Genomic DNA, 57,055 nt, shown 5'->3' with positions numbered 1-57,055 from the left:
CCAACTCGGCCTCGGCCAGTACCATCAACTGCCTGGCCATGCCGCGCTTGCGATGCAATGGATCGACATAGACGTTCAGCACATAGCCGCGTTTGTCCAGGTCCGGATGGGCCGGGTGCGGCGGCCAGTCGATCAGCATCAGCCCGACGCCTGCCACGGGCCGCGTGCCGTTGAGCGCGAAGAATCCAAAATAGCTGCCATCGGCAAGCCGCGGACGCAGCCAGTCGCGGAAGTGGGCCGTCATCGTGCGCAGCGTATCGGCGGCAAAGCCGGCTTCCTGGAACATCGCCTCGCGGTGACGGCAGATCAGTTCCAGATCGTCCGGTTCAATCGTACGAACATCCATATGTGAAATCGAAGTAACGATGGCGCGCGGCAATCGCACCGCGCCGGAACAACCCCTTGCCGCAACAGGCGCGCCATGACTCGCGCCTGTGCAGCAGTGGGCCATTCTAAAGGGCTGCCGGAACGGGCGCAGCCGTCATCGGGTGGCAGTCATCAAGTTTCGGACATCTGCCACCCGCGCCGCTGCATATCGCAACGGTGAATGCATTCTTGCCTGCGCGGCGACGTATTGAAATAAGACGGTTCTGAAAGCGATTCGAACGCTTCCGAACGCTTCCGAACGCTTCCGATTGCTCCCGATTGCCGCCAATCCGGTCAGCCAGGGTTTCCGTCTGCCGCCCCGCCCTGCCGCACCGTGACCAGCCGATCCAGCAGCGCGCGATCGGCCAGCAGGCTGGCGCTATCCGAGCGATGCACAACCCGGCCGCGATCCAGCACCAGCGCCTGGCGGGTCATGGCCAGCGCCATGCGCGCGTGCTGTTCCACCACGATCACTGCCATGCCGCTATCGGCAATCAGTCCCGCGATCACGCGCTGCAGCTCCTGCACGATGATCGGCGCCAGGCCCTCCAGCGGTTCGTCGAGCAGCAGCAGCGCCGGGTTGACCATCAGCGCCCGCGCAATCGCCAGCATCTGCTGCTCGCCACCGGACAACTGGTTGCCAAGATTGCTCCGCCTTTCCTCCAGCCTGGGAAATATCCGATAGATTTTCGGCACGTCCCAAGGACCCGGCCGCGCCACGGCACTCAGATGCTCCTCGACCGTCAGCGACGGAAACACCCAACGCTCCTGCGGCACCCAGCCGATGCCTGCCTGCGCACGGCGGTGCGGCGGCGTCCGGCCGACGTCCCTGCCCTGCCAGAACACGGTTCCGCCACGCACGCGCGTAAAGCCCATCAGCGTAGCCAGCAACGTGCTCTTGCCCACGCCATTGCGGCCCAGCAGCGCCAGGCTGTCACCGGCGTCCAGCGTCAGATCGACGTGCTCAAGCACCACCGCATCGCCATAGCCAGCGCTGATGCCCTCCACGCGCAGCAGCTCAGTCATGCGCGGCCTCCCCGAGATAAACCTCTTTGACGCGCGGATCGGCGGCAATCTCGGCCGGCGTCCCCTCGGTCAACACACGGCCCGCCACCAGTACCGTGATGCGCTCGGCAAAGCGGAACACCAGGTCCATGTCGTGCTCGATGAAGAGGATCGTGATATCGCGTGGCAAGGCCGCGATCACCGCAAAGAGCTCGGCGCTATCTCCAGCAGGGATGCCCGCCGCCGGTTCGTCCAGCAGCAGGATCGATGGCTGCGTGGCCAGCGCCAGGGCAATCTCCAGCAGGCGCTGCTTGCCGTACGGTAGGTGCCGTGTTTCGGTATCGGCGTCGCGCTCCAGCCGTAGCAGCGCCAGAACCGACATAGCCTCGTCCACCAGCGCTGTCTGCGAGGTCACGGTGCGCGCCCAGATACGCGACGCACCGGTGCGCTCCGCCACCGCCAGCACCACCGATTCCAGCACCGTCAGCCCTGGAAACAGCGTATTGATCTGAAACGTGCGCGTCATGCCCAGCTTCACGCGCGCGTGCTGCGGCAGCGACGTGATCTCGCGCTCGCCCAGCCAGATGCGACCCGCCGAGGGCGGCAGCGCGCCCGTCAACAGATTGATGAACGTAGTCTTGCCCGCGCCATTCGGGCCGATCAACGCGTGGCGCGCGCCCGGTGCAAACGTCAGCGATATGTCGGTATTGGCGGCAAATGCACCCCACGACTTGCACAGTCCTTCCGTACGCAGCGTGGCGGTCATGCGTCGGCTCCCCGTTCCATCGCCGCACCCGCGCGCCTGCGCGCCACCAATGCACTGACCGCGCCCATCACCCCGCCTCTGGCAAACAGCACGATCAGCACCAGCAGCAGCCCGATCCAGAACTGCCAGTACACGGGGTTGATGCCGGCCAGCACATCCTGCGCGATCATGAACAGCGCCGCACCGACCAGTGCGCCATAGAGCCGGCCGGTGCCGCCCAGCACCAGCATCACCAGCAACTCCGCCGAGCGCGGAAAGCCGAGCACATCCATGCCGACGAACTGCGTGGTTTGTGCGAGCAGTCCCCCCGCCACGCCGGCAATCGCCGCCGATACCGTGAAGACCGTCCTCAGGCGCTGTGGCACGTTGGCGCCCAGTGCGGGCATACGCCTCGCACCTTCGCGCACACCGCGCAGCGACAGGCCGAACGGTGACGCCACGATCCGCCGCACCAGCACGAATAGCAGGAACAGCACCACAAGGCTGTAGACGTAGGCCGTCTTGCCGAACAGATCGAATTCGAACACACCGAGCAGACGGTTCATCGTCACACCGGACAGCCCATCGACGCCGCCCGTCAGAAACGCCGCCTTGTTGGCCGCCTCGAACAACATCAGGCCGATACCGAGGGTGACCATCAGGCGCGTCAGGTCGCCACCACGCACCACCAGGTAGCTGCAGAGCCATCCGGCCATCGCCGCGACTGCCGCTGCGGCAAACAGGCCCGAGACCGGCTCGCCCCAGCCATGCGCGCCGAGCAGCCCCGCCGTATAGGCCCCCAGGCCGAAGAACGCGGCGTGCCCCAGCGATACGATGCCCGCATAGCCGAGAATCAGGTCGAGCGACAACGCGAACAATCCGGCGATCAGGATCTGACTGCCGAGGATCAGGTAATCGGGCAGTGCGAAGAACGCGGCCACGGGCACCAGCCAGAACACGATCTCGGCCGGATGCCAGCGGCCATCGGGCAGCCGATGCGGCGGGCGGGTGGGTTTCATGCGGCGCGCCTCCCGTAGAGTCCGGCGGGAAACGCCACCAGCAGCAGCACCATCATCGCGTAGATCACGAAGGCGCCAACCGCTGGCACATAGTATTTGCCGGCAACATCGGCCACGCCCAGCACGATTGCCGCCACCAGCGACCCTCGGATGCTGCCCGCACCGCCAACCGCCACCACCAGCAGGAAGTAGACCATGTACTTCAACGGAAACGTGGGATCGAGCCCCAGCACATCGATACCCAGGCCGCCGCCAAGCCCGGCCAGCCCGGACCCTAGCGCGAAGGTCAGGCTGAACACCCGGCCTACATCGATACCCAGCCCGCTGGCGGCCTGCTGGTTGTCCACCGCCGCGCGCACCTGCGCGCCAAAGCGCGTGCGGGCCACCAGCCAACCCAGCACCACCGTGATGACGATAACCACGGCCAGCAGGAACAGCCGGTAGGCGCCCAGTTCCAGCCCGGCCACCTTGATCTGGCCAATCAGGAAATCGGGCAATTCCACCGGTTGCTGTCCGGGGCCGAAGAACCACGTGGCACCCGCCATCGCCATGAAGGTCAGGCCGATGGAGAACAGCACCTGGTCGAGATGGCTGGCGCGATAGAGCCGGCGATAGAGCGTGCGTTCAAGCAGCCAGCCCACCAGCGCGGCGCCCAGAAACGCCACCGGCAGCGCGGCCAGGAACGGCACGCCGAGCCGGCTCATCAGCACCACCGAAACATAGCCGCCCAGCATCGCAAAGGCGCCGTGCGCGAGGTTGACGAAGTTCATCAGGCCCATCGTCACCGACAGGCCGATGCTGATCAGGAACAGCAGGCTGCCGTATGTCACGCCGTCGAACAGCACGCCGGGCAAGCTCGATATCACGATCGGGTCCTCTTCAAGGGTCGATGATCGCTGCTGGATAGGGAAAGTACGCGCCGATTGTTCAGTGGGCGCCGCTTTTTTGCAATCGGGCGCGACCCGCGCCGCAACGAATGTCAGGTTTACATCGCCCCGCGCAAGCGCTAAGGTCGTCTGGACCAGACCGTTCGAGGAACGCAAGCCATGCCGATCGACCGCCGCACATTTCTGGGACTCACCGCCACGCTGGCCGCACTGCCGTCCAGCCCCGCCCTGGCAGCCACCGCGCAGGCCGCCACCGTGGAAGCGCCAATGCGCCGCAGGATTCCAGGCACCGGCGAGCAGTTGCCCGTCATCGGCATGGGTACGGCTGATACGTTCAACGTCGGCAAGAGCAGGGAAGAGCGTGCACCGCAGGCCGAAGTCCTGGCCATGCTGCTACAGCGCATTCCCAAGGCCGTGGTGGATACCGCGCCAAGCTACGGCAACGCCGAAACCGTGACCGGAGACCTGCTTCAGGCAGCCAGTGCGCGCGCCAACGTATTTCTGGCGACGAAGATTTCGTCGAACGCATCCGGCACCGTGGCGCAATTCACCGAATCGCGGATGGACTTGCACTCCGACAGCGTCGATTTGCTGCAGGTGCACAACCTGATCGACTGGCGCAACAACCTCCGAATCCTTCGGCTGGTCAAGGAACAGGGCAAGACTCGCTATATCGGCATCACGCACTACCGCGACGACGCGCATGAAGAGCTTGCTCAGATTCTGCGCAACGAGAAAGTGGACTTTCTGCAGGTCAACTATTCACTGGCCGAACGCAACGCGGAAAAGTCGCTGCTGCCGTTGTGCGAGGAACGCGGCGTGGCCGTGCTGGTGAACCGGCCATTCCAGGACGGGCGACTGTTCGCCGCCGTTCGCGGCAAGCCGTTGCCCGACTGGGCCGGCGAGATCGACTGCAATTCCTGGGGGCAGCTGTTCCTGAAGTTCATCGTCAGCCATCCCGCCGTGACGGCCGCGATTCCCGCCACCTCGAAGCCAAAGAATATGGCGGACAACCTCGGCGCCGCCTTCGGCCGCATGCCGGATACGCGCGAGCGCGCTCGCATTGCGGCGGCATTAGCCTGACGCGCGCGCTGACATGGACACACCCGACCCGCATCCCGACGCGCCGCGTACCGGACGGCTGCTTGGCGTGCGCGCTGGCGAGATGCCGGCCGTGGTGGCTGGCTTTCTCTTTTTCTTCTGCCTGTTCGCCAGCTACTTCATGCTGCGGCCCGTGCGTGAAACGATGGGCATCGCCGGAGGCGTCAAGAATCTGCAGTGGCTGTTCACGGCGACATTCGTCGTGATGCTCGTGGCGATCCCGTTCTACGGCGCGTGCTGCAAATGGCTGCCGCGCCGGCGCTTCGTGCCGTGGGTCTATGCGTTTTTCATCGCCAATCTGCTGGTCTTCGCCTTCGCCACGCGGGCGATGCCAGACAACGTATGGCTGGCGCGCGTGTTTTACGTCTGGCTGTCGGTATTCAACCTGTTCGTCGTGTCGGTGGCCTGGAGCCTGATGGCCGACGTGTTCCGTCCCGAACAGGCGCGGCGGCTGTTCGCGCTGATTGCCGCGGGCGCCAGCGCGGGCGGACTGACTGGCCCCGTGCTCGGCGGATGGCTCGTAGGCGGCATCGGCCTGACCGGGCTGATGCTGTTGTCGGCGGCATTGCTCGCGGCAACGTTGCCCGGCGTCGGCTTTCTGTTCGCGTGGCGGCGCAAGCTTGGCGCGGGAGCACCGGGCGCCTCCACGCCCTCGCCGGACCCCGCGCAACCGGTGGGCGGCGGCTTGTGGGCCGGGCTGGGACTGATCATGCGGTCACACTATCTGCTGGGCATCAGCCTGTTCGTGATCCTGTTGGCGACGTCGAGCACGTTTCTGTATTTCGAGCAGGCGCGGCTGGTATCGGAGGCGTTCCCCTCGCGCGCGCAGCAGACACAGGTGTTCAGCGCGCTCGATGCCACGGTCCAGGGGCTGACCATTCTGGTGCAGGTCTTCTTCTCCGGGCGCGTGGCCAGACGCTATGGCGTCACCGCGTTGCTGACATCGGTACCGCTGGCCGTCACCGCCGGCTTTGTGGTGCTGGCCATGTGGCCCACGTTCGCGGTGCTCGCGGCGGCGATGATCGTGCGGCGCGTGGGAGAGTACGCGATGCTGCGGCCCGGGCGCGAGATGCTCTTCACGGTTGTGGATCCCGAGACCAAGTACAAGGCCAAGAACGTCATCGACACCGCGATCTATCGCGCTGGCGACGCGGTGAGTGCCTGGGTCAAAACGGGGATCGACGCATTGTCGGGCCATCCCGCCACCGTTGCATTGGCGGGCGCCGTGCTCGCCATCGTGTGGGCAGGGCTGGGCTGGTGGCTCGGCCGCCGCCATGAAGGACAGCTGTCCGTGTCGGCATCGGGAGGATCTGTACTGCCTGGCGCCGCGCGCGGCAGCCGATAATCGCGCACCCGTCTGGCCGCATCGTGCCGATGCCCGTATAGTCTTGGCCTGTCAGCGGCGCTTGTCTCGCCGCCCTACCTCATTTCGCTCAGGAGTCGCCTCATGAAAACCAAAGCCGCCATCGCCTGGAAAGCCGGTGCCCCGCTCACCGTTGAAGAGGTGGACCTCGACGGCCCGCGCGCCGGCGAAGTGCTCGTCGAAGTCAAGGCAACCGGCATCTGCCACACCGACTACTACACGCTGTCCGGCGCCGATCCCGAAGGCATTTTCCCGGCCATCCTGGGCCATGAAGGCGCGGGCATCGTGACGGACGTCGGCCCCGGCGTAACCTCGCTGAAGCCGGGCGATCACGTGATTCCGCTCTACACGCCGGAATGCCGTCAGTGCAAGTTCTGCCTGTCGCGCAAGACCAACCTGTGCCAGGCCATCCGCTCCACGCAGGGCAAGGGCCTGATGCCCGATGGCACGTCGCGCTTCTCGATCGATGGCAAGCCGATCTTCCACTACATGGGTACGTCGACCTTCGCCAACCACATCGTGGTGCCCGAAATCGCACTGGCAAAGATCCGGCCCGATGCGCCGTTCGACAAGGTCTGCTATATCGGCTGCGGCGTCACCACTGGCGTGGGCGCGGTGCTGTTCACGGCCAAGGTGGAAGCCGGCGCCAACGTCGTGGTGTTTGGCCTGGGCGGTATCGGCCTGAACGTGATCCAGGCCGCGAAGATGGTGGGCGCCGACAAGATCATCGGCGTGGATATCAATCCGGGCCGCGAGGCGATGGCGCGCAAGTTCGGCATGACCCATTTCGTCAATCCGAAGACCGTCGAAAACGTGGTGGACCACATCGTGCAACTGACCGATGGCGGGGCCGACTACTCGTTCGAATGCATCGGCAATACGCAGGTCATGCGCCAGGCGCTGGAGTGCTGCCACAAGGGCTGGGGCAAGTCGATCATCATCGGCGTGGCCGAAGCCGGTGCCGAAATTTCGACGCGGCCGTTCCAGCTGGTGACGGGGCGCGAGTGGAAGGGTTCGGCGTTTGGTGGCGCCCGTGGCCGTACCGATGTGCCGAAGATCGTCGACTGGTACATGGAAGGCAAGCTCAACATCGACGACCTCATCACGCATACGCTGCCGCTTGACCGCATCAATGAAGGCTTCGACCTGATGAAGCGAGGCGAATCGATCCGATCCGTCGTCCTGTACTGAGGCACCGCACATGGAACTGCTGTCAGAACACGGCTGCCACGGCGGCGTCCAGCGCTTCTACCAGCACCAGTCGGCGGCCATCGGGCTGCCGATGCGGTTCTCGGTCTTCCTGCCGCCACAGGCGCTGATGCCGAACGCGGGGCGCCTGCCCACGCTGTTCTATCTGGCCGGCCTGACCTGCACCGAGGAAACGTTCATGATCAAGGCCGGCGCCCAGCAATACGCTGCGCAACACGGCCTGATCCTTGTTGCGCCCGACACCAGCCCGCGCGGCGCGCACGTGCCGGGAGAAGCGGATGCATGGGACTTTGGCGTCGGCGCGGGTTTCTATGTCGATGCCATCGAAGCACCGTGGCGCATGCACTGGCGCATGGAAAGCTACGTGGCCGATGAACTGTTCCATCTGGTCACCAGCGAGCTGCCTGCCGACGCGGCGCGCGTCGGCATCTTCGGCCACTCGATGGGCGGGCACGGTGCGCTGGTACTCGCGCAGCGCCATCCGCAACGGTTTCGCTCGGTGTCCGCGTTCGCACCGATCGCGGCGCCATCGCAATGCCCGTGGGGCATGAAGGCGTTCACGGGCTACCTGGGCGAGGACCGCGGCCGCTGGGCCCAGCACGACGCCAGCGCGCTGATGGCTGCACAGGCATCGGCGCCGTTCCCGTCCGGCATCCTGGTCGACCAGGGCCTGGCCGATAAATTTCTGGCCGAACAGCTCCATCCGGAAGCCTTCGAGGCCGCGTGCAAAAAGGCCGGCCAGCCGTTGACGCTACGCCGGCATGAGGGCTACGACCACGGGTACTACTTCATCGCCACGTTCATTGCCGACCATCTGCGGCATCATGCGGAGAGACTTTGAGCGTTGACGTACCGGCGCCGGCTCAGCCGGCGCTGCAGTGCTCCCGCTCGCACGGGATGCCGTCGTTATCCCCGTCGATCTTCACGCCCGGACAGTTGCGCAGGTAGAACTTCGCTTCCTCGCACGATGTCATCTGATGGCAGCGGGTCTTGCCTTCGCAGCGGAAGGCTGGCGAGCTGACGGGCTGGGAGCGCGGCATCACGACTGACGCCGAAGGCTGTTCGGCCGCCGGTGCCACGGACATGGCCTCCAGCCGGGCTTGTTTCTGGTGTTGGTAGTAGAAATACCCGGCGATACACAGCACGGCGACCAGCATCAGCTTACGCATGGATTCTCCCTGAATATTGTTTTGCTTTTGGGCGAAATGATACTGGAGGCGCCGCGCTCGGCGTTTTTGAGACACCTCGCCTGGCAAGCGTATGATTTGACTTCCGCCCCCCGCATCGCAACGCCATGACTTCCGCCCCCTATCGCCCTCACCCCATCGTCATGCTGTCCGCCCGGCAGCTTTCCGAAGCGATTCACGCAAAAACGGTGTCGAGTCGTGAAGTCATCTCGGCCTATCTGGCGCATATCGCGGCGGTGAATCCGGGATGCAATGCGATCGTCGCGCAGCAGGATGAGGCCGCGCTGATGCGCGAGGCGCAGGCTGCCGACGATGCGCTCGCGCGAGGCGAATCGTCGGGCTGGATGCACGGCATGCCGCAAGCGCCGAAAGACCTGGCGATGACGCGCGGTATCCGCACGACCTACGGGTCACCGATCTTCAAGGACAATGTGCCGGCCAGCGATTCGGTCATCGTGGAGCGCATGCGCCGTGCTGGCGCAATCCTGATCGGCAAGACCAACACCCCGGAATTCGGACTCGGCTCGCACACATTCAATCCGGTCTACGGTGCCACGCGCAACCCGTATGACCCGACGCGCTCGGCTGGCGGCAGTAGCGGTGGTGCGGCAGCCGCGCTGGCGCTACGCATGCTGCCCGTTGCCGACGGTAGCGACTTTGGCGGATCACTGCGTAACCCGGCGGCATTCTGCAATGTGTTTGGATTCCGGCCGTCGGCGGGGCGCGTGCCGTATGGCCCGACACCCGAGCTGTTTCTGCCGCAACTGGGCTGTGAAGGCCCGATGGCCCGCAATGTGGAAGACCTGGCGCTGCTGCTTGCCACCCAGTCCGGACCCGACGCCCGTACCCCGCAGGCGCTGCCCGAAGAACCCACGCTGGCCGCGCTGACGCCCCAGAACGTCGGCAATATGCTCAAGGCCGACCTCTCAGGCAAGCGCGTGGCATGGCTTGGCAATTGGGGCGGCTACCTGCCGATGGAAGACGGGATTCTCTCGCTATGCGAACAGGCGTTGCGGTTCTTTCCCGACTTCGGCGTTCAGGTCGATGCGATCCAGCCGCCCTACCCGCCTGAGAAAATCTGGCAGACCTGGCTCGTGCATCGCCACTTCCTGACCGGCAACGCACGGATATCGCTCTATACCAACCCCGCGACGCGCGCACAGTTGAAGCCCGAGGCCATCTGGGAAATTGAAGGCTCGCTAGCCCTCAAGGCCGCCGACCTGTACACGGCAAGCGTGCAGCGCAGCGCGTGGTATCAGGCCTTGCTGCGCACGTTCGAACAATTCGACTACATCGCCGTACCCACCGCGCAAGTCTTTCCGTTCGACGTCGAGCAGCATTGGCCGAAGTCCATCGCCGGCCAGCCGATGGACACCTATCACCGCTGGATGGAAGTAGTGGTGGCGTGGACGCTATCGGGTTGCCCCGTCATCAGCGTGCCAGTGGGATTCAATACGGAAGGCTTGCCGATGGGCATGCAGCTGATCGGGCGTCCGCGTGACGACTTGAGCGTGCTGCGCTTGGCGGCCGCGTATGAAGCCACGCGCGACTGGGTCAACGACCGGCTGCCGCCCGCGATCGAAAGCTGAGCGTTACTGTTACTGGCTCCCCTCATCCGCTTGTGGGAGCCTGCATCGCACGATCAGGCCACGCGCCGCAGTTGCCGCGCGGAAGCACCAAACAGCGGCGCGGCGCGATCCGCGGCAAGCTTGATGCGCTCGGCCAGCGCACCGTTGCCCACCTGATAGCCGTCGAAATCGGCCGTCGACGCGTACACGCCAATCGGCAGCGTCAGCGCCTGCAGGAAGCTGAACAACGGACGCAACTGATGCTCCAGGACCAGTGCATGGCGATCGCTGCCGCCGGTGGCCGCCAGTAGCACGGGCTTGTCGGCCAGCGCGTCCATGCCCACCAGGTCAAACAGATGCTTGAAGTGCCCAGGGAACGAACCGCGATACACGGGGGCGGCGGCAATCAGCAGATCGGCCGATTCGATGGCCGCGACCTGGGCCTCGATCTCGGCCGGCAGTTCCTGGCGCGTCAGCGCCGCGCCCAGCGGGCGGGCGATCTCGCTCAGGTCCACGATCCGGGTATCGAGCACGAGCCGCTGCTCAAGCTCTGCCAGGAGCGCCTGAATCAGCACCAGCGTGCGCGACGGTTGATGGGCGCTGCCATTGACGGCGACAACTTTCAGCGGCGTGGACACAATCTATCTCCGGGGGCGAAAAGGCATTCCTCGTACCTTAGCGCCGTCGTCCGACGATGCGAACGAACCAATTCAAATATGCATAGATGCGAAAACGGCAGCCCGGGCGTGAACCCAGGGCTGCCGTTTCGCTTGCCGCAGCAATACCGTTCGTTATTGCGCGAAGCGGCTTAGAACGACGGCACCATCGCGCCCTTGAACTGCGTCTTCATGAACTGGCGCACTTCCTCGGACTGGTAGGCGGCCACGAGCTTCTTCACCCACGGCTTGTCCTTGTCCTGCGTACGAACGACGATGATGTTCGCGTAGGGGCTGTGGATGTCTTCCAGCGCAATCGCGTTCGTGGTGGGCTGCAGGCCGGCGGCCAGCGCGTAGTTCGTGTTGATCACGGCGGCGGCCACGTCAGGCAGTGCGCGGGCCAGTTGCGCAGCGTCCAGTTCCACGATCTTGATCTTCTTCGGGTTCTCGGCAATGTCCAGCGGCGTGGCGTTCACACCGTTCGTGCCCACGCCCGGCTTCAGCTTGATCACGCCCTGCGCGGCCAGCAGCAGCAGCGCGCGGTTCTCGTTCGACGGATCGTTGGGCACGGCCACCTTGGCGCCTTGCTGCAGATCCTTCGCCGACTTCAGGTTCTTCGAGTAGATGCCGAGCGGCGAAATATAGGTGTAGCCAACGCTGACCATCTTGTAGCCACGCTGCTTGATCTGGCTGTCCAGATACGGTTGATGCTGGAAGCTGTTGGCGTCGAGGTCGCCCGCATCCAGCGCGGCGTTCGGCTGCACGTAGTCGTTGAATTCCACGACCTTTACGTTCAGGCCATTCTTCTTGGCCACTTTCTGCACCACCTGCCAGACTTCGGCATCCGGGCCGCTGACGGTACCAAGGCGAACGGTCTGTTCCTGTGCCACCGCGTTGCCGGCAGCCACCACGCCCAGTGCCACGGTAGCGGCGGCCAGGGTCTTCGTGATCGAGAGCATTTTCATAGGTATTGTTTTTCCTGGGAATCGAGGAGCGGCCGCACCGGATAGGTGCGGCCGAGGCGCAAGCTTACCTCAATGCGCCATTGGCTGATGGTCAACCGGGGTGCCCGCTTCCTTGCCCACGGGATGGCTGGCGATGGCCGGCGCGTTCTGCCAGCCGCCACCGAGTGCCAGGAAAAGATTGATCTGATCCATCGCCACCTGCGCATCCGACGCGGCCAGTGCGGCATCGGTATTTGCCAGCGTGCGATCGGCATCCAGGCTTTGCAGGTACGGCGAACGGCCGGCCTGCCACAGCAGGCGGTTCTGTCGCGCGGCCTCGTCGGCCTTGTCACGCGCGGCGCGCAGCGATGCATTGCGTTCCAGCTCGTGCGTGTACGCGGACAGCGCGCTCTGCGTTTCGCGCAGCGCCTTGAGCACCACGCCGTCGAAGTGCGCGAGCGCGCCTTCGGCACCGAACTCCATGTTGTGGATACGCGCGCGCGTGCCGCTGGTCGGGATGGTCCACGACAGCGCCGGCCCCCAGCCCCAGTGCGCGGTCGGCGCCTGGCCCAGGTGATCGAGAATACCGGTGAAGCCCGCCGACGCGCCGATGCGGATCTGCGGGAACAGATCGGCCGTAGCCACGCCGATCTTTGCCGTGGCCGACGCCAGTTCGCGTTCGGCCTGGCGCACGTCCGGACGGCGCTTGAGCAATGCGGTGCCATCGCCAACGGGCAGCGGCTGCTTCAATTCCGGCACGTGCTCGCACGCCACGCTCTTCACATCGAGCGCCATCGGCGGCTTGCCCAGCATCACGGCCAGCCGATAGGCGGCGCCTTCCTGCTCGGCGCGATACTTCGGCAATACGGCACGCAGCGAGTCTGCCTGCGCCTGCGCACGCAATAGGTCCGTAGGCTGGCCGCGCCCGGCGTCGACCAGTTTCTGCGCCAGCGTTACACCACGCTCCTGTAGATCGAGCTGGTGCTGGGCAACGTGCAGCTCGTGCGTGGCGGTGCAGCCTTGCACGTACGCACGCACGGTTTCGGCGACCACGCCCACGCGCGCCTGGTCCAGCGCCGCGTGACTGGCCTGTGCGGCTGCCAGCGCGGCTTCATCGGCACGCTTGAGCTTGCCCCAGAAGTCGATCAGGTACGACACCTCGAAACCGATGTCGCCGAAATTCATCACGGGGATTTTTTCCTCGTGCAGCAGCGGCTCGCCGGCAATCTGGCCGCGCTCCGCGCTGGCGCGGAATTTCGCTTCCGGCAGGTTTTCCGCTTCCACCTCGTGATAGACGGCAATCGACCGCTTGAGGTTGGCGGCCGCCACGCGCAGGTCCGTGTTGGCGACCAGCGCCTGCTGCACGAGTTCATCGATATGAGGATCGTCGTACAGACGCCACCAGTCGTTGGGCACGTCGGCGATCGATACGGCGTCGCTGCCGGTGTTGGCGAACGGGCCGTTGGCCGCGGCCGATTTGGCGGCGGCATCGTCGGGCACCTTATGGTCGGGGCCCAAGGTCATGCAGGCGGCCAGCGCCAACGGCAACATCGCCGCCAGCGTGACACGGGCAAAGCGTTTCACTGCAGCACTCCGGTTGCGGACGCGCCCTTTCCGGCCAGCGCGACCTTGTCATGCGAGGCACTCTTTTCCACGGCCGCCGCCGGCGCGGCAGTCTTGTCCGTCGTCTGGCCGTCGCCCTTCACGGACACCGTTGCGGTACGGCCAGCCACCAGGCGCACGTCCTCGGGCATCTGGTCGAACTGGATGCGCACCGGCACGCGCTGGGCCAGGCGCACCCAGTTGAACGTCGGGTTCACGTTCGGCAGCAGGTTCGAGCCATTGGTGCGGTCGCGGTCTTCGATACCGGCCGCGATGCTCTGGACGTGGCCCTGCAACACGCGCTTTTCGCCCATGATGCGGATATCCACCGGGCTGCCGATATGGATGCCCTGCAGCTTGGTTTCCTCGAAATAACCTTCCACGTGGAACGACTTCGAATCCACCATAGACAGCACGGGCTTACCGGTCACCACGTAGTCGCCCAGCCGAGGCAGGCGGTCGTTGACATAGCCTTCCACCGGACTCAGCACTTTCGTGCGTTCCAGGTTCAGCCTGGCCACGCCGATGGCGGCGTCGGCCTGGGCAAGCTGGGCTTCGCCCTGCTGCACCTTGGCCAATCCTTCCTCGACGATTTCCTTCGAGACCACGTCCGATAGCTTCTGGCTGCGCGTGGCCTCGCGGCGTGCCTGCGACAAGTTGGCACGCACCGCGGCGGCCGTCGCTTCGGCCTGGCGCAAGGCCAGTGCGTAGCGCTCATGGTCGATCTCGAACAGCACGTCGCCAGCCTTCACATGCTGGTTATCCTTGACCGCAATGTGCGTGACCAGCCCCGAGACATCGGGCGCCACCTGCACCACGTCGGCGCGGATATGGCCGTCGCGGGTCCACGGGGCCACTGTGTAGTAGTCCCAGAGATGCTTGACAACAACGGCGCCAACGGCGGTGACGGCCAGCGTCAGCACGACCGGCCCGAGCGATGAGAGTCTGAGTTTCATGATTGCAGCGAAGGCACCATCGCTACCACCCCACCGAGGATGATGGCGTACAGCGCCAGGTTGAAGAGGGACCGATGCCACACGAGCCGATAGAAGCCAACGCGCGACAACACCGCGCGGGCAACACTCGTGATGACGAACGCGACGAGCATCCACACCAGCAGGCTGGGGATGAACACGCCATAGATACTGATTTCACCGGGCATCATGCTTTTCCGGAAACAGGTGCCGGCAGCGCCGGCGGAAACAGGGCCACCTGCATGTCGACCAGCGCGGCCAGCGCCACGCGCGACCGCACCTTCTGCTGTGCGTTGGCCAGACGGGTACGCAGCGCGGCGGGCGGCGCATCGGCCGAGCCATCGAGGCGTGCCTTGTAGTACGTGGAGATGCTGCGCAGCACGCGCCGCACCGCATGCTGTTCATCGGCCGGCATCCCTTCCATTTCGCGTTGCAGCGCCAGCGCCGTCAATTCCACGCGTACTTCGCTGAAGCCATCGGACGAGACTTCGCTTTCGCTGGCAGCCAGCCGCGGCACCAGCTGCGCCAGGCGGTCCAGCATGCGCGCGCGCAGCCGGGTATGAGAGTCGGGATGCCTGCCCAGTGCGTTCTCGGCAATATCGCTCCAGCCCGCGCGCACCAGCCGGCGCGTGGCAGCCCTGGTGCCGAACGGCCGCACCACCAGCGTCCATACCAGCGCAAACGCGATGCCCGCGATACCAGCCAGATTGCTGTTGAAGAACGACTGGAAGTTGGCGCTGTAGGCGCCCTGAATGCCGATGTCGTTGGCGGTAACCACTGCCAGCGGCATGCCGATCATCGCCAGCCGCGGCTGCGCCACGAGCAGGCCGATGATCAGGTACGGCACCGCGAACATCAGCACCAGCATTTCAAAGTCGTGCGCGATCGGCAACACGGCAAACAGCATCACCAGCGAAATCAGCAGGCAGACCACGTTCCAGTTGAAGAACGACTGGATCATCGGCGCCGGTTCGTCGAGCGCGGCAAAGAAACAGCAGGAAATCGCGCCAAGCGCCACGGCGCCAGCGCCATCGGCCCAGCCCGTATGGATCCAGACCATGCCCATCGCAAAGATCGCCATCGCCACGGTCACCGTCGAGAACAGCAACATGCCGTGGTCGTAGTGGCGGGCGCGGCCCACCTCCCAGCGCAGGAATTCCGGCACCCACTGCCCTTCGATGTGCTTGTCGCCCAGGCGGCGGCACAGCGTCACGCAGTCGTGCCACAGCGCCAGCATCTGCTGCAGGCGATCTTCCGCCGCCGTGACCAGCGCGGCATCCCAACCCTCCTGCACGGGCGTCGACGTGAGTACCGGGCGCGCGTCTGATGCGGCACCGCCCTGGATCCAGTCCCGCACGGCCTGCATCTGCGCAGCCAGCGGCGCGGGCACACCACCAGCGGCCTGCATCGATTCGACGATCGTCGCCAGCGAAGACAACACTGGCAGCAGCATCGTCATGCGCCCGCGCAGTTCGCGCGCGGCGCGCACACGTGCCGCGCTCTCGGAGTCATAGCTCAACTGGCTGATCAACTGGTCCAGCGCCAGGATGTCGGCCGCCAGCCGATGGCGGCTATGGTGGCGCGAAACCTTGGTGCCCGGCGTCGCGGACAGCATGTCGGCGGCCCAAAGCGTGGCATCGGCCATCCATTGACGCGACTTGTCGCGCAGCACGTTGGCCACGCTGGCCGGCATGACAACGGCACCCACCACGGCCGCGCACAGGATGCCGAGGCAGATCTCTTCGGAACGGGCCACGGCCAGGTCGAAAATGCCAACCGGATTGTCGACCGACGGCAGCGCCACCAGCGGCAGCGTATAGGCGGCCAGCATAAAGACGTAGCTGCGCGGCGTGCGATGCAGCAGCGCCACGTACAACAGGCACGCTACCCAGACGGCCACTGCCCCCATCAGCAACGGCGGCGAGTTGACCAGCGGCGGCACCAGGGCCACGCCGGCGGCGGCGCCGATCAGCGTGCCAAGTACGCGGTATAGGGCTTTGGAACGAGTGGCACCGGTCAGCGGGTGCGCGACGATATAGACGGACCCCATCGCCCAGTACGGACGCGGCAGCCCCAGATACATCGCGATCCAGAGCGCCAGCATGGCGGCGATAAAGGCCTTGAAGGAGAAGATCCAGTCCCTGGCGGACGGCCAGCTAACCATGACGCTCAGGACTCCTGCTTGCCCGATGCAGAGGCAGCAGCGGCGCGCGAGAGCGCGTCGAGCACGCGCAGTGCCGCAGCCATGTCGCCTTCACTGACTTCCGCGAAGACTTCGGCGCGCAGCTGCTTGAGTTCCACCTCGATACGTTCGGCCATGCGATCGCCGGCCTCGGTCAGCGACAGCACATTGGCGCGCCGGTCGCTCGGGTCGACCTCACGGCGCACGAGGTCCGCCGCGCACAGCTGGTCGACCAACCGCACCAGCGTGGCGCCTTCCACGCCCACATAGTCAGCCAGGGTCACCTGGCGCACGCCACCACCAAGGCGACGGATAAACAGCAGGGGCGCGGCCGCGGCGGCCGAGATGCCGTGAGCGGTAACTGCGGCTTGACTGATCTGTCGCCACTGTCGACCGGACAGCATCAACTGACCGGTAAAGGCGAAACGGAGGGCGTCTATCGGGGGCATGGGCCGAATGATAGACGTGAATTAATTAGGATGCAAATGATTTCTTTGCGAACTAGTTCACGCCTGGTTTTCGCCACATGGCCCCAGGGCTTTATGTCACCCCACCGTGGCTGGCGACGCTGCGCGGAGGTTCTCCAGCATGTCATCGACCATTTCCTGCAGGCCGAACTGCGGCTTCCAGCCCCAATCCTGGCGGGCCGCGCGGTCGTCGATCGAATCGGGCCAGCCCTGGGCGATGGCCTGCCGGTAGTCGGGCTCATAACGAATCGTGAAACCCGGATCGCGCTTGCGAATCGCCTCGGCAATCTCCGCCGGGGTAAAGCTCATACCGGCCAGGTTGTAGCTGCCACGCTCGCGCACGGATTCGCGCGGCGCCTCCATCAGCTCCAGCGTGGCGCGGATGGCATCGGGCATGTACATCATCGGCAGCCGTTCGTCTTCCTTCAGGAAACACGTATAGGCCTCGCCGCGCACGGCGTAGTGGAAGATATCGACCGCGTAGTCCGTGGTACCGCCGCCGGGTGGCGTCTTGTGCGAGATCAGGCCCGGATAGCGCACGCTGCGCACATCGACGCCGTGATTCTCGAAGTACCAGCGGCACCAGCCCTCCCCGGCCTGCTTCGAAATGCCGTACACCGTGGTCGGCTCCATGACGGTCTTCTGCGGCGTGTCCACGCGCGGCGTGGTCGGGCCGAAGGCGGCGATCGAGCTGGGCCAGAACACACGTTCGATGCCGTGATGCCGCGCCGCTTCCAGCACGTTCAGCAGGCCCGTCATGTTCAGGTTCCACGCCCACTGCGGCGCCTTTTCGCCCGTGGCGGACAGCGCGGCGGCAAGCAGGTAGATCTGGTTGATGCCATGCCGCTCGATGACGGTGGTCAGTTCGCCACGATCGGTGACATTCAGCATTTCATGGGCGATATGCACATGGCGGCTGGTCGGCACCACATCGGACGTCACCACCTGTTCACGGCCGTAACGCTCCGCCAGCGCCAGTGCCAGTTCGGAGCCGAGCTGGCCGTTGGCGCCGATGATCAGAATCTTCGGCACGGTGTTGTTGACTGCTGCGTTCATTGAATCAACCCCAACTCACGGCCGGCCTTCGCAAAGGCGTCCAGCGCCTGTTGCAGCGTGCTTTCGTCATGGATCGCGCTCATCTGCACACGGATGCGCGCCTGCCCCTTCGGCACCACGGGATAAAAGAAGCCCACCACATAGACGCCCAGCTCCAGCAGGCGGTCGGCCAGCTTCTGCGCCTTTTCGGCGTCGTAGACCATGATCGGCACGATAGGATGGTCGCCCGGCTTGATGTCGAAGCCGAGTTTCACGATCCCCTCGCGGAAAAACCGGGTATTGCGTTCGAGCTTGTCGCGCAATTCGGTACTGGCCTCAAGGAGGTCGAGCACCGCGATGCTGGCGCCCACGATGGCCGGCGCAACGGTATTCGAGAACAGGTATGGCCTGGAGCGCTGACGCAGCAGTTCGATCACTTCCTTGCGCCCCGTGGTGAAGCCACCCGACGCGCCGCCAAGCGCTTTGCCCAGCGTGCCGGTGATGATGTCGATCTTGCCGAACAGCCCGCGCGCTTCGTGCGTGCCACGGCCACGCGGCCCCATGAAGCCCGAGGCATGACACTCGTCGATGCCCAGCAGCGCGCCGTACTCGTCGCAGATCTTGCGCATCTCGTCCAGGCGCGCCACGGTGCCGTCCATCGAGAACACGCCATCGGTGAATACCAGCTTGAAGCGTGCGCCCTCGGCGTCGGCCTGCTTCAGCTGCGCGCGCAGATCGTCCAGGTCGTTGTGCTTGTACCGATAGCGGCGCGCCTTGCACAAGCGGATGCCGTCGATGATCGACGCATGGTTCAGCTCATCGCTGATTACTGCGTCTTCCGGACCCAGCAGCGTCTCGAACAGTCCGCCGTTGGCATCGAATGCCGAACCGTAGAGGATGGTGTCCTCGGTGCCGAGGAAGCTGGCCAGCCGTCCTTCCAGCTCCTTGTGCAGGTCCTGCGTGCCGCAGATGAAGCGCACCGACGACATGCCGTAGCCATGCGTACGCAGCGCTTCGTGCGCGGCTTCCATTACCTTGGGGTGCGACGACAGGCCAAGATAATTGTTGGCGCACAGATTGATGACTTCGCGCCCGTCCGCGGTGCGGATGGTAGCCCCCTGCGGCGTGGCGATAATGCGCTCGCGCTTGTACAGCCCCGCTTCGCGGATGGCATCAAGCTCCGCACGGATCGATGCATAAAACGCCTCGGCACTCGACATGGCCAGACTCCCGGTGGTAGTGTCTCGGATCGTTCGATCGATAAATCGAACGTGTTCTGTATAACGAACGTGTCGTGCACTATAACGAACAGATGTCGATGACGCAACCCTCCTCCGCCAAAGCGCCGGCAGCCGTGGACGGCCCGCCGGCGGTAGGCAGCGCGCTGCAAGCGCTGCGGCAAAGCCAGCAGTTGTCGCTGGACGACCTGTCGCGCCGCGCCGGTGTCTCCAAGTCTATGCTTTCGCAGATCGAACGGAATCTTGCCAACCCGACGGTAGCGGTGCTGTGGCGGCTGGCAAACGCGTTGGGAGTGAGCCTGACCGATTTCCTGGCGCAGGGGTCGGCCGCGGCGCAGACGCCCGCCATTACCGTGGTGCAGGCGCACGCGGTGCCCGCGCTCAAGAGTCCGGACGCACGCTGCGAGCTGCGCATCCTCGGGCCGATCGACCTGGCGGGACGTTTCGAATGGTATGAGCTGACGATCCAGCCAGGCGGGGTGCTGGCGTCCGAGCCGCACGAGGCGGGCACTCAGGAGCACCTGTCGGTACTTGGCGGCTCGATGATCGTGCGGTCGGCAGGCGACGAGAAAAAGCTGAAGCATGGCGAGACCGCGCGCTACGGCGCGGACGTGTCCCATGCGATTGCCAATCCGGGCAAGAGTGTGGCGACGGCGCTACTGGTCGTCGTGCATCCGGGTTGAGGCCGGGCTGGCCTCGCCCGTCACATCTCGTCGATCGCGGTTGAAGCCGTGACCACGCCAGCATCCTTTTCGAGCGAGAAGCGGTCGCGCGTGGTCACGTAGAAGCTGGCGCCAAAACGTCCCACGGGGAAGTAATCCTGAAGCCGCACGCGCCAGCGCTCCGTGTCGATCAGCCCGTCGCGCGCATGCAACCGCAGCACGCGGCCGATGAAGATCTGCCGGCTTTCCGTCTCCAGTGTTTCCCAAAGCTTGCACTCGAACGCCACGGGCGCCTCGGCAATGCGCGGCGGCGCCACGTCGGTGCACGGTGCCGCCATCAGGCCGACGTGTCCCAGCTCACTGACGTGCGGCGGCAGGCGCTCACCGCAGCGGTGCATCTTCTCCGCCATTGCCTCGTCGCTCAGGTGCACCACGAACTCGCCGGTGCGCACGATGTTGGCCGCCGTGTCCTTGAGCGCGCCATCGCCCAGGCGGTTCACGCTGATCATCACGATAGGCGGCTCCTCGCCCAGCATGTTGAACATCGAGAACGGTGCGGCGTTGGCGGTGCCATCCGGACCGAGCGTGGTCACCAGCGCAATCGGGCGCGGCACGATCAGGCTGGCCATGAGCTTGTAGCGCTGATATTCCGTGATCGCGCCAAAATCGATTTCCATTGATACTCCTTGGGTGTTCGGGCGTCAGCGCTGCGGCAGCCCGAGCATTTGCGCCAGGCTCTTCTCGCCCTGCATACGCGACGTTTCGATCCGTTGCTCCAGCTCGCGCAGATGCGCTTCCATGAGCGCCACGGCACCGGCGGCATCGCGCGCCTCGATGCGGGCCACGATCGCCGCATGCTCATCGTGCTCGCACGGCGCATGGCCCGGCGGCTCGTACAGGCCGACGATCAGCGAGCAGCGGGACACCAGCTCGGTCAGATAGCGCTGCAACACCGGATTGCGGGCCAGCGCCGCGATGCGCAAATGAAAGCCGCTGGCGAGGCGCGCCCAGGAAGGCTGGTCGAAGCGGTGCATCGCATCGTGCTCATCAGCGAGCTGCCGGCGTAGATCGCGCAGGTCCTCCTTGGTCACGCGCTCCACGGCCAGCCCCACCAGCACACGTTCCATCGCGCGACGGGCCTCGAAAATCTGGCTGGTTTCCTCGGGCGTCGGCTCGGCGATTACCGCGCCCTTGTTGGGACGCAGCGCCACGATGCCGTCATGCGCCAGCTTCTCCAGCACCCGCCGCACGACCGCTCGGCCCACGCCGAACAGGTTGCACAGCTCCGGTTCCGGCAGCTTGGTACCCGGCGTCAAACGATGATTGAGCACGCCGTCGAAGATGGCCTGGTAGATGCGCGCATCGGCATCGGCAGGCTCCAGCAACTCGGCTTTTTCGTCCGGCACGGCGGGGGCATTCCTTGCAGCTTTGGTGGACATGACGTCGGTCAGGGAAACAATGGTCATGATGTTAGCGCGAAGCCGCCACGGCGGTTTCCGCTGGAAAATGCGCATCCATCGCATCACAGATGGCGCCCGGCGTGGTCACCCACACGTCGCCATGAGACCGGCGCGCGGCGATATGCGCGAGCGCGCGGCGCAGATGACGCAGGCGATATGGCTGGCCCACCAGATACGGATGCAGCGCAATCCCCATCACCAGCGGCTGCGGATGTTGCGCGTGATTGGCCTGTAGCAGCATCTCGTCGAACTGGTCGATGATCATGTCTGCAAATGCAGCGCCGTCGAGCTGGCGCGCGATGATCATCGGGATGTCGTTGAGCTCCTGCGGATACGGGATCGACCAGAGCGCGCCACCGTTGCGGGTCTGCATGCGGATGGGCCGGTCGTCGTGCGCCCAGTTCAGCGTGTAGCGGTACCCGGCCTCGGCCAACAGGTCTGGCGTGAGCAACGTTTCGGAGATCCACGGCGACAGCCAGCCGCCCGGCGCACGGCCAGAATGGTCCTGAATCCGGTCGCGGCAGTGGGCAATCAGGGCACGTTCCCCGGCTTCGTCGAATTCGCTCTGGCGATGCGCATTGGTATGGCCGTGACCAATCAGTTCGTCGCCACGCGCCAGACAGGCATCTAGCACCTCGGGGCAGTGATCGTAGACCGCTGTGTTCAGGATGACCCCGGTCGCCATTTCAAGCTGGTCGAACAGTTCCAGGCAGCGCCATACCCCCACGCGGTTGCCGTACTCGCGCCAGCTGTAGTTCAGCACATCAGGCTGCGGCGACACCGGTCCAAGGTTCGCGCCCAGGCCCTCGCCAAATGCAAAGTGCTCGATATTGAAGCCGAGGTAGACGGCCAGCCGCGCACCGTTGGGCCAGCGGAAGCCGTCGGCATCGGTAATCGGCCGATACGGAAAGCGGCCGTGATGGCGCAACGGTCCGAACGTCGGCGCCGCGGCCTGCGCGGCGGCCATCGGATTCGGGTTGAAGGTCATGAGCGATTGCCTTTCTTCTGGTTGGTGCATCCGCCCGGGGCATCAGGCACTGCAATCGGGCCTGATGCCCCGTTTCAGATCGTATGCATGGATGTCGACCAATCGTTCGCAATAGTCGTACCAGATCGTCTACGTATTGAAATACCGGCTGTAGCGGAATGTCTGGTGGATTCGTCAACGCCGTGGCACGGCTCTTGCGAGCAGTGCCGCCGACACCCACCCATCCGGAGATCCGCCATGTTTCGTCCCCAACGCCGTGCACTGATCGCTGCCGCAGCGGCTGCCTGCGTAATGACCGCCCTGCCCGCGCACGCCGCCGACACCATCAAGATCGGTTTGATCACGGCGCTGTCGGGCCAGTCCGCCCGTGCCGGCGAGTCCCTGACGCGCGGCATGACGATTGCCATCGACGAGATCAACGCCAAGGGCGGCCTGCTTGGTGGCCGCAAGCTCGAACTGGTGCGCCGCGACGATGAAGGCAACCCGGCCAAGGGCGTGCTGGCCGCGCGCGAGCTGATCTACAAGGAAAAGGTCGCCGTGCTGTTTGGCGGACTGGACACCCCCGTATCGATGGCCATCGTGCCCATTGCCAATCAGGAGAAGGTGCCCTTCATGGGGCCGTGGGCTGCCGGCACGCCGATCACTCACAACGGCGCGAATCCGAACTTCGCGTTCCGCGTATCGGCAGTTGACGAGGTCGTGGACAAGGCGATGCTGCAGTACGCGCAGAAGGCTTTCAACGCCAGCAAGCCGGGCCTGATCCTGGTGAACAACCCGTGGGGCGAATCGAACGAGAAAGGCATCGTGGCGGCAATGGCGGCCAAGGGCGGCAAGCCGGTGGGCGTCGAGAAGTTCGAGGCCAACGACGTGGATGTGGTGCCCCAGCTCGGCCGCCTGAAGGCCGCCGGCGCCGATGTGCTGCTGATGGTGGGCAACGTCGGGCCGTCCGCGCAAGTGGTGAAGTCGCTCGATCGCATGGGCTGGAAGGTGCCGGTGGTTTCGCACTGGGGGCCGGCTGGCGGCCGCTTCACTGAACTGGCCGGACCGAACGCGAAGAACGTGCATTTCGTGCAGACCTACAGCTTCTTTGGCACGCCGACGCCGGTCAGCACGCGCGTCATCAGCGACCTCAAGGCGAAATACAGCGACGTGAAGGGTCCGGACGACATCACCCCGGCCGTCGGTGTGGCCAACGCCTACGACGCCACCCAACTGGCCGCGCTGGCCATTGCGCAGGCCGGCAGCACCAAGGGTGACGCGGTACGTGAAGGCTTTTACAAGATCGACCGCTACGAAGGGCTGATCAAGACCTACGTGAAGCCGTTCTCGCCGCAACAGCACGACGCGCTGAGCGAGAACGACTACGTCTGGGCTCAGTTCATCGACAACCGGATCGTGCCGGTCAAGAAGTAAGCGGCGCCAGGCCGATTGTTGTTTCACCCCTCGCCCGCTCACGGGACAGGGGTGAAAACCGAAAAGAAGGAATCACCATGTTATGGATATCCGCCCTCATCAGCGGGCTTGGCCTGGGCAGCATGTACGGGCTGATGGCGCTGGGGTTTCACATCACCTACGCCGTGTCGGCCACCGTCAATTTCGCGCAGGGCAGTTCGATGATGCTGGGCGCCGTGCTCACGTACACGTTTGCCCAGACACTCGGCTGGCCCATGCCGCTCGCCATCGTGCTGGCACTGGCGCTGTGCGCGCTCTACGGCCTGGCGGTCGAGTTCCTGGCCGTACGCCCGTTCGCCAGCCGTGGCTCGAATGCCTGGCTGATGGCCACCGTGGCGCTGGGCATCGTGCTCGATAACGTGGTGATGCTCTGGTTCGGCACCGAGCCGCGCAGCCTGCCCTCGCCGCTGGCCGCGCAGTCGGTGCAGCTCGGCAGTTCGGGCGTGGGGGTCTACCCCCTGCAACTCGTGATTCCGGTCGTGGGGCTGGCGCTTGCGGGCGTGCTCCACTTCGTCCTGCGCAAATCGCGCTGGGGCGTGGCCATGCTCGCGGTGGTACAGAACCGCGACGCCGCGCGGCTGATGGGCATTCCGATTCGCCGCACCATTGCCGGCGCTTTCGCGCTGTCCACGCTGCTCGCCGGTATCGCTGGCGTCCTGATTGCGCCGCTGTTCAATGTGCAGGCCGACATGGGCACCGTTTTCGGCCTCAAGGCATTTGCCGTGGCCATCCTGGGCGGCCTGTCCAGCGCTTGGGGCGTGATGGTGGCCGGCCTGATTTTCGGCCTCGTTGAAGCGCTGGTCACCGCCTCGCTCGGTTCCAGCTACACGCAGATCATCACCTTTGCACTGGTGATCGCACTGCTGGCACTGCGCCCGGATGGGCTGTTCGGTCGTTCGGAGGTACGCAAGGTATGAGCAAGTCCATGACGACTTCCGTTTCCCCCGCCTTGCCCGGCGTAGCACCCAATGCACCGGCCCCGGTGCTGGGCCTCGGCACACCGTTGCAGATCCTGGCCATGCTGGCCGCACTCGTGGCGGCCGCGGCGCTGACGCTAACGCTCAATGGGTATTTCGTGTTTGTCATCGCTGGCGTGGCCATGCTGGCGATCTGCGGCGTGGGCCTGAACCTGTTGCTCGGGCTGACCGGTCAGGTCTCGTTCGGCCACGTGGGCTTCTATGCGATCGGCGCCTACAGCGTAGCCATCCTGACCGGGCAGGCCGGGTGGAGCTTCTGGGCCGCGTGGCCTGTCGGCGCGCTGATTGCCGCCGTACTTGGTGCCTTGCTGGCATTGCCCGCCCTGCGTGTGAAAGGTCCGGGACTGGCGATGGTGACCATCGCGTTCGGCTTCATCGTCGAACATGGCGCGGTGGAATGGCGTGCGCTGACCGGCGGCCAGAATGGGCTGATGGGTATTGCGCAGCCATCCCTGCCCGGCGTGGAAGGCGGCGAGCGCGCGCTGGCGCTGATCGCGATTGCCGTGCTGGGGGTGGCGCTGGCCGCGTATGCGCGCATCGCGCGCGGCAGCTGGGGTGCCGCCATGCGCGCCGTGCGCGACAGCGAAACGGCGGCCGCCTCGATCGGCGTGAATCCGCTAGTGGTCAAGACCGTGGGCTTTGCGTTCTCGGCCGCACTGGCCGGCCTGGCTGGCGGCCTGTTCGCGCCCCTGCAAGGCATGGTGACGCCGGGGATGTTCTCGTTCCTGCAGTCGATCCTGTTCGTGCTCGTGGTGATGATCGGCGGCGCCGGTACCGTGGCCGGCCCGGTGGCCGGTGCCGTGATCGTCGGCCTGCTGCCGGAAATTCTGTCGAGCCTGGAAAACCTGCGCCTGCTCTGCTTTGGTGTCCTGCTGCTGGTCGTGCTGTGGGTAGCGCCCAGCGGCATCGTCGGCGTGGTCACGGCCGCGTTCCGTCGCCTGCATCCGCGCGCATCGGTAAGCCATGACGCCGTGCCCGGTGCCACGCTGCCATCGCGCGAGGCCGCCCAGCGCCGTGGCCTGTCCGCGTTGGGGCTGTCGATGGTTTTCGGCGGCGTACGCGCCGTGGACGACCTGTCGTTCGAATTGCCGCCGGGCCAGGTCACTAGCCTGATCGGCCCCAACGGTGCGGGCAAGTCGACGGTGCTCAATATGCTGTCCGGCTACTACCGTCCGCGTTCGGGCGGACGCATGCTCGGCACCGACGCACTGCCTGCGCATGGCGCCTGCCATAGCGCACGCCACGGCATCGCGCGGACGTACCAGACCACGCAGCTATTCACCGGCATGAGCGCCGCCGACAACGTGGCCATCGCGCTCACGCGCGGCAAGCTCGGCACGCTGCTCGGCATTGCCGGATTCACCGCGCCTGCGGTACGCAACGAAGCCCGCGCGCTGCTGGCTGCCTGCGGCTATACCGGCAACCCCGACACCAGCGCGGCGGACCTTGCCCACGTGGACCGCCGTCTGGTGGAGATCGCACGCGCACTGGCCACGCGGCCTGCCGTGCTGCTGCTGGATGAACCGGCGGCGGGCCTCTCGCGCGAAGACAAGGCCATGCTGGGCCGGTTGCTGCGCCGGATTGCGGATAGCGGCATCGCCGTCGGCCTGGTCGAGCACGATATGTCGCTGGTGATGGAGGTATCCGACAGCATCGTCGTCATCGACGCCGGCCAGCATCTGGCGCGCGGCACGCCGGATGCGGTTCGCGCCGATCCCGCCGTGCGGCGCGCCTATCTCGGCGAGACATCGAACGCCCCGACGCGGCAACGCACCCGGGCCATCGGCGATGCCATGCTGCCGGAAGTGCTTGGCGTGAGCGCGCTGCGCGCTGGCTATGGCGCGGCACCGGTGCTGCACGACGTCGACCTTCAGGTGCGCGAAGGCGAGATGGTGGCGCTGCTGGGCGCAAACGGCGCGGGCAAGTCCACGCTGATGCGCACGCTGTCTGGCCTGCATCGCCCGGTGCAAGGCGGCATCACGTTCGACGGCACCGACCTGGCACGGCTGGACGCGGCAAAGATCGCCGAGATGGGCGTGGTGCTGGTGCCTGAAGGCCGGCAGGTGTTTCCGGAGCTTTCGGTGCTCGACAATCTGCGTCTGGGCGCATTTCCGTCGGGCCGCATTTCGCGCGGCGAGATCACCAGGCGCATCGAAACCATGTTCGCGCGCTGGCCCCGGCTGCGCGAACGGCAGCATCAGCGTGCCGGCCTGCTATCCGGCGGCGAGCAACAGATGCTGGCCGTGGCGCGCGGCCTGATGTCGAATCCGAGCGTACTGCTGCTCGATGAGCCGTCACTCGGCCTGGCGCCGAAGGTCATCGACGAACTGCTCGCATCGCTCGACAAGCTGCGCGAGGCATCGATCGCGATTCTGCTCGTGGACCAGATGGCCGCCCTGGCACTCTCGCTGGCCGACCGCGCCTACGTGCTGGAAGAAGGCCGCGTCGTGGCCAGCGGCGATGCCGAATCGCTGGCCCAGGACCCCGCGCTGGTCCAGGCCTATCTGGGAGGACAGCACGCATGAACGGGCTGGCCACCTCCAGAGCGGGCATGGTCACAAGCCCGCACCAGCTGGCGAGTGAAGCGGGCCTGGAGATCCTGCGCGACGGCGGCAACGCCATCGAAGCCGCTATCGCCATCGGGGCCACGCTGGCCGTCACCTATCCGCACTTCACCGGACTGGGCGGCGACGCATTCTGGATCGTCAGCGACCGGAGCGGCAATGCGCGCGCGTTATCGGGCATCGGACAGGCGGCATCGACGCTGCCCGACTATGGCGACGCCATTCCCACGCGCGGCGCGGCATCGGCATTGACGTCCGCCGCAACGGTGGACACCTGGGACCGCGCTTTCGCCATCAGCCGCGATCAATGGGGCGGCAAGCTGCCGTGGAACCGCCTGCTTCAGCGCGCCATTGCATTGGCCCATGAGGGATTCGACGTCACGCCATCGCAGCGCTTCTGGCAAACGTTCCGTCAGCCCGAGCTAGGGCAATGGCCGGGATTTGCCGAAGTATTCATGCCGGACGGGCGCATGCCGGAACCGGGCGACCGCTTGCGCCAACCGGCGCTGGCGCGCAGCCTGGAACGCATCGCGCAATTCGGCGCGCGCGAGTTCTATGAAGGCGAGCTGGCCGAACGCATCATCGCGGGACTGCAAGCGGCCGGTTCGCCGTTGAGGATGCAAGACCTGGCACGTACCGCCGCGCGCGACGAAGCACCCGTGCGCGTGCCCTACCGTGGCGGCGAGCTGCTGAGCCTGGCGCCGCCCACGCAGGGCGTGACCACGCTTCAGATCATGGGCATCCTGGACCGGTTCGACATCGCGAGCATTCCGGAAGGCAGCGCGGACTACTATCACCTGCTGGTGGAGGCCGTGAAACAGGCGTTTATCGAGCGCAACCGCCATGTGGCCGACCCGGAGTTCGCAACGGTTCCGGTCGAGGCGATGCTGGCGCCGGAGCGGCTGTCGGCCCTTGCCGCGCATATCGATATGCGACACGCGCTGCCGTGGCCCCACGTCTACCAGCATGGCGACACGGTCTATCTGAGCGCGGTGGATGGCGAAGGCCGCTGCGTCAGCGTGTTGCAGACGGTCTACTTCGATTGGGGCAGCGGCGTGGTGGCCGGCGATACCGGCATCCTCTGGCACAACCGCGGCGCCGCATTCAGCACCGATCCCACCCATCACAATGCAATTCGGCCAGGCAAACGGCCGTTCCATACCCTGAACCCTGGAATGTATCTGCATGGAGGCAAGCCGCGCCTGATGTATGGCACGCAAGGCGCCGACGGCCAGCCGCAGACGCTGGCCGCCGTGCTGACGCGGCTCATCGACTACCGCATGGACCCGCTTCAGGCGCTATCGCGGCCACGGTTCCTTCTGGGCCGCACTTTCTCCGATGCGCGCGACAGCCTCAAGATCGAGGCCGATGTTGGAGACGATGTGATCGCCACGCTGTCGACCCGCGGCCACGAAGTCAGCGTGATCGACGCACAAAGTCCGTTGGCGGGCCATCCAGGCGCGATTGCGTTGTACGACAACGGAACTTGCGCAGGAGCGCACGACCCGCGCAGCGATGGCATCGCCATAGGGCTGCCAGGGGCATAGCCCATGCGGCGATGAACGTGAGGCATCATGCGGGAATGCGGCGAAGCCCTGCATGACGTGCGGATGAAACCCCTGCACTATGTAGCGGTTTTGTATCGGGCAGGAACCCGTGCAGGGGATGCCCGTCCAATGCAATGACTGTCGACTGGCCATCACGATGCAATGCAGCGTGCAAGCGCCGGCGCGATGGTCCACAATTCCGCCGGAGGGTCGCACCGCTGCATTCGGTTCACGCGCCCCCCATGTCCCCCAGCAATCGCTCCCCTCTCGCCAAGGAGAACACTGTGCTGAGTCCACATGAACTTGCCACGCTGATGCTGATCGGCAATGGTCCCCATACCCGCGACGATACGTCGAGCATCGCCGCACGCGAAATCGATCCGATCGATCTCGATGCATTGATCACCAAGGAACTGGTGATTCTGGAATCCGGACAGGGCAAACGCGCCTGCCCGCAGATCACCGCTCACGGCCGGTCGATGCTGGCCGCCGTAGGCCGCCTGAGCTAGCGCCCCTGGCGCCAGGGTCGGTTTCCGGCCCTTCCCACCTTTTTTCGACTTGTAAGGCTTGTGACTATCGGGCGACGGCCGCCGTCTTCATTGCGGCAGCCGGTGCCTGGTAACCGTCGGTCAGCGTCTTCAGGAACGCGATCACATCGCGCATTTCGCCTTCGGTCATCAGGGGCTTGTCGCCGGGCTTGCCGCCGAACGGCGCTTCCATATTGATATTTGCGTGGTACTGCTCGGGCAGGTCGTCGAACTTCCGCACCCTGCCGTCCTTGCCGCGCGGATACCACTTCTGCGGTTTCACGTCGCGCTCGGCATAGAAGTGCAGCACTTCGTCGAGCGAATGGAAGACGCCGTTGTGAAAGAAGGCCTGGCGCACGGCCACGTTGCGCAATGAGGGCGTACGGAACAGGCCGCAGTAGTCGGCGCGGTCCTTGAGGTCGGTGCGATCGGGGCCGCACAGGCCCATGTCGAAGAACGCCGGATCGGTATTGCCTGCCAGCTTGCGGTTACGGGGCGCACCCACCGCAATGAATCCGAAATCCGAGAAGGCCGGGAACGCGCCCTCGCGGATGTCGCCCGGATGGCATGCGGCGCAGTTGCCCTTGTTCGGATCGTTGAATACTCGCAGCCCGCGCAGTTCCTGCGCGCTCAATTTCGCCTGGCCACGGAGCACGGCATCGTACTTGCTCGTATAGGGGTAGAACTCCGCCGGCGTCTGCTGGAACACCTCCAGCGCCATCAGCACCGCGCTGAACGCGGTGTCCTCGTCGTCGAGCACATCCTGGCCCAGCACCTTGCGGAAGGTGTCCGCGTACGGCCCCTTGCGGATTTTCTCGACCACCACGCGCGGCTCGCCGTTCGCCATTTCATGCGCGGACAGTAGCGGAATGCGCGCCTGTTCGTGCGCGGAACCGGCGCGGCCGTCCCAGTTGTGTCCCCCGGCTGGCCCCTGATCTTCGGCGTCGTTGCCGTCGTTCTCGTGGTAGTGGTCGGTGTAGGCGGGCACGTTCTGCACGTAGCGCAGAGACGGCGCCGCCCGCACGCCGGTACGTGTCATGTCCGCGCCGCCCAGTTGCACGGACAGGTTGTTCGGCGGCCCGTAGGCATGCTCGGGACTATGGCAGGTGGCGCAGGACTGCTTGCCTGACGCCGATAGCGCCGGATCGAAAAACAGGGCCTTGCCCAGCGCGTTGAGTTGCGCAATGTCCGGATGGCGCTCGGCCATCATCGCGTAGAACGGCTTGGGACCGGCGGCCTTCGGTGCGCTGGCCGTCATCGCCTGCGGCGCGCTGGCCAAGGCCGGCGCCTTCGCCTCCTGCTTGCCGCATCCCGCCATCAGGCTTGCCAGCAGCGTGATCAGCAGAGCGCCGGCAACGCGCAACCAGGTGAAGAGCGACGGGAACGCGGCGTTCCACAACAGCGGCGGCAGACTCATGTCGAAGCGATGACAGCGGGATGACGATCGAATGGCGCCACAGGCTATGCCGCATTTGTGACAGCAACGTGTCGATTCATCGAGCCGACATTCCGGCCAGCCCGCATCCGATGTATCGGCACGTCAGGTGCGGCATCATCAATCTGACACATGTCCGGCTCAAACTCGCGGCGCACCCAGCAGTACCCACGGTTTTATCGAAGCACCGCAGTTCCCACACATAACAAAGAGGAAAGCTATGAGCCGTTACACCCGCCTGTGGCCGCTGGCCGCATTGGCCGCCGCATGCCTGTCCGCCTGTGGCGGCAGCGACTCCGGCAACGCCACCCCCGCCGCCACCACGTCCGGCGTTGTGACCGGCAGCTATTTTGAGAACGCCAAGGTCTGTATCGACGCCAACAACAACGCCAAGTGCGACAGCGGCGAAGCCTCGGCCGTGACCGACGCCAAGGGCGCCTTCACCGTGACGGGCCAGGGTCCGATCGTGGCGGAGATCGATACGAACGCATTCCGGAATGACGACGCAGGCGGCCATGCAGCCGTCACGCGCAAGCTGGTATTCCGCGCACCGGCCAACGCGAACGCCGTGGTCAGCGCGATTTCCACCGAACTGGCCGCCTTGATGGATGCCAACGGCGGCAACCTCGACACCGCGCGCGCGCAACTGGCCGACCGTCTGGGCGTGGCAGCGGACAAGCTGCTGGAAGACCATAACAAGGAAACGGACAGCAAGATCAAGGCCGCGCTGCAAGGCGAGATCGAACAGGCCATCGAGCTGATTGCCAATGCCGTGGCGGCAGGCGGCGATATCGGCGCCGCCATCAAGGCCGGTGTTGCCCAGCGCCTGGCGCTGAACAACATCAGGAACGTGGTGGTGATCTACGCGGAAAACCGCGGCTTCGATAACCTCTACGGCCTGTTCCCGAATGCCAACGGTATTCCGGGTGTGAACTCCAGCGCCGTCGGCACCGTGGAACCGCAGAAGGACTTCGACAACTCGGCGCTGGCAACGCTGCCGCCGACCTGGGGTGGTTTCACCGCCGCCGGCCAAGCCGTGACGCTGCCCGAGGCCAATACCGTCGGCTGGGCCAACAAGCCGTTCCGTATCGACGATCCGTCCGGCGTCAACGGCACGGGTGTGGTTGTGGACCAGACCGTCGTCACGCGCGACCTGGTGCACAAGTTCTACCAGAACCAGATGCAGATCAACGGCGGCAAGAACGACAAGTTCTCCGCGTTCTCCGACGCCGGCGGCATCACGATGGGCTACTACGACGGTAGCAAGATGGGGATGTGGCAAATGGCCAAGGACTTTGTGCTGGCCGACAACTTCTTCATGGGCGCGTTCGGTGGCTCGTTCCTGAACCACCAGTACCTGGTCTGCGCCTGCGTGCCGCAGTACCCGAACGCCGACAAGTCGGTGGCATCGGGTTCGATCGCCGCCGTGGCCGCCGACGGCAAGAGCCTGGCGCTGAAGGACACCAGCCCGACCAGCATCATGACCGGCCGCGCCGCGTATGTGAACGACGGCGCGATTACGCCGAAGGACAGTACCGGCATGTTCTACGCCGTGAACACGATGCAGCCGGCCTATCAGCCGAGCGGCAACGCACCGGCTTCGACGGACGCCACCAAGCTGCTGGCCGATCCGAACCTGGCCAGCACGCTGCCGCCGCAAACCCAGGATACGATCGCCACGTACCTCGACAAGCGCGGCATCGACTGGGCCTGGTACGCGGGCGCATGGAAGACGGTTTCGGCTGATCGCACCAAGATCTACAACAACACGGTGCCGAACTTCCAGGCCCACCATCAGCCGTTCAACTTCTTCTCGGCGTTCAGCCCGGTGGATCACGCCGACTACCGCACGGCACACCTGAAGGACTTCGACAGCCAGTTCTACGTGGATGCCGCCGCGGGCAAGCTGCCGCCCGTCTCGTTCTACAAGCCGCAAGGCAACCTGAACCAGCACGCCGGCTATGCCAACGTGACTGACGGCGACGCCCACATCGTCGACGTGATCAAGCATCTGCAGGCCAGCCCGCAGTACAAGAACATGCTGATCGTGGTGACGTACGACGAAAACGGCGGCTTCTATGACCACGCACCGGTGCCCTCGGCCGACCGTTGGGGTCCGGGCACGCGTATTCCGGCGATCATCGTCTCGCCGTTCGCCAAGAAGGGCTTCGTCGACCATACGCAATACGACACCGCCTCGATCCTGCGCTTCATCACGCACCGCTTTGCCCTGCCGACGCTGCCGGGCCTGAAGCTGCGTGACGATTCGCTGGTCGCCAACGGCAAGCAGGCGATGGGCGACCTGACCAACGCGCTGACTTTCCCGGCGCAGTAAAACTGTTGCCACTGTGGCTGCGCCCTCTCCCTGGGCGCGGCGGGCAGGCGAAGCAAACGAAATGGGGCGGCCTCGCAAGGGGCTGCCCCATTTTCCGGTTCAGCCTGGGCGTGCGTCGGTGGATCGCCGACAGGCAGGCGGCGGCGAACTGACTATAGTCTTGTGAGTGCCTCCCGTGGGCCATGTGCTGCCCCGCCTTACAAGCAAAGGAGCCTGTTATCGCCGCCTGGCAATCGGACATCCCCGCCCGGCTCGACCGCCTGCCGTGGTCACGCTGGCACTGGCGCGTGGCCATCGCACTGGGCGTCGCCTGGGTGCTCGACGGCCTGGAGGTCACACTGGTCGGATCGGTTGGCGCCGTCCTGGAGCGCCCCGACACGCTTGGCCTCAGTGCCACCCAGGTGGGCTGGACCGGCTCGCTATATATATTGGGGGCCGTGATCGGCGCGCTGGTTTTCGGCCGGCTGGCGGACCGGCTTGGCCGCAAACGGCTGTTTCTTGCCACGCTGGCCGTCTACATGGCGGCCACGCTGGCCACGGCGTTCTCACCAAACTTCGCTTTCTTCGCGCTGTGCCGCTTCCTGACCGGGCTGGGCATCGGCGGCGAATACGCGGCCATCAATTCGGCCATCGATGAACTGATTCCGGCGCGGGTGCGGGGCCGCGTGAACCTGGCCATCAACGGCAGCTTCTGGCTTGGGGCGGCGCTGGGTGCCGGGCTGAGCCTGGTCCTGCTGGACCCGCGCGTGTTCGGCCCGGTCTGGGGCTGGCGTGTCTGCTTTGCGCTTGGCGCGGTGCTGGCCGTGGCCATCGTCCTGGTTCGCCGGCATGTGCCAGAAAGCCCTCGATGGCTCACCACGCATGGCCGGCATGAGGAAGCGGCGCGCGTCATCGCCACGATCGAGGCGGAAATCGCGGTGCGGCACGGCGCGTTGCCTGCCGCCGACGCCGCCGCCGTGGTCTCCTACGCCGGCAAACCCATCCCTGAACTGCGGGAAATCGTGCGAGTCCTGGTGCATCGCTACCGCTCGCGCAGTGTCGTGACCTTTGCCTTGATGGTTGCGCAGGCGTTCTTCTACAACGCCATCTTCTTCACCTATTCGCTGGTGCTGACGAAGTTCCAGGGGGTGCCGGAAGAGCGCGTGGCGCTCTATATCTTTCCCTTCGCGCTGGGCAATGCCCTGGGGCCGCTGGTACTGGGCCCGTTGTTCGACCGCATTGGCCGCCGCAGGATGATCGCGCTGACCTATGTCCTGTCAGGCATCGGTCTGGCCGCGACGGGCTGGGCATTCATGGAAGGCTGGCTCGACGCGCGTGCCCAGGCGCTGTGCTGGTCGGCGGTGTTCTTCCTGGCGTCGGCCGCGGCCAGCTCGGCATATCTGACCGCCAGCGAGGTGTTTCCGCTCGAAATGCGCGCCCTGGCGATCTCGGTGTTCTACGCCGTTGGCACTGGCACGGGCGGCTTCATCGCGCCCGTGCTGTTCGGATATCTGATCGAAACGGGCAGCCGGGGGGCGGTGGCAATCGGGTACGGCATTGGCGCGGCGCTAGTAGTCGTGGCGGGCCTGATGGCCTTGCGCTTCGGTGTCGATGCGGAACGGCGATCGCTGGAAGATATCGCTCCGCCACTCGGCGTTGAGCGGGACTGAGTGCTCAGCCTTGAAGATTATTATGTTTTTCAATAAATACTCAATGAGTGCTATGCTATTTCATACATTCCATTCGCTAGTACGCCCATGCCAGCCCTACACCTCCAGCTCCGCGCCCTTCGCAAACGGCGAGGCTTTACCCTGGAAGACATCGGGCGCGTCATTGGCATGGCGGCGTCCAATCTCTCCATCGCCTTGAGTGGAAAGCAGGATGTGCGCGCTTCGACGCTCAACGCGATTGCCGCCGCGCTGGACGCCGATTGGGTCCTCGTCCCCAGGGAACACATGGACGAAGTCCGGCAACTGCTGACCGGCAAGGCCGCTGGCCCTGACCGCACCGCGCCCACTTCCGTCGACCTCCTGCTCGGAGACGAGTCATGAGCGACGAACTCCGGCCCCGCTATCTCTCGGTACACCTGCACGGCGAACTTTGCGGCTATCTGTGCGAAGCGGGCCGTACCACGCGCTTTGTGCCCGGCGAGCAGTTTCGCGGCGATCCCGGCCGGCCGACGCTTAGTCTTTCGCTAACCGTGCCCGGCAACGAGCCGCTGACGGCCACCATCCTGTCGAATCCGTTTCATCCCGCGCTATACAACACCGGCGGCGAGCTGCCGCCCTACTTCGCCGGACTGCTGCCGGAGGGGGAACTGCGCAAACGGCTGGAAGCCACGCGCCATCATCCGGACGACCGCGACGACTTCGGCGTGCTAGCCGCCGCGGGCGAAGACCTGCCCGGCGCACTGACCATCCGGCCGGCCAACCTCGATGCGCTGCCCGACTATGTCCGCACCGTGGGCGTCACGGGAGGCGCCGACAATCTCGAAATCGCCGTGGTCGAAGGCGCGACGGAGGGCGCCGCATCGGTATCGGGCGTGCAGAACAAGCTGGCGCTATCCACCGCGCACACGGGAAAACGCTACACGATGCCCACTCACGGGCGCCTGTCCGACCTGATCGCCAAGCTGCCCGCACGCAACGACGACAGTCAGATCTTCAACGAATATGTGTCGATGCAGCTCGCACAGGCGGCCGGCGTGGCAGTGGCGGTCTGCAAGCCACAGCCGCTGGCGGCCATCGACGTGCCGGGCCTGGCCGACGCGCTGGGCGCGGAGTTGTGCTTCCTGGCAGTCGACCGTTTCGATCGCGAACCCGGCGGCCGCGTCCACGCCGAAGACGGGTGCCAGATCCTGACCCGCATGCCCGCACGCAAATACGCGGGCAACGATGCCTATGTGGCCATCGTGCGCCTGCTGGAACGATTGAGCGTGCGCGGTATCGAGGATGTACGGCAGTTCTTTATGCGCCAGGCCGTCCATACTCTGCTGGGCAATAGCGACGCCCACCTCAAGAACTTCTCGTTCCTGTACCGCAACGGCACGATGCCGGAGCTTTCACCGGCGTACGACATCGTCAGCGTGACCGCGTTGCCCGGTTTCTCCGCGTTCGGCCAGAACGTGGCCATCGATGCCCTGCAGCGCCAGCAGACCCTGGAGACCTATCGGGATTTCGCAAGGGAAGCACGAATCGCCGAGCGGATCGCCTTGGCTGCGGTAAAGGATGCGGTGACAATGGCGCGCGAACTGTGGCCCGCACTGCTCGATACCCTGCCCACACCGCCGGCGATGAAAACCGTCGTCCTGGAACGGCTGCAATCGCTACCGCTGGCAAGGCTGGCAAAACGCTAGCCGCTCGCGCGGCAACTCGCCTCGCATTTTGAGACACGTCCCATTTTTTTCTGCTTGACCCCAACCGAGAATGATTGGGTCAGGCGCGGCACTCGCGTCTGACCCAACTATCCCAACTATCGAAGGGGTCAAACAATGATGCACAGAGCAGAAACAAGCGATGTCGGGGCTGGGGCTGACGGCTATCGGGGTGGCGTCGTGCAGGCGCTAACGCCCGATTCCGGGCAAGCACATTCGATCATGGATCTGAAGGGCTGCCTGGCCGGCCGCAGACCGCCGCCGAATGTGTCGGACATCCAGCAAGCGGTGGCGGAGGCAAAGGCATACGGGACGAACGCAGACACCGATCCAGCAATCTCCCTGGGGCTACCACCGATCGGCCCCGGCAAGACGCACTCGATCATGGATTTGAAGGGCTGCCTGGCGGGTCGCCGGTCTGGCCCGCCACTGACCGATGAAGAGATGGAAAAAACCATCGATGCGGACATCTGGGCGCGTTACCTGCGGAGCTTCGCATGATCGGCATCGATACCAATATCCTCGTCAGGTTCCTTACCCGGGACGATCCCGTTCTGACTGTCAAAGCCGATGCGTTGATGGCATCGCTGTCACGCAGCGCGCGGGGCTATGTTGCCACGGCAGTCGTTGTGGAACTGATTCGGGTCGTGCGAAGAAACCACGGTGCCACACGTGCAGAAACAGCACAGATCGTCGAGAAACTGATCGCTAGCGACGAACTTGTCGTCGAGTCACGTGGGAATGTGGAATCGGCGCTGCAGCTACTTCGCACATCGTCCGGTGAGTTTCCCGACTGTCTGATTCTGCGCGCCTGTCAGAACGCGGGCTGCCACCCGACTGTCACCTTTGACCGTCAGGCCGCCCGCTCCATCGGCATGAAGCTCGCCCTCTGAAGCGGGTCTTCCGTGCAGTTGGCCCCAGCGTCAGCTCAATCCGTCCAGCACCATATGCTGCCCATGAATCGCATCGGCCGCGTCGGACGCCAGAAAGGCTACCGCGCGTGCCGCTGCGCCGGTCGACACCCATTGCGTTGGGTCGGCGGCCGGCATGGCGGTGCGATTGGCGGGCGTATCGAGGATGCTCGGCGCAATACTGTTGACGTTGATGCCGGAACCCCTCACCTCGCGCGACAGGCTTTCCACCAACCGCTGCAGCGCGCTCTTGGATGCGGTATAGGCGCCCATCGCTGCCGCGCCACTGGCGGCGCCCCGCGCGGAAACGGCCACCACCTTGCCGCGCCGCTGGAACACCATCGCAGGAATGAAATGACCGGAGACGGCCACGAACGACCACGCGTTCAGGTCCATCATGCGCATCCAGGACTCCCGGCTCAGTGCATGCGTTGGCTCGCCCATTTCGAAACCACCCGCGACGTGAACCAGCACGTCGACCGTGCCAAATGCGTCGAGGATGGCTGCCGCCACGGGCGCCATCGCCGCATCCGATGTCACGTCGGCCGCATGCAGCAGCGTGCCGCCGTGGTCCGGTTCCGGGTGTGCGAACACGCTCTGGAGGTGCTGCAGGTTATGGTCGATCAATGCCAGCCTGGCCCCTTCCGCGGCGAAGCGGCTGGCCACGGCTCGGCCCAGGGCGCCGGCCGCTCCTGTGATCACGACATGACGACGGGGTGCCTTCGCTTCCATGATGGACTCCGGAAAAGAGGTCCTTCAACCATAGTGCCTCGGGTCGGACTCCGCCAGCGGCTACGGCGGCGCCAACTGTACAGCACGCGGCACCGGCATCTGTGCATGGCTCGATGGCCGATGTTGGTGCATGATGCCGCACCGCCCGTCAACGGGTTCACCGCGCCAGGATCAGGAATTGCCCCTTACCCGCATCAAGCAGAGCGATACCCTGCTTGCCATCACCGCCCTGGTCGGGTCGATGGCGTCCCTGTGCATCGGGACGTCGTTTGCAAAAAGCCTGTTCGGTGCCGTTGGCGCGCAGGGTACGGTGGCACTGCGCGTAGGCTTTGCCGCGCTGATCCTGATCGCAGTATGGCGGCCCTGGCGGTTCAAGCTGTCGGGCGCGCATGCCCGGTCCATCGCGCTATACGGTGCGGCCCTGGGTGCGACGAACCTGCTGTTCTATATGTCGCTGCGCACGATCCCGCTGGGCCTGGCGATTGCGATCGAATTCACCGGTCCGCTGACCGTGGCGGTGCTGTCGTCGCGCCGCGCCATCGACTTCCTATGGATTGCCTGCGCTGTCGCCGGGCTGATACTGCTGCTGCCGCTTGGCGAAGCCGCGACGCATCTGGACCCGGTGGGAATTGGCTTTGCGCTCGCGGCCGGGGTGGGCTGGGCGCTGTATATCGTGTTCGGCCAGATGGCCGGCAGTGCGCATGGGGGCCAGGCCACATCACTGGGCATGACCACGGCGGCGCTGGTGGCCCTGCCGTTCGGGCTGGCGCATGCCGGCACCGAAATCTTCAGTCCGAGTCTGTTGCTGTCCGGCCTTGCGGTGGGACTGATGTCGAGCGCGATTCCGTATTCGCTGGAAATGGTGGCGCTAAAGCGGCTGCCACGACGGACCTTTGGCATTCTGCTGAGCCTGGAACCGGCGATGGGAGCGCTGGCCGGTCTGGCCTTCCTGCACGAGCAACTCACGCTGATTCAATGGGTTGCCATCGCCGCCATCATCACGGCATCCATCGGCTGTACCGCAACGTCGCGGGGCAAAAGCTAAGTTTCAGTTCTCCGCAAACCAGTCGCGCGGCAGCCAGTGCCCGGCACCCGGTTTGCTGGCTTGCTGGTGAACGGCCTCACCCAATGACAGGGTGACTTCATGCAGATAGCTGTCCTCGGGATTGCGGCGCGTAGCAAATCCGCAATCGCGCATGATGGCCAGCATGCGGCGGTTTTCGCTTAGGACATCGCCGCGCATACCTCGCAGTTGCCCGGCGCGCGCCACCTGCTGCAGTCGCTGGATCAGCCTGCGGCCAAGTCCTTGTCCTTGCCAATCATCGGCCACCACGACAGCCAGTTCCGCGATGTCGTCCGCGTTCACCACGTACTCGGCATTGGCTACGATGGCTTCCTCGCCAGCCTCGGTGCGCGCGGTCACGACCACGGCCACGTCGCGTCCCGGGCGATGCTCGACAAAACCCTGGATGATCTCGTCCGCAACGCGGCCGCCGGTCAGGAACCGGTAGTAGCGGCTCTCGCGCGACAGGCTGTCGACAAACGCTCGCAACCCGTCACGGTCCCCGGAATGGGCAAGGCGCACGGTCACTTGCCTGCCGCCTCGCGCCGTCCAGCGCTCTTCGTCGATCCGGGCCTCAGCCCTGGTACTACCTGCCGCCCCACTCATGCCCCACCCCTGACTTCACTTTGTGTAGGCAGAACTATAGTTGATACCCTGACTTTTGCAAATGAAGTTAGAGTGCTATGCTCAAACCATGAATACGCCACCGCCGCCGATCACTCCCGCAGACTTCGCGCAATGCTCGATTGCCGCGACGCTTTCGTTGATCGGCGAAAAGTGGACGATTCTCATCTTGAGGGACGTTTTTTCAGGCGTCAGTCGCTTCGACGATTTTGTCGAGCGTCTGCAATGCTCTCCCGCTGTGCTGTCTGCACGGCTCAAGACGCTGACCGAAGCCGGACTGCTGCGTAAGGTCAGCTACAAGGAGCCTGGCGAGCGCGAGCGTTCTGCCTACCGCCCCACGCGCGCGGCGGTGGAGTTGCTACCGGTGATCATCGGCCTGATGCAATGGGGCGACGCGCATATGAAACCTGACGGCGTAGGGCCGGCCGAGATCCGCTCCAAGCTCAGCGGACTTCGGGTGCGTTCGGCCCTGGTTGATGAGGCCGGCCAGCTGGTTTCCCCCTCCGACATGCAGCTCATTTCCCTACTGCCGACGGCCGACGGCACGGTCTGAACGCCGCGCCTCGACGCACCTCTGCGCACCGCTGCCGGACATTGCACTGCACCATAGCCGTGCGAGCGCCCAAGTCTGGCGCTGCACCATGATGCATAAACATGCACATATCGGCACTTTATTGCCGATCTCCCTGGGCAAAAGCTTCGAAAACGGTACCTGACGGGGCTGGCACACCGCTTGCGATATAGAGAGCGGGCCGGTCAACGGCGATCCGCCCACCCCACACAGCACGGTTGCTATCCGTAGGTAGCAGTCGTCAGGACAACGGCGTCCCCAGAACTGGCCCATCAGCGCCAGGCTCTCGGGACGCCATTTGTTTTTGGAGCCCAAGGATGAACGGCAAAGCCACCCGGATCGACCTGCTGAGTCTCAAGACCCCGCAGATGCGCGCCTTCCACCTGACCTGGATGGCATTCTTCGTCTGCTTTTTCGCGTGGTTTGCGTGCGCGCCGCTGATGCCGGTGCTGAAAGGCGAATTCGGGCTGACCCCGGGCCAGATTGCCAATATCAATATCGCCGCCGTGGCGGTCACCATCATCGTGCGCCTGATCATCGGCCCGATGTGCGACCGCTTTGGTCCGCGCAAGACCTATACGGGCCTGCTGGCCGTTGGCGCCATCCCCGTGATCGGCGTGGCGTTTGCCCAGAACTACGAAACGTTCCTGTTCTTCCGCCTGCTGATTGGTGCGGTCGGCGCCAGCTTCGTCATCACGCAGTACCACACCTCGGTGATGTTCGCGCCGAACGTGGTGGGCACGGCCAATGCAGCCTCCGCTGGCTGGGGCAACGCCGGCGGCGGTGCCGCGCAAGGCGCGATGCCGCTGCTGCTGGCCGCCGTGCTGTTCCTGGGCGTCGACCATGCAATGGGATGGCGTGTGGCGCTGATCGTGCCCGGCGTGCTGATGCTGATCATGGCCGTCGTCTACTGGCGCTTCACGCAGGACTGCCCGGAAGGCAACTTCTCCGACCTGCGCGCCCGCGGTATCGCCGTTAGCGGCGGCAAGGGCGGCGGCGGCTGGGCCAGCTTCCGCGCTGCCAGCGCCAACTACCGCGTCTGGATGCTGTTCATTACGTATGGCGCGTGCTTCGGCGTGGAGATCTTCATCCACAACGTGGCCGCCACCTACTACGTGGACCGCTTCGGCCTGTCGCTGTCCGCCGCCGGCATGGCCGCCGCAAGCTTTGGCCTGCTGGCCCTGTTTGCCCGCGCGCTGGGCGGCTACCTGTCGGACCGCGTTGCCCGTCATCGCGGCCTCGATGCGCGCTCGATCGTGCTGTTCGTTTTCATCCTCGGCGAAGGCCTGGGCCTGCTGGCATTCGCCCACGCATCGGGCGTTGTCACGGCGGTGGCCGCGATGCTGATGTTCGGCCTGTTCACCCACATGGCCTGCGGCGCCACCTACGCGCTGGTGCCGTTCATCGATCGCAAGGCGCTGGGCGGTGTGGCCGGGATCATCGGCGCTGGCGGCAACGTCGGTGCCGTGGCCGCCGGCTTTCTGATGAAGGGCCTGGGCGATCTGCAGCAGACGCTGACGTACCTCGGTGTGGCCGCGACGCTGGCCGCACTGTGCGCCATCGCCGTGCGCTTCAGCGCCGAGCACAAGGCTCGCGAACAGGCTCTCTACGACAGCGCCCTCGCAAACTGAACCACACAGCCCCCACAAAAGACACTCCGGACAAGGAAAGCATCATGAAGATCATCATCGTCGGGCACGGCATGGTCGGCCACAAGTTCCTGGAATGCCTGGCAGAGGCCGGCGCGCAGGACCTCGAAGTGACGGTGCTCTGCGAGGAACCGCGCCCCGCTTACGATCGCGTTCACCTGTCTGAATTCTTCGCCGGCAAATCGGCCGAAGACCTGTCGCTGGTGCCCGAAGGCTTCTTCGATCAGCACAACAACATGCTGCTGCGCCTGAACGCCAAGGCCGCGGCCATCGACACCGCCGCGAAGACCGTGACCACGTCCACCGGCGAGACGCTGGCCTACGACAAGCTCGTGCTGGCCACCGGTTCGTATCCGTTCGTACCGCCCCTGCCCGGCAAGGACCGCAAGGACACGTTCGTCTACCGCACCATCGAAGACCTCGAGGCCATGCTCGAGTGCGGCCAGCGCGCCCGGTCCGGCGTGGTGATCGGTGGCGGCCTGCTCGGCCTGGAATGCGCAAAGGCGCTGCGCGACATGGGCCTGGACACCCACGTGGTGGAGTTTGCCCCGCGTCTGATGGCTGTGCAGGTCGACGATGGCGGCGGCCGCATGCTGCGCCAGAAGATCCAGGAACTCGGTGTGACGGCCCATACCGGCAAGAACACGGTGGAGATCGTCGATGGCGTCGACGGTACGCACCGCATGAACTTTGCCGATGGCTCGCACCTGGACACCGACATGATCGTGTTCTCGGCCGGCATCCGCCCGCGCGACGAACTGGCGCGCGAAAGCGGCCTCACCGTTGGTCCGCGCGGCGGCATCACGATCGACAACAACTGCCTGACCTCAGACCCGCACGTCTACGCCATCGGCGAATGCGCGCTGTGGGACGGCAAGATCTACGGCCTGGTCGCCCCCGGCTACGACATGGCCCGCGTGGCTGCCCGCCACCTGCGCGGCGAGGCCGCGGAGTTTGCCGGCGCCGACATGAGCACCAAGCTCAAGCTGATGGGCGTGGACGTGGCCAGCATCGGCGACCCGCATGGCAATGTGCCGGGCAGCCGGTCGTATCAGTTCACCGACGAGCGCAAGCAGGTCTACAAGAAGCTCGTGGTGTCCGATTGCGGCAAGTACCTGCTCGGCGGTGTGCTCGTCGGCGATGCCGCCGAGTACGGCACGCTGCTGCAGATGATGCTGAATCGCATCGAGCTGCCCGAATCGCCGGAATTCCTGATCCTGCCGTCATCCGATGGCCAGGCCAAGCCGGCACTCGGCGCCGACGCGCTGCCCGACACCGCCCAGATCTGCTCGTGCAACAACGTCAGCAAGGGCCAGATCTGCGGCGCCGTGACCGACGGTGCCACCAGCATCGGCGCACTGAAAACGTGCACCAAGGCCGGCACGGCCTGCGGCGGCTGCGTGCCGCTGGTCACGCAGATCATGAAGGCCGAGATGAAGAAGCAAGGCATGGCCGTGAACAACCATGTCTGCGAGCACTTTCCGTATTCGCGCCAGGAGCTGTACCACCTGGTGCGCGTGGGCAAGTTCAAGACGTTTGACGATCTGCTGGCCGCCCACGGCAAAGGTCTGGGTTGCGATATCTGCAAGCCCACCGTCGGCAGCATCCTGGCATCGTGCTGGAACGAGTTCGTGCTCAAGGAAGAACACGCCAGCCTGCAGGATTCGAACGACTACTTCCTGGCCAATATCCAGAAGGACGGCACCTACTCCGTGGTACCGCGCATGCCGGGCGGCGAAGTCACGCCTGACGGCCTGATCGCCGTGGGCCAGGTGGCCAAGAAGTACGGTCTTTACACCAAGATCACCGGTGGCGCGCGCGTCGACATGTTCGGTGCCCGCCTGGAAGAACTGCCGCTGATCTGGGAAGAACTGGTCGCGGCCGGCTTCGAATCGGGCCACGCCTATGGCAAGTCACTGCGCACGGTGAAGTCGTGTGTCGGTTCCACCTGGTGCCGTTATGGCGTGGATGACTCGGTGGGTCTGGCCATCGACATCGAGAACCGCTACAAGGGCCTGCGCGCCCCGCACAAGATCAAGTTCGGCGTGTCCGGCTGCACGCGCGAATGCGCGGAGGCACAGGGCAAGGACGTGGGCATCATCGCCACCGAAAAAGGCTGGAACCTCTACGTCTGCGGCAACGGCGGCATGAAGCCGCGCCACGCCGAGCTGCTGGCGGGAGACCTGGACCGCGAAACGCTGATCCGCTACGTCGACCGCTTCCTGATGTTCTATGTGCGCACGGCAGACCGCCTGCAACGCACCAGCACGTGGCGCGACAATCTCGAAGGCGGCCTGGACTACCTGAAGTCCGTGGTCATCGACGACAAGCTCGGCATCGGCGCCGAACTGGAAGCCAACATGCAGCACGTGGTGGACACCTACGAAGACGAGTGGAAGAAGGCCATCACCGACCCGGAGACGCGCAAGCGCTTCCGCCACTTCGTCAACAGCGACCTGCGCGACGACAACCTGGTCTTCCTTGAAGAACGCGGACAGATCCGCCCGGCCACGCCGGAGGAACGAAACTTGCAGCGTTCCCGCCTGAACCACATTCCCGTGGTCGCCGTGCCCGCAAAAGCAGCCTGAATCAAGGAGAACGTGATGAGCCAAGCCCACCATCCCGAAACCTGGACCGCGATTTGCACCTTGCGCGATATCGTGCCCAATACTGGTGTCTGCGCACTGGTCGACAAGAAGCAGGTAGCCGTCTTCCGCATCGGCCGCGGCGAGGAAGTCTACGCGATCGCCAATTTCGATCCCAACTCGCAGGCCAACGTGCTGTCGCGCGGCCTGGTCGGCAGCCTGGGCGACCGCGTCGTGGTTGCATCGCCGATCTACAAGCACCACTTCGACCTGCGCACCGGCGAATGCCTGGAGGCACCCGAGCAATCCGTGGATGCCTACGCCGCGCGCGTCTACGACGGCAAGGTCTGGGTGGCGGCCTCGATGGTGCAGCCCGAGATCGAAGAAGAGCTGGCAGCCTGATCGATCCTCACGCCCCCTTCTCGCCCACGCCTACGCCAACAGGAAGATGATGTTCAAGACGCCCCCTGCCTCGTCTCCCACCCGCCAGGCCAAACCGCGACTCGTCGTGGTTGGCAATGGCATGGCCGGTATGCGCACGGTCGAGGAACTGCTGAAGCTCGCGCCGGACCTGTATGACATCACGGTGTTCGGTGCCGAGCCGCACGGCAACTACAACCGCATCCTGTTGAGCCCGGTGCTCGCCGGCGAGAAGACCGTCGACGACATCATGCTCAACACGCGCGACTGGTACGCGCAGAACGGCATCGAGCTGCTGGCGGGAGACCCCGTGGTCGCCATCGACCGTCCGCGCCGCATCGTGCGTTCGGCATCGGGCAAGGAAGTCCGCTACGACCGCCTGCTGCTGGCCACCGGTTCCAAGCCGTTCATCATTCCCGTGCCGGGCCACACGCTCGACGGTGTGATCGCCTTCCGCGACATCCAGGACGTGGAAACGATGCTCCACGCCGCGCGCAACCATCGTCATGCCGTGGTCATCGGCGGCGGCCTGCTGGGCCTGGAAGCTGCAAACGGCCTGATGCGCCAGGGCATGGACGTCACCGTGGTACACCTGGCGGACAGCCTGATGGAGCGTCAGCTCGACAAGCCCGCCGCCGAACTGCTGAAGGCGGCGCTCGAACGCAAGGGCCTGCGCTTCCTGCTCAGCGCGCAGACCGCCGGCATTCTGGGCGAAGACCGTGTCACCGGCGTGCTGTTCAAGGACGGCATGGAGATTCCGGCTGACCTCGTGGTAATGACCGCGGGCGTGCGTCCCAATATCGAACTGGCCGCCAGCGCCGGGCTGCGTTGCGAGCGCGCCATCGTGGTGGACGACACGCTGCAGACGTTTGATCCGCGCATCTACGCCGTGGGTGAATGCGTGCAGCACCGTAACGCCACCTTCGGCCTGGTGGCACCGATCTGGGATCAGGCGCGCGTATGCGCGGCACACCTGGCCGGTGCCGGTCATCGCCGTTACGTGCAGCAGGCCACGGCCACCAAGCTCAAGGTGACCGGTGTCGACCTGTATTCGGCCGGCGACTTCATCGGCGCGGAAGGCAGCGAAGACCTGGTGCTGCGCGATCCGCGCCGTGGCGTGTACAAGCGCCTGGTCCTGCAGGACGGCCGGCTCGTCGGTGCCGTGCTGTACGGCGATGTGAAGGATGGCCCGTGGTATTTCGACCTGATCCAGAGCGGTAAGCCCGTTGCCGCGCTGCGTCAGCGTCTGTTGTTCGGCCAGGCGCAGTGCGAGGCCCTGGCGGCGTGAAACCCTGCTGCCATCGACCAGTGAGATTGATACCGTGAACCTGTCCGATATTGCGGTGGTCGCCACCACCGCCACCAAGACTGTCTCCACCACCTGCCCGTACTGCGGCGTGGGTTGCGGAGTGCGCGCCACGCTGCGCGCCGACGGCCAGGTTGAAGTGCAAGGCGATGCCGACCACGCATCGAACTTCGGCCGCCTGTGCGTGAAGGGATCGGCCCTGGGCGACACCGTCGACCTGAACGGCCGCCTGCTGCATCCACAACTGCGCGAAGCCGACGGCACGCTGCGCCGCGTGAGCTGGGACGACGCGCTCGGCAAGGTGGCCAGCGGCTTCGCGGACATCATCGCCCAGCACGGCCCCGACGCCGTGGCGCTGTATGTGTCAGGCCAGATCCTGACCGAGGACTACTACATTGCCAACAAGCTGATGAAGGGTTTCATCGGCTCGGCGAACATCGATACCAATTCGCGCCTGTGCATGTCGTCGGCCGTTGCCGGCCACAAGCGCGCGTTCGGCGAAGATCTGGTGCCGTGCAGCTATGAAGACCTGGAGCAGGCAGACCTCGTTGTGCTGGTCGGCTCCAACACGGCGTGGTGCCACCCGATCCTGTTCCAGCGCCTGACGCGGGCCAAGGAAGCGCGGCCCGACATGAAGATCGTGGCGATCGACCCGCGCCGCACCGCCACCTGCGAACTCGCCGACCTGCACCTGCCGCTGCGCGCAGGCACCGACGTGCGCCTGTTCAACGGCCTGCTCAGCTATCTGGCGCGCCACGGCCATACCGATGCCGCCTTCGTCGAAGCGCATACCAGCGGCCTGGACGACGCGCTGGCCGTGGCCGATGCCGACAGCGCGGACATCGCCGCCCTGGCCCGCGCGTGCAAGCTCGATCCGCAGGACCTGCAAACGTTCTTCGAATTGTTCGCCGGCACCGAGAAAGTCATCACCGCGTTTTCGATGGGCGTGAACCAGTCGTCGGCCGGTACGGACAAGGTCAACAGCATCATCAACTGCCATCTGCTGACGGGCCGTATCGGCCGAACCGGCATGGGCCCGTTTTCGCTGACCGGACAGCCCAATGCGATGGGTGGCCGCGAAGTTGGCGGCCTCGCCAATATGCTGGCGGCGCATATGGAGCTGGCCAATCCGGTGCACCGCGACATCGTGCAGGATTTCTGGCAGTCCCCCTACATGGCCGACAAGCCCGGCCTCAAGGCCGTGGATCTGTTCAATGCGATCGAGGCGGGCAAGGTCAAGGCGGTGTGGGTCATCGCCACAAACCCGGTGGTCAGTCTGCCCGATGCCGACCAGGCACGCCGCGCGCTGGCAAAGTGCGAACTCGTGGTCAGCTCGGACGTCGTCACGCGCACCGACACCAACGATGCCGCGCACGTGCTGCTGCCCGCGCTGGGCTGGGGTGAAAAGGACGGCACCGTGACCAATTCGGAGCGCCGCATCTCGCGCCAGCGCGCCTTTCTGCCGGTGCCCGGCGAGGCACGCGCCGACTGGGACATTCTTTGCGACGTGGCACGGCGCATGGGCTTTGCCGGCTTTGACTACGCCGGACAGCACGAAATCTTCGACGAACACGCGCGCCTTTCCGCCTGGCGCAATGGTGACGCGGACGCGCTGCAAGCGCCCCGCATGTTCGACATCGGCGGACTGACCGGCCTGGGCAAGGCCGGCTACGACGAATTCGTACCCGTGCAATGGCCGGTTCCCGCGGCCACGCTCGATGGCACGCAGCGTCTGTTCGAAGATGGCCGCTACGCGTTTGCCGACGGCCGCGCGCGCTTCGTCCCCACGGCGGCCCGCGCGCCGGTTCATGCCGCCGACGACGAGTTTCCGCTGATCCTCAACACAGGCCGCGTGCGCGACCAGTGGCACACGATGACGCGCACCGGCAAGGCTGCGAAGTTGTCCGACCATCTGCCCGAGCCGTTTGTCGACATGCATCCGCAGGACGCGCTGCTGTGTGGCGTGGGCGAAGGCAAGCTGGCCCGCGTGACCAGCCGCTGGGGTGCCCTGGTGGCGCGCGTGCGGTTTGGCGGCGGCATTCCCCGTGGCAGCATCTTCGTGCCGATTCACTGGAACGACCAGTTCAGTTCCGATGCGCGCGTCGGCTCCGTGGTCAATCCCGTGGTCGACCCCGTTTCAGGCGAGCCGGAGTTCAAACACACGCCGGTGCGCGTGGAGGAATTCCGCGTGTCGTGGCACGGCTTCGTGCTGAGCCGTCAGGCGCTGCCCGCCGAATCGCTGACGTACTGGACGCGCATCCAGGGCCGCCAGTTCCATCGCTACGAATTCGCCGGCCGCGAAACCGTGGCGGAGCGCGCGGCGTGGGCGCGCGAGTTGCTCGGCGTGCAGGACCCCGACGCCGACTGGCTCGAATACGAAGACCGCACCGCGGGCGTCTATCACGCGGGCTACGTGGTCAACGATCGCCTGGAAGCGTGCGTCTACGTTTCCACGCGCGCCGATCTGCCCTCGCGGGCCTGGCTGTCGCAACTGTTCGGTCAGGACCGTCTGGAAGACAGCGACCGCATCGGCCTGTTGCTGGGCCAGCCGCTGGAGAAAACCGCCGACGCCGGACCCACGGTGTGCTCGTGCTTCGGCGTGGGCCGCAATACGATCTGCGATGCGGTGCGCAAGCACGACCTCAAGACGCCCGCGGAAATCACGGCGTGTGTGAAGGCCGGTGGCAACTGCGGCTCCTGCGTGCCTGAACTCCGCAAGCTGCTGACTGAGATCCGCATCGTCGAAGCAGCCGAAGCGGCCTGATCGGCATTTGCATCCCTCGATGACGCGCGGGCATATGGCCCCCGCGTCATTTTTTCGCCCCAATCTTGACAATTAGTCCAACACTATACAAACTGTCCGACATCGATTTACCTTCCTTTGCCGGCGAGACATGCCAGAACGGACTCCCGAGCAGCGCTTGCTGCTGGACCAGATCAAACAGGTTGCCGACGGGCTGGGCCAGACGTTGGCCCCGTTCTGCGAGGTCGTTGTGCACGATCTGCTGGAGCCTGGCCAGTCGATCCTGGCCATCCACAACAACCTTTCCGGCCGCACTGCCGGCGATCCCACCACGGAACTGGGCGAGGCCCGCATCACCGATCCCGACTATCCGCAGATCCTGGCCAACTATCCGAACCAGTTCGCCGATGGGCGGCAAGCCAAGAGCACGTCGATCGGCATCAAGGACAGCAGCGGGCGCTACATCGCGGCGCTCTGCATGAACGTCGACCTTACGCTGTTCCGCAGCCTGCAAATGGCGATGGGCCAGTTCGTTCAGACCACCGCCGAAGGCCCGGAAGAAACGCTCGATCCCGCCAGCACCGAAGCCCTGCGCACCCGCATCGATGCGTTCGCGGCGCGCCTAGCCACCACGCCCCGCTCGCTGAAGACGGACGAACGGCGCGCGCTGCTGGCCGAACTCAAATCATCCGGCCTGCTGGAAGTGCGGCGGGCTATGGAAACCATCGCGGCACACCTGGGCGTGTCGCGCGCCACCGTTTACAGCTATGCACGCTAATCCCGCCGACGCGCAACTCCTGCTGCTCGACAAACACACCGTGGAAGCAGCGCTGGTCCCGGACGACGTCCTGGCCGCCGTGCGCGAAGCCTTCATCCTGCACAGCCATCGCGAGGGTCGCGTCTTTCCGCTTATCCGAGAAAAGCTCGCCACCGGCGGCGTCTTCGGCATCAAGGCCGGCGACGTTGGCCGGCAGAATCTGCTCGGATTCAAGGCGGCCGGTTTCTGGCCCGGCAACCGCGAGCGCGGCGGCGAACCCCACCAGGCGACGATCGTGCTGATCGATCCCGCCACGGGCCGCCCGCTATGCATCATCGACGGCAATGCCATTACCACGGCGCGCACCGGCGCGGCAGGCGGTATCGGCCTGCAGACGCTGGCACGGAAGGACAGCCGCAGCGTCTGCGTATTCGGCACCGGCGTGCAGGCGCGGGTACAGCTCTCCTATGCACTGACACTGATGCCGACGCTCACCGAGGTTCGCTATGTCAGCGCGAACGGCCAGCCCAGCGCGGGCTTCGAAGCCGAATTCGCCGCGCGCTGCCGGATCAGCATGGCAGCGGACCGCAATGCAGCCGTGGCCGACAGCGATGTAGTAATCACCGCCACGCCCGGTGGCGGTGCGCTGTTCGATGCCGAAGCCGTGCAGCCGGGCACTCACCTGACCTGCGTGGGCGCCGATACCAGCGGCAAGCGCGAGCTGCCTGAAGGGGTACTCGCGCGGGCGCGTATCGTCGTCGATGATCTGGACCAGGCGCGCAGTATTGGCGAATGCCAGTGGGCACCGGACCTGCACTGCATCGAGATTGGCGACCTGCTGACCGGCGCCGCAACGTTCGAGCGGCAAGCCGCCGACATTACCGTTTTCGACATGACCGGCCTGGCCCTGCAGGACCTGACGGTCGCCCGCTTTCTGCATGAACGGGCCCTGGCAGATGGCGCCGGTACGCGCCTGGCCTGGCCCTGGTAACCGTTACTTCGATCCCTGACCACCATGACGACCCTGCAACTGCCCACCTACGCCGACGTCGAAGCCGCCGCCAAACGCCTTGAAGGCTACGCCAACCGCACGCCGGTCAATACCTCGCGCACACTCAATGAAATGCTCGGCGCCGAGGTGTTCTTCAAGTGCGAGAACTTCCAGCGCATGGGCGCCTTCAAGTTCCGCGGCGCGTTCAATGCGCTGGCAAAGTTCACGCCCGAACAGCGCAAAGGCGGCGTGGTGGCGTTCTCCTCGGGCAACCACGCCCAGGGCATCGCCCTGTCGGCAAAGCTGCTGGGCATGCCGGCCACGATCGTGATGCCGGCGGACGCGCCCGCGCTCAAAGTGGCGGCAACCAAAGGTTATGGCGCCAGCGTGGTGATCTACGACCGCTACAAGGAAGATCGGGAGGCCATCGGGCGCGATCTCGCCGAGAAGCATGGCATGACGCTGATCCCCCCGTACGACCACCCCGATGTCATGGCCGGCCAGGGCACGGCCGCCAAGGAACTGCTGGAGGAAGTTGGCCCGCTCGACGCACTGCTGGCCCCGCTTGGCGGTGGCGGTCTGCTGTCCGGCACGGCGCTGTCCACGCGCGCACTCGCGCCGCAATGCCAGATCTTCGGCGTGGAGCCGGAAGCCGGCAACGACGGGCAGCAGTCCTTCCGCAGCGGCTCCATCGTTCATATCGATACGCCCAAGACCATCGCCGACGGCGCGCAGACCCAGCACCTGGGCAACTACACGTTCCCGGTCATCAAGCGCGACGTCAACGACATCCTGACCGCCACCGATGCGCAGCTCGTTGAAGCCATGCGCTTCTTTGCCGAACGGATGAAGATGATCGTGGAGCCGACCGGCGCGCTGGGCCTTGCCGCGGCGTTGCAGATCAAGGATCAGCTCAAGGGCAAGCGCGTAGGCATCATCATCAGCGGCGGCAACGTCGATATCTCCTGGTTCTGCGAGCTGATGGGGCGCTGAGATCGCGCTCTGGTTGTTCCCTCATCCGCCATGCGCGAGAGGGAACAACCACCCTACACTTCTTCCGACGGCTGCGCCTTGGCCACTGCCACGATCGGTTCGCGGCCGAGCTGCATGAAGATCCACGCCGAGGCGGACGTGATCAGTCCCACGCAGATGAACGTGGCATGAAAGGCCGGCAATACATCGAAATGATGCGAACCGATGCCGTCCTGGAAGGTAGCCAGCAGCGCGCCGGCCGACGTCACCGCCAGGCTCATCGACAGCATCTGCACCATCGACAGCATGCTGTTGCCACTGCTGGCATTCACGCCGCTCAGGTCCTTCAGCGTCACGGTGTTCATGGCCGTGAACTGGATCGAGTTGACGGCGCCGAAGATAGCCATCTGAATAATCACGATCGGCAGCGGCCGCGTTGGCGAGATCAGTGCGAACGACGCCATCACCAGCCCCACGACGAACGTGTTGATCACCAGCACCTTGCGGTAGCCAAACCGCTCGATCAGCCACGTGGCCAGCCGCTTTGACGCCATGCCGGCCACGGTGACCGGCACCATCATCAGTCCCGCATTGAACGGCGAATAGCCAAGGCTGACCTGCAGCGTCAGCGGAATCAGGAACGGCATGGCCCCGTTGCCGATCCGCGCGAACAGGTTGCCCAGCAGGCCGACGCTAAACGCGTGGATGCTGAATAGCTTGAGCGGAAACAACGGCTCCTTGCTGCGGTTGGCATGCAGCACATACGCCGTCAGCGCGGCCATGCTCGCTATCAGCAACATCAGCACCGTGGCGTGCTGAAAGCCCATGCCGGCCAGGCCATCCAGCGAAAACGACAGCGTCACCATTGCGATGGCCAGGAACAGGTAGCCCGCGATATCGAAGCGGCCCATCCCGGGCAAACGCGCATTCGGCATGAAGCGCACCGTGGCCAGCGCGCCGATCACGCCCACCGGCACGTTGATCAGGAAGATCCAGTGCCAGGAGAAGGTCTGCGTGATCCAGCCGCCGAGCGTAGGTCCGATCAGCGGCCCGATCATGCCCGGAATCGCCACGAAACTCAGCGCCTGCAAATACTGCTCGCGCGGGAACGTACGCAGGACCGACAGCCGCCCCACCGGCAGCAGCATCGCCCCGCCCGCCCCCTGCACAACGCGCGCGGCGGCGAGCATCGGCAGCGTGGGTGCCCAGGCGCACAGCAGCGATCCCAGCACGAACAGGCCGATGGCAGTCTGGAAGATGGTGCGTGTGCCAAAGCGGTCGGCCAGCCAGCCCGACGCGGGAATGATGACGGCCATCGTCAGCGAATAGGCGATGACTACGGACTGCATGCGCAACGGGCTTTCGCCCAGGCTGCGCGCCATCGATGGCAAGGCGGTATTGACGATCGTCGAATCGAGCGTCTGCATGAAGAACCCCACCGCCACCACCCAAAGCATGATGCGCAGCTTGGGGTCCTGTGGCATGGAGGACGCTTCGACGGGAGGCGTGGCTAACGACATGGCGGCACGCGGGTAGCGGCTAAAACCGCCACCTTAGGCGTCTGGTGTGCCGTTGGCAAGACGCGCAGACGGAGATCGCCCCATTTTCCGCGCATCACATCGACGCCCGCATGCCCACAAAGAACCGTCGTCCCGGCGCGGGTTCGTAGTATCTGCCATTCGCTTCATTGACGATGACGGAGCCGATGTAGTGGCGATCGGCCACGTTGTCGATGCGGCCAAACACATAGAGCTGCGTGGCGCCCACCTTGAACGTGTAGCCCGTTTTCAGATTGACGATGAAGTAACCGGGGGCGGCCTGCGTGTTCAGGTCATCCGCGTAGACCTTGCTGTCTGCCTTCGCTTCCACGCCCACCATCCATTGTCCCCACGGCCGGTATGTCGCCTCCGCGCCGAAGCTGTGGCGGGCCGTGCCGGGCAGGCGGTTGCCGGCGGCCACCGTGGCGCCTTGCGCGTTGACGAACGATTCGCCGAAGTACGCATCGAGGTAGGTATAGCCCAGCGCGGCGGATATGCGCTGGCCTGGGCCGAACGCGCCGCGCCATCCAAGCTCCAGGCCGCGTCTGCGTACCCCATCCACGTTCTGGTACACGGTACGGCCGTTGTCGTTCGACAGCGGCACGATCTCGCTGTGGCTATCCGCATCGAACAGCGCGGCTTCCAGGCGCTGGTTGCCCGCCTGCCACTTGATGCCGATCTCGCCCTGGCGGCTCGTCGACGCCTGCAGCCCGAGGTTGGCGCCGACGCCGCCCGGCCCATAGGCCACCTCGGTCAGCGTGGGCGTTTCAAAGCCGCGTCCAAGATTGGCATAGACATTGAGCGTATCCATCGCATGCCACACCACGCCCAGCACCGGGCTGAGGTTGCGGTATGTGGAAGTGCCGCTGTCGTCGGGGCTGGCGGTGGTGATGTAGTGGTCGTCGATGCGCAGACGCACCATGCTCGCGCGTAGTCCGCCCACGAGTTCCCAGGCCGGATGCACGGTCCAGTTGAACTGTGCGTAGGCGCCGTAGTCGGCCGCCTCGTCGGTCTCGTCGCGTCGCAACGCGCCCTGCTGACCGTTGTCGTTGACGTAGCCATGCCTCGCATCGCGCATACCGTTGGCTTCGATGCCGGCCGTCCATTGCAGCGGCAGCCCGTTGGCCGTGGTCTTGCGCGTCCAGGAAAGCGCACCGCCGCCGTAGGTCCGGTCCAGATTGACGATGCCGCCCGCCGAGGTTGGCGCCGCACCGCTGAAACCCAGGCGCTGGGTCAGTTGCCGGCCGCCGCCGTACAGCCGGAAGTTCAGGCTGTCCTTGTCGGTCAACTGGTGTTCGACCACCACGCCCGCCTGGGTCTGCTCCACCTCCTTGCCGGTATTGAACTGCGTGGACGCGGCAATGGACTGGCGCGGATTGGCCTCCGCCTGCGCGCGCGTGAGCCCGAGCGGGTCCTCCGCGAGCGGCTGGTTGAAGTAGTTGAACTGGCCCGTGATCCTGGTAGCCGTGCTGGGCTGGGCGACGACCTTGGCGTTGAGCTGGTAGCGCCGGGCGGCACTGTGGTCCCGGTAGCCGTCGGTCTGATAGGTCCACGCATCGAGCGTGCCGCCGAGCCGGTCGTTGCCACCGCCCAGCATGACGCCGGCCTGCCATTGGCCATCCGATCCGAAGCCCGTCGACGCCCGGCCGGTGAAGCCGGTCTTGGGCGGATCGGGGGTGAATACCTGCACCACGCCGCCCGACGCATTGCCGTACATCTGCGCGAACGGACCGCGCAAGATTTCCACGCGGCTTGCATTGGCCAGGTCGAAGGTCGATGCCTGGCCCTGCCCGTCCGGCATCGTCGCCGGGATGCCATCGACGAATAGCCGCACGCCGCGCACACCAAACGTCGAGCGGCTGCCAAAGCCGCGGACGGCTATCTGTAAATCCTGGGAATAATTCTGGCGGTCGCGTACCGCGATGCCTGGGCTGGTCAGCGTCAGTTCCGACAGGTTGACCAGCGGTGAAGCGGCCGTGAAGGGATCGACCGGAATACTGTCGATGGCCGCCGGTGCGTCAAAGCGCCGCTGTTCGCTGCGGCTGGCGCTGACGACCACATCGGGCAGGGTCGTCTCCTCCGCACCAGCCGGCCCGGCGGGCGCCATGACCAGCGGCAGCGCCATCCAGGCAGCGGCCTGCTGGCGCTTGAGGACGAGAAAGCGGGCAAAAGCCAGGGTCCAGCCGGCTGCGGGCATAGGGGCGCGTCCCGAAAGTAGAACCTCGCACGCGCGGACTGCGCGTGGCGCCTAGTCTACTCCGGGTCGGCCTCGGCCTGCCGTCAGGCTGGCGCTGACAGCACCTCAGTTGTCGGCGTCGACCAGCGTGCGGGCGTCCACCACCTTGTCGCGGTACGCTTCGAAGATGCGGCGCAGCGCCTGCTCCATTGTCACCTCGGGCTTCCAGCCCAGCTCCTCGACCGTGTTGTCGATCTTCGGCACGCGGTGCTGCACGTCCTGGTAGCCCTTGCCGTAGAACTCGCCCGACGACGTCTCCACGATCTTCGTCTTGCGCGCTTCCTCGGCGTACTCGGGGTAGTCGGCCGCCATCTTCAGCATCATCTCGGCCAGCTCGCGCACCGAGTGAATGTTCTTCGGGTTGCCGATGTTGAAGATCTTGCCGCTGGCCACGCCATTCTTGTTCTCGATGATGTGCATCAGCGCCGAGATGCCGTCCGAGATATCGGCAAAGGCACGCTTCTGCGCGCCACCGTCCACGAGCTTGATCGGCTCGCCGCGCACGATATGGCCCAGGAACTGCGTCACCACGCGCGACGAACCTTCCTTCGATTCGAAGATCGAGTCCAGCCCCGCACCGATCCAGTTGAACGGACGGAACAGCGTGTAGTTCAGACCCTCTTCCATGCCGTAGGCGTGGATCACACGGTCCATCAGCTGCTTGGAGCAGGCGTAGATCCAGCGCGGCTTGTTGATCGGGCCGTAGATCAGCGGCGAGGCTTCCGGATCGAATTCCTCATCGGCGCACATGCCGTAGACCTCGGAGGTCGACGGGAACACCAGATGCTTGCCGTACTTCACCGCGCCGCGCACGATGGGCAGGTTGGCTTCGAAGTCGAGTTCGAACACGCGCAGCGGGTGACGCACGTAAGTAGCCGGCGTGGCGATGGCCACCAGCGGCAGGATCACGTCGCACTTGCGGATGTTGTACTCGATCCACTCCTTGTTGATGGTGATGTCACCCTCGGAGAAGTGCATGCGCGGATGGTTCACCAGGTCGCCCAGGCGATCCGACGACATATCCATGCCGTAGACCTCCCACTGCGTGGTTTCCAGGATGCGGCGCGTCAGGTGGTGGCCGATAAAGCCGTTGACGCCAAGAATCAGGAC

At 65.2% G+C, this 57,055-nt stretch carries 51 protein-coding genes (1 of these 51 cut by a window edge); 27 read left to right on the top strand and 24 right to left on the bottom strand.

Going from position 1 to position 57,055, the window contains the following annotated elements:
• The 5 genes from AC3FLX_RS29880 to AC3FLX_RS29860 all read right to left on the bottom strand — a co-directional run.
• Positions 1-346: the 5' portion of a GNAT family N-acetyltransferase gene (locus AC3FLX_RS29880; RefSeq protein ID WP_488700954.1), read on the bottom strand. It extends 122 nt beyond the left edge of the window; 346 of the gene's 468 nt are visible here — the first part of the coding sequence; the start codon lies at positions 344-346; its stop codon lies off the left edge, out of view.
• 314 nt (positions 347-660) lie between these two features.
• A complete protein-coding gene (locus tag AC3FLX_RS29875; protein WP_488700953.1) occupies positions 661-1,392 on the bottom strand; it encodes an ABC transporter ATP-binding protein in 732 nt (243 codons plus the stop codon).
• Positions 1,385-2,137, bottom strand: a complete 753-nt coding sequence (locus tag AC3FLX_RS29870) for an ABC transporter ATP-binding protein (RefSeq protein WP_488700952.1) — start codon at positions 2,135-2,137, stop codon at positions 1,385-1,387. Before AC3FLX_RS29870 ends, AC3FLX_RS29875 begins: the two co-directional genes overlap by 8 nt.
• Positions 2,134-3,135 carry a branched-chain amino acid ABC transporter permease gene (locus AC3FLX_RS29865; RefSeq protein WP_488700951.1) on the bottom strand — a complete coding sequence of 334 codons (1,002 nt, stop codon included), beginning with the start codon at positions 3,133-3,135 and terminating at the stop codon, positions 2,134-2,136. The genes AC3FLX_RS29870 and AC3FLX_RS29865 overlap by 4 nt, the downstream gene beginning before the upstream one ends.
• Positions 3,132-3,998: a branched-chain amino acid ABC transporter permease gene (locus AC3FLX_RS29860; RefSeq protein ID WP_488700968.1), complete on the bottom strand. Its 867-nt coding sequence runs from the start codon at positions 3,996-3,998 to the stop codon at positions 3,132-3,134. The genes AC3FLX_RS29865 and AC3FLX_RS29860 overlap by 4 nt, the downstream gene beginning before the upstream one ends.
• Positions 3,999-4,181: 183 nt before the next feature.
• Between AC3FLX_RS29860 and AC3FLX_RS29855 the strand changes: the two genes are divergently transcribed.
• From AC3FLX_RS29855 to fghA, 4 genes are all read left to right on the top strand, one after another.
• Positions 4,182-5,105, top strand: a complete 924-nt coding sequence (locus AC3FLX_RS29855) for an aldo/keto reductase (protein WP_488700950.1) — start codon at positions 4,182-4,184, stop codon at positions 5,103-5,105.
• A 13-nt stretch (positions 5,106-5,118) separates the two neighbouring features.
• The gene (locus AC3FLX_RS29850; RefSeq protein WP_488700949.1) at positions 5,119-6,468 is read left to right on the top strand and encodes an NTP/NDP exchange transporter; all 1,350 of its coding nucleotides are present in this window, start codon (positions 5,119-5,121) and stop codon (positions 6,466-6,468) included.
• A gap of 102 nt (positions 6,469-6,570) precedes the next feature.
• The gene (locus AC3FLX_RS29845; RefSeq protein ID WP_488700948.1) at positions 6,571-7,677 is read left to right on the top strand and encodes an S-(hydroxymethyl)glutathione dehydrogenase/class III alcohol dehydrogenase; all 1,107 of its coding nucleotides are present in this window, start codon (positions 6,571-6,573) and stop codon (positions 7,675-7,677) included.
• A 10-nt stretch (positions 7,678-7,687) separates the two neighbouring features.
• A complete protein-coding gene (gene fghA / locus AC3FLX_RS29840; protein ID WP_488700947.1) occupies positions 7,688-8,536 on the top strand; it encodes an S-formylglutathione hydrolase in 849 nt (282 codons plus the stop codon).
• Between the two features lie 22 nt (positions 8,537-8,558).
• Here the strand turns inward: fghA and AC3FLX_RS29835 are convergent, their stop codons facing one another.
• Positions 8,559-8,864 carry an excalibur calcium-binding domain-containing protein gene (locus AC3FLX_RS29835; protein ID WP_488700946.1) on the bottom strand — a complete coding sequence of 102 codons (306 nt, stop codon included), beginning with the start codon at positions 8,862-8,864 and terminating at the stop codon, positions 8,559-8,561.
• Between the two features lie 125 nt (positions 8,865-8,989).
• On the opposite strand from AC3FLX_RS29835, the gene AC3FLX_RS29830 reads away from it, so the two are divergent.
• Positions 8,990-10,471 carry an amidase gene (locus AC3FLX_RS29830; RefSeq protein WP_488700945.1) on the top strand — a complete coding sequence of 494 codons (1,482 nt, stop codon included), beginning with the start codon at positions 8,990-8,992 and terminating at the stop codon, positions 10,469-10,471.
• A 53-nt stretch (positions 10,472-10,524) separates the two neighbouring features.
• Here the strand turns inward: AC3FLX_RS29830 and msuE are convergent, their stop codons facing one another.
• The 9 genes from msuE to kbl all read right to left on the bottom strand — a co-directional run bounded on the left by msuE (position 10,525) and on the right by kbl (position 19,530).
• Positions 10,525-11,088 (bottom strand): FMN reductase, encoded by a 564-nt coding sequence (gene msuE / locus AC3FLX_RS29825; protein WP_488700944.1) that lies wholly within the window; start codon positions 11,086-11,088, stop codon positions 10,525-10,527.
• 170 nt (positions 11,089-11,258) lie between these two features.
• Positions 11,259-12,071, bottom strand: coding sequence for a MetQ/NlpA family ABC transporter substrate-binding protein (locus AC3FLX_RS29820; RefSeq protein WP_488700943.1), 813 nt, complete (start codon positions 12,069-12,071; stop codon positions 11,259-11,261).
• Between the two features lie 69 nt (positions 12,072-12,140).
• Entirely contained in the window at positions 12,141-13,634 is a 1,494-nt protein-coding gene (locus AC3FLX_RS29815; RefSeq protein WP_488700942.1) for an efflux transporter outer membrane subunit, read from the bottom strand.
• Complete coding sequence (locus AC3FLX_RS29810) at positions 13,631-14,608, bottom strand: efflux RND transporter periplasmic adaptor subunit (protein ID WP_488700941.1); 978 nt, start codon at positions 14,606-14,608, stop codon at positions 13,631-13,633. Before AC3FLX_RS29810 ends, AC3FLX_RS29815 begins: the two co-directional genes overlap by 4 nt.
• Positions 14,605-14,814, bottom strand: a complete 210-nt coding sequence (locus AC3FLX_RS29805) for a DUF1656 domain-containing protein (protein WP_488700967.1) — start codon at positions 14,812-14,814, stop codon at positions 14,605-14,607. Before AC3FLX_RS29805 ends, AC3FLX_RS29810 begins: the two co-directional genes overlap by 4 nt.
• Positions 14,814-16,790 (bottom strand): FUSC family protein, encoded by a 1,977-nt coding sequence (locus AC3FLX_RS29800; RefSeq protein WP_488700940.1) that lies wholly within the window; start codon positions 16,788-16,790, stop codon positions 14,814-14,816. The genes AC3FLX_RS29805 and AC3FLX_RS29800 overlap by 1 nt, the downstream gene beginning before the upstream one ends.
• Before the next feature lie 5 nt (positions 16,791-16,795).
• Complete coding sequence (locus AC3FLX_RS29795) at positions 16,796-17,257, bottom strand: MarR family winged helix-turn-helix transcriptional regulator (protein ID WP_488700939.1); 462 nt, start codon at positions 17,255-17,257, stop codon at positions 16,796-16,798.
• Positions 17,258-17,353: 96 nt separating this feature from the next.
• Positions 17,354-18,331, bottom strand: a complete 978-nt coding sequence (locus tag AC3FLX_RS29790) for an L-threonine 3-dehydrogenase (protein WP_488700938.1) — start codon at positions 18,329-18,331, stop codon at positions 17,354-17,356.
• The gene (gene kbl, locus AC3FLX_RS29785) at positions 18,328-19,530 is read right to left on the bottom strand and encodes a glycine C-acetyltransferase (RefSeq protein ID WP_488700937.1); all 1,203 of its coding nucleotides are present in this window, start codon (positions 19,528-19,530) and stop codon (positions 18,328-18,330) included. Before kbl ends, AC3FLX_RS29790 begins: the two co-directional genes overlap by 4 nt.
• A 98-nt stretch (positions 19,531-19,628) precedes the next feature.
• Between kbl and AC3FLX_RS29780 the strand changes: the two genes are divergently transcribed.
• On the top strand, positions 19,629-20,231 hold the full coding sequence (locus AC3FLX_RS29780) for a helix-turn-helix domain-containing protein (protein WP_488700936.1): 603 nt from the start codon (positions 19,629-19,631) through the stop codon (positions 20,229-20,231).
• A gap of 20 nt (positions 20,232-20,251) precedes the next feature.
• Here AC3FLX_RS29780 and AC3FLX_RS29775 read toward each other — a convergent pair whose 3' ends face one another.
• Genes AC3FLX_RS29775 through AC3FLX_RS29765 form a run of 3 tightly spaced genes read right to left on the bottom strand, consistent with a single transcriptional unit; the run spans position 20,252 to position 22,658 of the window.
• Complete coding sequence (locus tag AC3FLX_RS29775) at positions 20,252-20,887, bottom strand: flavin reductase family protein (protein WP_488700935.1); 636 nt, start codon at positions 20,885-20,887, stop codon at positions 20,252-20,254.
• 24 nt (positions 20,888-20,911) lie between these two features.
• The gene (locus AC3FLX_RS29770; protein WP_488700966.1) at positions 20,912-21,649 is read right to left on the bottom strand and encodes a GntR family transcriptional regulator; all 738 of its coding nucleotides are present in this window, start codon (positions 21,647-21,649) and stop codon (positions 20,912-20,914) included.
• A 31-nt stretch (positions 21,650-21,680) separates the two neighbouring features.
• A complete protein-coding gene (locus tag AC3FLX_RS29765; RefSeq protein WP_488700934.1) occupies positions 21,681-22,658 on the bottom strand; it encodes a polysaccharide deacetylase family protein in 978 nt (325 codons plus the stop codon).
• Positions 22,659-22,895: 237 nt separating this feature from the next.
• Between AC3FLX_RS29765 and AC3FLX_RS29760 the strand changes: the two genes are divergently transcribed.
• From AC3FLX_RS29760 to AC3FLX_RS29740, 5 genes are all read left to right on the top strand, one after another.
• On the top strand, positions 22,896-24,071 hold the full coding sequence (locus tag AC3FLX_RS29760) for an ABC transporter substrate-binding protein (RefSeq protein ID WP_488700933.1): 1,176 nt from the start codon (positions 22,896-22,898) through the stop codon (positions 24,069-24,071).
• Between the two features lie 77 nt (positions 24,072-24,148).
• The gene (locus AC3FLX_RS29755; RefSeq protein WP_488700932.1) at positions 24,149-25,027 is read left to right on the top strand and encodes a branched-chain amino acid ABC transporter permease; all 879 of its coding nucleotides are present in this window, start codon (positions 24,149-24,151) and stop codon (positions 25,025-25,027) included.
• A gap of 8 nt (positions 25,028-25,035) precedes the next feature.
• Entirely contained in the window at positions 25,036-27,612 is a 2,577-nt protein-coding gene (locus tag AC3FLX_RS29750) for a branched-chain amino acid ABC transporter ATP-binding protein/permease (protein WP_488700931.1), read from the top strand.
• Positions 27,609-29,198 (top strand): gamma-glutamyltransferase, encoded by a 1,590-nt coding sequence (ggt, locus tag AC3FLX_RS29745; protein ID WP_488700930.1) that lies wholly within the window; start codon positions 27,609-27,611, stop codon positions 29,196-29,198. The genes AC3FLX_RS29750 and ggt overlap by 4 nt, the downstream gene beginning before the upstream one ends.
• A gap of 284 nt (positions 29,199-29,482) precedes the next feature.
• Complete coding sequence (locus AC3FLX_RS29740; RefSeq protein ID WP_488700929.1) at positions 29,483-29,707, top strand: hypothetical protein; 225 nt, start codon at positions 29,483-29,485, stop codon at positions 29,705-29,707.
• 64 nt (positions 29,708-29,771) lie between these two features.
• Here AC3FLX_RS29740 and AC3FLX_RS29735 read toward each other — a convergent pair whose 3' ends face one another.
• Entirely contained in the window at positions 29,772-31,142 is a 1,371-nt protein-coding gene (locus AC3FLX_RS29735; RefSeq protein WP_488700928.1) for a cytochrome-c peroxidase, read from the bottom strand.
• A 238-nt stretch (positions 31,143-31,380) separates the two neighbouring features.
• On the opposite strand from AC3FLX_RS29735, the gene acpA reads away from it, so the two are divergent.
• The 6 genes from acpA (at position 31,381) to AC3FLX_RS29705 (ending at position 37,740) form a co-directional block, all read left to right on the top strand.
• Positions 31,381-33,495: an acid phosphatase gene (gene acpA, locus AC3FLX_RS29730; RefSeq protein WP_488700927.1), complete on the top strand. Its 2,115-nt coding sequence runs from the start codon at positions 31,381-31,383 to the stop codon at positions 33,493-33,495.
• Between the two features lie 182 nt (positions 33,496-33,677).
• Complete coding sequence (locus AC3FLX_RS29725; protein ID WP_488700926.1) at positions 33,678-35,144, top strand: MFS transporter; 1,467 nt, start codon at positions 33,678-33,680, stop codon at positions 35,142-35,144.
• Between the two features lie 87 nt (positions 35,145-35,231).
• Complete coding sequence (locus AC3FLX_RS29720) at positions 35,232-35,525, top strand: helix-turn-helix domain-containing protein (protein ID WP_488700925.1); 294 nt, start codon at positions 35,232-35,234, stop codon at positions 35,523-35,525.
• The gene (locus AC3FLX_RS29715; protein ID WP_488700924.1) at positions 35,522-36,829 is read left to right on the top strand and encodes a type II toxin-antitoxin system HipA family toxin; all 1,308 of its coding nucleotides are present in this window, start codon (positions 35,522-35,524) and stop codon (positions 36,827-36,829) included. Before AC3FLX_RS29720 ends, AC3FLX_RS29715 begins: the two co-directional genes overlap by 4 nt.
• A 240-nt stretch (positions 36,830-37,069) precedes the next feature.
• Positions 37,070-37,348 carry a hypothetical protein gene (locus AC3FLX_RS29710; RefSeq protein WP_488700923.1) on the top strand — a complete coding sequence of 93 codons (279 nt, stop codon included), beginning with the start codon at positions 37,070-37,072 and terminating at the stop codon, positions 37,346-37,348.
• The gene (locus AC3FLX_RS29705) at positions 37,345-37,740 is read left to right on the top strand and encodes a type II toxin-antitoxin system VapC family toxin (protein WP_488700922.1); all 396 of its coding nucleotides are present in this window, start codon (positions 37,345-37,347) and stop codon (positions 37,738-37,740) included. The genes AC3FLX_RS29710 and AC3FLX_RS29705 overlap by 4 nt, the downstream gene beginning before the upstream one ends.
• A 30-nt stretch (positions 37,741-37,770) precedes the next feature.
• On the opposite strand, the gene AC3FLX_RS29700 is transcribed toward AC3FLX_RS29705, so the two are convergent.
• Positions 37,771-38,490, bottom strand: a complete 720-nt coding sequence (locus tag AC3FLX_RS29700; RefSeq protein ID WP_488700921.1) for an SDR family NAD(P)-dependent oxidoreductase — start codon at positions 38,488-38,490, stop codon at positions 37,771-37,773.
• Positions 38,491-38,668: 178 nt separating this feature from the next.
• On the opposite strand from AC3FLX_RS29700, the gene AC3FLX_RS29695 reads away from it, so the two are divergent.
• Positions 38,669-39,535, top strand: a complete 867-nt coding sequence (locus tag AC3FLX_RS29695) for an EamA family transporter (RefSeq protein ID WP_488700920.1) — start codon at positions 38,669-38,671, stop codon at positions 39,533-39,535.
• Positions 39,536-39,538: 3 nt separating this feature from the next.
• Here AC3FLX_RS29695 and AC3FLX_RS29690 read toward each other — a convergent pair whose 3' ends face one another.
• The gene (locus AC3FLX_RS29690) at positions 39,539-40,159 is read right to left on the bottom strand and encodes a GNAT family N-acetyltransferase (RefSeq protein ID WP_488700919.1); all 621 of its coding nucleotides are present in this window, start codon (positions 40,157-40,159) and stop codon (positions 39,539-39,541) included.
• Between the two features lie 88 nt (positions 40,160-40,247).
• On the opposite strand from AC3FLX_RS29690, the gene AC3FLX_RS29685 reads away from it, so the two are divergent.
• The 9 genes from AC3FLX_RS29685 (at position 40,248) to AC3FLX_RS29645 (ending at position 52,192) form a co-directional block, all read left to right on the top strand.
• Positions 40,248-40,730 carry a winged helix-turn-helix transcriptional regulator gene (locus tag AC3FLX_RS29685; protein WP_488700918.1) on the top strand — a complete coding sequence of 161 codons (483 nt, stop codon included), beginning with the start codon at positions 40,248-40,250 and terminating at the stop codon, positions 40,728-40,730.
• A gap of 335 nt (positions 40,731-41,065) precedes the next feature.
• Positions 41,066-42,379 (top strand): MFS transporter, encoded by a 1,314-nt coding sequence (locus AC3FLX_RS29680; protein WP_488700917.1) that lies wholly within the window; start codon positions 41,066-41,068, stop codon positions 42,377-42,379.
• Between the two features lie 44 nt (positions 42,380-42,423).
• Positions 42,424-44,985 (top strand): nitrite reductase large subunit NirB, encoded by a 2,562-nt coding sequence (nirB, locus tag AC3FLX_RS29675; RefSeq protein ID WP_488700916.1) that lies wholly within the window; start codon positions 42,424-42,426, stop codon positions 44,983-44,985.
• 15 nt (positions 44,986-45,000) lie between these two features.
• Positions 45,001-45,384 (top strand): nitrite reductase small subunit NirD, encoded by a 384-nt coding sequence (nirD, locus tag AC3FLX_RS29670; protein ID WP_488700915.1) that lies wholly within the window; start codon positions 45,001-45,003, stop codon positions 45,382-45,384.
• Positions 45,385-45,433: 49 nt separating this feature from the next.
• Positions 45,434-46,690: an NAD(P)/FAD-dependent oxidoreductase gene (locus AC3FLX_RS29665; protein ID WP_488700965.1), complete on the top strand. Its 1,257-nt coding sequence runs from the start codon at positions 45,434-45,436 to the stop codon at positions 46,688-46,690.
• 34 nt (positions 46,691-46,724) lie between these two features.
• On the top strand, positions 46,725-49,472 hold the full coding sequence (locus AC3FLX_RS29660) for a molybdopterin-dependent oxidoreductase (RefSeq protein WP_488700914.1): 2,748 nt from the start codon (positions 46,725-46,727) through the stop codon (positions 49,470-49,472).
• Between the two features lie 130 nt (positions 49,473-49,602).
• On the top strand, positions 49,603-50,229 hold the full coding sequence (locus AC3FLX_RS29655; protein ID WP_488700913.1) for a helix-turn-helix transcriptional regulator: 627 nt from the start codon (positions 49,603-49,605) through the stop codon (positions 50,227-50,229).
• Complete coding sequence (locus AC3FLX_RS29650) at positions 50,219-51,199, top strand: ornithine cyclodeaminase family protein (RefSeq protein WP_488700912.1); 981 nt, start codon at positions 50,219-50,221, stop codon at positions 51,197-51,199. Before AC3FLX_RS29655 ends, AC3FLX_RS29650 begins: the two co-directional genes overlap by 11 nt.
• Before the next feature lie 24 nt (positions 51,200-51,223).
• Complete coding sequence (locus AC3FLX_RS29645; RefSeq protein ID WP_488700911.1) at positions 51,224-52,192, top strand: threo-3-hydroxy-L-aspartate ammonia-lyase; 969 nt, start codon at positions 51,224-51,226, stop codon at positions 52,190-52,192.
• A gap of 53 nt (positions 52,193-52,245) precedes the next feature.
• On the opposite strand, the gene mdtD is transcribed toward AC3FLX_RS29645, so the two are convergent.
• The 3 genes from mdtD to AC3FLX_RS29630 all read right to left on the bottom strand — a co-directional run.
• Positions 52,246-53,655: a multidrug transporter subunit MdtD gene (gene mdtD, locus AC3FLX_RS29640; RefSeq protein ID WP_488700910.1), complete on the bottom strand. Its 1,410-nt coding sequence runs from the start codon at positions 53,653-53,655 to the stop codon at positions 52,246-52,248.
• A gap of 130 nt (positions 53,656-53,785) precedes the next feature.
• Complete coding sequence (locus AC3FLX_RS29635; RefSeq protein ID WP_488700909.1) at positions 53,786-55,906, bottom strand: TonB-dependent receptor family protein; 2,121 nt, start codon at positions 55,904-55,906, stop codon at positions 53,786-53,788.
• 105 nt (positions 55,907-56,011) lie between these two features.
• Positions 56,012-57,055 (bottom strand): bifunctional UDP-4-keto-pentose/UDP-xylose synthase (locus AC3FLX_RS29630; RefSeq protein ID WP_488700908.1); only part of this gene is annotated, 1,044 nt, incomplete at its 5' end.

It is taken from the genome of Cupriavidus sp. 291-E7 (assembly GCF_057798835.1).
The sequence above is the reverse complement of the archived record's forward strand: the minus strand, read 5'-3'. Positions and strand labels throughout refer to the sequence as shown.

Excerpts from the sequence above, each read along its gene's own strand:
- AC3FLX_RS29725 (WP_488700926.1), top strand. The coding sequence starts at position 33,678 with ATGTGCTGCCCCGCCTTACAAGCAAAGGAGCCTGTTATCGCCGCCTGG.
- AC3FLX_RS29870 (WP_488700952.1), bottom strand. The coding sequence starts at position 2,137 with ATGACCGCCACGCTGCGTACGGAAGGACTGTGCAAGTCGTGGGGTGCA.
- AC3FLX_RS29645 (WP_488700911.1), top strand. The coding sequence starts at position 51,224 with ATGACGACCCTGCAACTGCCCACCTACGCCGACGTCGAAGCCGCCGCC.
- AC3FLX_RS29800 (WP_488700940.1), bottom strand. The coding sequence starts at position 16,790 with ATGGTTAGCTGGCCGTCCGCCAGGGACTGGATCTTCTCCTTCAAGGCC.
- AC3FLX_RS29685 (WP_488700918.1), top strand. The coding sequence starts at position 40,248 with ATGAATACGCCACCGCCGCCGATCACTCCCGCAGACTTCGCGCAATGC.
- AC3FLX_RS29650 (WP_488700912.1), top strand. The coding sequence starts at position 50,219 with ATGCACGCTAATCCCGCCGACGCGCAACTCCTGCTGCTCGACAAACAC.
- AC3FLX_RS29765 (WP_488700934.1), bottom strand. The coding sequence starts at position 22,658 with ATGACCTTCAACCCGAATCCGATGGCCGCCGCGCAGGCCGCGGCGCCG.
- AC3FLX_RS29790 (WP_488700938.1), bottom strand. The coding sequence starts at position 18,331 with ATGAACGCAGCAGTCAACAACACCGTGCCGAAGATTCTGATCATCGGC.
- nirB (WP_488700916.1), top strand. The coding sequence starts at position 42,424 with ATGAAGATCATCATCGTCGGGCACGGCATGGTCGGCCACAAGTTCCTG.
- acpA (WP_488700927.1), top strand. The coding sequence starts at position 31,381 with ATGAGCCGTTACACCCGCCTGTGGCCGCTGGCCGCATTGGCCGCCGCA.
- nirD (WP_488700915.1), top strand. The coding sequence starts at position 45,001 with ATGAGCCAAGCCCACCATCCCGAAACCTGGACCGCGATTTGCACCTTG.
- AC3FLX_RS29635 (WP_488700909.1), bottom strand. The coding sequence starts at position 55,906 with ATGCCCGCAGCCGGCTGGACCCTGGCTTTTGCCCGCTTTCTCGTCCTC.
- AC3FLX_RS29750 (WP_488700931.1), top strand. The coding sequence starts at position 25,036 with ATGACGACTTCCGTTTCCCCCGCCTTGCCCGGCGTAGCACCCAATGCA.
- AC3FLX_RS29850 (WP_488700949.1), top strand. The coding sequence starts at position 5,119 with ATGGACACACCCGACCCGCATCCCGACGCGCCGCGTACCGGACGGCTG.
- AC3FLX_RS29755 (WP_488700932.1), top strand. The coding sequence starts at position 24,149 with ATGTTATGGATATCCGCCCTCATCAGCGGGCTTGGCCTGGGCAGCATG.
- AC3FLX_RS29760 (WP_488700933.1), top strand. The coding sequence starts at position 22,896 with ATGTTTCGTCCCCAACGCCGTGCACTGATCGCTGCCGCAGCGGCTGCC.
- ggt (WP_488700930.1), top strand. The coding sequence starts at position 27,609 with ATGAACGGGCTGGCCACCTCCAGAGCGGGCATGGTCACAAGCCCGCAC.
- AC3FLX_RS29665 (WP_488700965.1), top strand. The coding sequence starts at position 45,434 with ATGTTCAAGACGCCCCCTGCCTCGTCTCCCACCCGCCAGGCCAAACCG.
- AC3FLX_RS29865 (WP_488700951.1), bottom strand. The coding sequence starts at position 3,135 with ATGAAACCCACCCGCCCGCCGCATCGGCTGCCCGATGGCCGCTGGCAT.
- AC3FLX_RS29845 (WP_488700948.1), top strand. The coding sequence starts at position 6,571 with ATGAAAACCAAAGCCGCCATCGCCTGGAAAGCCGGTGCCCCGCTCACC.
- AC3FLX_RS29780 (WP_488700936.1), top strand. The coding sequence starts at position 19,629 with ATGACGCAACCCTCCTCCGCCAAAGCGCCGGCAGCCGTGGACGGCCCG.
- AC3FLX_RS29710 (WP_488700923.1), top strand. The coding sequence starts at position 37,070 with ATGGATCTGAAGGGCTGCCTGGCCGGCCGCAGACCGCCGCCGAATGTG.
- fghA (WP_488700947.1), top strand. The coding sequence starts at position 7,688 with ATGGAACTGCTGTCAGAACACGGCTGCCACGGCGGCGTCCAGCGCTTC.
- AC3FLX_RS29775 (WP_488700935.1), bottom strand. The coding sequence starts at position 20,887 with ATGGAAATCGATTTTGGCGCGATCACGGAATATCAGCGCTACAAGCTC.
- AC3FLX_RS29795 (WP_488700939.1), bottom strand. The coding sequence starts at position 17,257 with ATGCCCCCGATAGACGCCCTCCGTTTCGCCTTTACCGGTCAGTTGATG.
- AC3FLX_RS29655 (WP_488700913.1), top strand. The coding sequence starts at position 49,603 with ATGCCAGAACGGACTCCCGAGCAGCGCTTGCTGCTGGACCAGATCAAA.
- AC3FLX_RS29770 (WP_488700966.1), bottom strand. The coding sequence starts at position 21,649 with ATGTCCACCAAAGCTGCAAGGAATGCCCCCGCCGTGCCGGACGAAAAA.
- AC3FLX_RS29680 (WP_488700917.1), top strand. The coding sequence starts at position 41,066 with ATGAACGGCAAAGCCACCCGGATCGACCTGCTGAGTCTCAAGACCCCG.
- AC3FLX_RS29875 (WP_488700953.1), bottom strand. The coding sequence starts at position 1,392 with ATGACTGAGCTGCTGCGCGTGGAGGGCATCAGCGCTGGCTATGGCGAT.
- AC3FLX_RS29810 (WP_488700941.1), bottom strand. The coding sequence starts at position 14,608 with ATGAAACTCAGACTCTCATCGCTCGGGCCGGTCGTGCTGACGCTGGCC.
- AC3FLX_RS29720 (WP_488700925.1), top strand. The coding sequence starts at position 35,232 with ATGCCAGCCCTACACCTCCAGCTCCGCGCCCTTCGCAAACGGCGAGGC.
- AC3FLX_RS29835 (WP_488700946.1), bottom strand. The coding sequence starts at position 8,864 with ATGCGTAAGCTGATGCTGGTCGCCGTGCTGTGTATCGCCGGGTATTTC.
- AC3FLX_RS29830 (WP_488700945.1), top strand. The coding sequence starts at position 8,990 with ATGACTTCCGCCCCCTATCGCCCTCACCCCATCGTCATGCTGTCCGCC.
- AC3FLX_RS29735 (WP_488700928.1), bottom strand. The coding sequence starts at position 31,142 with ATGAGTCTGCCGCCGCTGTTGTGGAACGCCGCGTTCCCGTCGCTCTTC.
- AC3FLX_RS29705 (WP_488700922.1), top strand. The coding sequence starts at position 37,345 with ATGATCGGCATCGATACCAATATCCTCGTCAGGTTCCTTACCCGGGAC.
- AC3FLX_RS29820 (WP_488700943.1), bottom strand. The coding sequence starts at position 12,071 with ATGAAAATGCTCTCGATCACGAAGACCCTGGCCGCCGCTACCGTGGCA.
- AC3FLX_RS29805 (WP_488700967.1), bottom strand. The coding sequence starts at position 14,814 with ATGCCCGGTGAAATCAGTATCTATGGCGTGTTCATCCCCAGCCTGCTG.
- AC3FLX_RS29690 (WP_488700919.1), bottom strand. The coding sequence starts at position 40,159 with ATGAGTGGGGCGGCAGGTAGTACCAGGGCTGAGGCCCGGATCGACGAA.
- mdtD (WP_488700910.1), bottom strand. The coding sequence starts at position 53,655 with ATGCCACAGGACCCCAAGCTGCGCATCATGCTTTGGGTGGTGGCGGTG.
- AC3FLX_RS29715 (WP_488700924.1), top strand. The coding sequence starts at position 35,522 with ATGAGCGACGAACTCCGGCCCCGCTATCTCTCGGTACACCTGCACGGC.
- AC3FLX_RS29855 (WP_488700950.1), top strand. The coding sequence starts at position 4,182 with ATGCCGATCGACCGCCGCACATTTCTGGGACTCACCGCCACGCTGGCC.
- AC3FLX_RS29700 (WP_488700921.1), bottom strand. The coding sequence starts at position 38,490 with ATGGAAGCGAAGGCACCCCGTCGTCATGTCGTGATCACAGGAGCGGCC.
- kbl (WP_488700937.1), bottom strand. The coding sequence starts at position 19,530 with ATGTCGAGTGCCGAGGCGTTTTATGCATCGATCCGTGCGGAGCTTGAT.